The organism is Streptomyces sp. NPDC090106 (assembly GCF_044747265.1).
GTDB lineage: Bacteria > Actinomycetota > Actinomycetes > Streptomycetales > Streptomycetaceae > Streptomyces.
Map to the genome: position 1 here is coordinate 113,186 of NZ_JBIVDS010000016.1, position 48,171 is coordinate 161,356.

A 48,171-nucleotide genomic window follows, 5' to 3' on the forward strand; every position below is an offset into this window, starting at 1 on the left:
CTCCCGCGCCGGACGCGCTCTCACGGTGGGTGCCGCGCTCCTCTCCGCCGGGGCGGCCCTCGCCCCGGCCGGAACGGCCGCGGCGAGCACGGCCACGGAGAACCGGCACCGGGTGGACTACGTCGCTCTCGGCGACTCCTACGCCTCGGCGCCGGTCGTGCCCACGCAGGTCGACGCGACCTGTCTGCGCTCCAGCCGGAACTACCCCTCGCTGGTGGCGCAGTCGCGTTCCGCGTCCCTGACCGACGTCAGCTGTGCGGGTGCCACGACCGAGGACATGACGGCCGCGCAGAGCGACGGCGTGGCGCCGCAGCTCGATGCCCTCGACCGGGGCACCGACCTGGTCACCCTCACCATCGGTGGCAACGACATCGGCTTCTCGACGGTGCTGGGCACCTGTGCCCAGCTCACCTCCGGCGACCCCGCGGGCACCCCGTGCCAGAGCCACTTCACGGCCACCGGCACGGACCGGATCACGGACGCCGTCGCGCAGACCGGACCGAAGGTGGCCCAGGTGCTGCGCGGCATCCACAAGCGGGCGCCGCACGCCCGTGTCGTGGTGGTCGGCTACCCCGACCTCTTCCCGGACGACGGCGTGGGCTGCACCAGCAAGACCGTGCCGTTGGCCATGGGTGACTTCGCCTGGCTGCGTGACAAGGAGAAGGAACTCAACGCCATGCTGGCCCGCGAGGCCCGGCACGGCGGCGCGAAGTACGTGAACACGTACACGCCGACCGTCGGTCACGACCTCTGCAAGCCGACCGGCGAGCGGTGGATCGAGACGTTCGCCCCGGAGACGCCGGCCGCGCCGGTGCACCCCAACGCCGTGGGTGAGAGCGCGATGGCCACCGCTGTCGAGGGTGTTCTCGCGCGTCACCACTGACGTTCGCCGCTGGGCGGATGACCGGTCCGGCACGCTCCACCGCCGGACCGGTCTTTTCGAGCCCGGACTCCGAGTCGGAGCCCGGGCTCGTCCTCGTCCTCGTCCTCGTCACAGGAAGCTGGAGGCCGCGGGGCCGTACCCGCCCAGCACCGCGCTCTCCGTCCAGTTCCACACCTGTGCCTGCGTCGGCAGGTCGTGCTGTTCCGGGTGTGCCTCGCCGAGGGAGGGCTGCTCGGCGGCGGCGATGTGCCGGCGGGCCGGACGACGGGACTTGGCGAGCCGTAGGCGGGTGTGCGTCAGGGAGACCATGTCCTGCTCCGGTGGTGTGGGTGAAGACGCGTCAGGCGGCAGCGGCGGCGCTGATGGCGACCGGGATGTTGCCGCGCAGGGCCTTGGAGTACGGGCAGATCTGGTGGGCCGCGTCGGCCAGCTCCTGGGCGGTGGCCTGGTCGACGCCGCCGAGGACGGGGTTGAGGACCGCGGACAGGGAGAACTCCCCGTCGTCGCCGTGCGTGAGGGTGATCTCGGCCGTGATGTTCGTGCTGGTCAGCCGGACCTTGCGCTCGGTGGCGGCCCGGCGGAGCGCACCGAGGAAGCAGGCGGCCCAGCCGGCGGCCAGGAGCTGCTCGGGGTTGGTCGCGGTACCGGCGCCGCCGAGCTCCTTGGGGAGGGCGAGGCTGGTCTCCAGCAGACCGTCGGAGGAGCGGACGTGACCGCCGTTCCGGCCTTCTCCGTCTACGTCGACAACGGCGGTGTAGCTGACTGCCATGACTGGTGCTCCCCATCTGGGTCGAAAGGTTCTCTGTCACCGCTGACCAGGCCACATTTCGTGTCACCGGTTGAGGTGGTGATGCAATCATGGCAGCAGATTGCGTCACCAGTCAAGGTGGTGATTCACATACGACAACGCTGTCGCCCTTGCGACATGTCTCAGCTGTGCCACCCGGATCGAGTGACACATGCCGCGTCGCCGTCGGATTCTGTCGCGCAGATGAACGGCACACAGCGCGCCGGGAGAGGCACAGAACCGATGAGACACACCCGTCTGCTGGCGACGTTCGCCGCCGGCGTCGCACTGGCCGCCACGGCGGTCGCCCCGTCCTTCGCCGACCCACCGACGTCGTCACCGCACACCTCGACGGCGGCCGGAACCCCGGGGGACGGATCGACGGTCCGGCTGATCACCGGCGACAGCGTGACCGTGGTGAAGGGCCCTGACGGCACACAGACGGCCTCGGTACGACCCGGCCCCGGGCGCGACGGCATCGTCTTCCACACCTTCGAGCAGGACGGACACCTCACGGTCCTGCCCGCCGACGCCTCGCCCCTGGTCTCCCGAGGCCGCCTGGACCGCGACCTGTTCGACGTCACCTCGCTCCTCGCCCAGGGGTACGACGACGGACTGCCCCTGATCGTCGGCAGCTCCGGCACGGCGACCGCCCGGACGGCGGACAAGCTCGCCTCCTTCGCCGAAAAGGGCTCCCCCACCAGGGAGTTGCCGAGCATCCACGCCCGCTCCCTGCACGTCTCCCAGGACGACCTGAGCCCCTTCTGGCGCCAACTGGCCTCGGCCGAAGCTGCTTTGAAAACCTCCGCCGTGCCCCGGATATGGCTGGACGGCCGGGTGCACGCGGTCCTCGACCGCAGTACCGCCCAGATCGGCGCTCCGACGGTCTGGCAGACAGGTGTGCACGGCGAGGGCGTCAAGGTCGCGGTCCTGGACACCGGAGTCGACCAGACACACCCTGACCTGGCAGGACGTGTCTCCGAGGCCGTCGACTTCTCCGGCAGCCCTTCCACCGCCGACCCGTTCGGACACGGCACCCATGTCGCCTCCATCGTCGGCGGCAGCGGCGCGGCCTCCGACGGGCTCCGCAAGGGCGTCGCGCCCGGTGCGGACCTGCTCGTCGGCAAGGTCCTCGGCGACGACGGCAGCGGCTCCGAGTCCTCGGTGATCGCCGGCATGCAGTGGGCTGCCGCCCAGGGCGCCAAGGTCGTCAGCATGAGCCTCAGCTCCAACAGCCCCAGCGACGGCCAGGACGCGATGAGCCAGGCCGTCGACGAGCTCTCCCGCTCCACCCCCACCCTGTTCGTGATCGCCGCCGGGAACAGCGGCCGCGACGGCGCCTCCACCGTCGCCTCCCCCGGCGCGGCCGACTCCGCGCTGACCGTCGGCGCCGTCGACCGCGACGACTCGCTGGCCGACTTCTCCAGCCGCGGCCCGCGGGTCGGCGACGGCTCGGTCAAGCCGGACGTGACCGCCCCCGGCGTCGGCATCGTGGCCGCTCGCGCCACCGGCACCACCGAAGGCGACGTGGTCGACCAGTACTACGTGGGCTATTCCGGCACCTCCATGGCCACTCCGCACGTCGCGGGCACCGCCGCGCTGATCGCCCAGCGCCACCCCGACTGGACCGGCGCCCAGATCAAGGACGCGATCGTCAGCACCGCCCGTACCGTCTCGGGCCAGCAGGTCACCGAGCAGGGCGGCGGACGCGTCGACGCCGCCGAGGCGGCCCTCGGCACCCTCACCGCGACCGGCAGCCTCACCCCTGGCGCCTTCCAGGTCGGCGACCCGGCCAGGACGCTGGACGTCACCTACACCAACACCTCGGACCAGGCCGTCACCCTCGGCCTGACGCCCGCCCTCAAGGACTCGGCCGGCCGCCCGGCCCCCTCGGGCGCAGTCGGCCTCCCCGGCTCCGTCCGCGTCCCCGCGCACGGCACCGCCACCGTCCCCCTCACCGTCGACCCCGCCGAGGCCGGTCAGGGCACCTACTACGGCCACGTCACCGGCACCCCGTCCGACGGCACCGCCCCGGCCGTGCACACCACGCTCAGCCTGATCGTGCACGGCCCCGTCCACCGGCTCACCGTGCGGACGTACGACCAGAACGGCGACCGCGTCGCGGCACAGCCGGTCATCTGGGGCCCCGGCGGCTTCGTTCCCTACACGGACCCCGCCAACGGTGTCGCCGAGGCCGAGGAAGGCACCTACCAGGTCAGCCACACGTTCCTCAGCGACGCTCAGGACGGCCAGGAACTGCGCGAGGTGGTCCTGCCCGAGGTGAAGGTCACCGAGGACACGACGGTCACCGTGGACGCCCGCAGAACCGTCCCGGTCGAGATCCGCACACCCCGGCCCGCCGAACAGCGCGGAGTGCTCAGCTACCAGACGTACCGCGAACTCGACGGCCGTGCCCTGGTGCAGGGCACCATGTTCTTCGACATCGCCAAACGGCTCTACGTCAGCCCCACCGCCCAAGTACGGGACGGAACCTTCGAGTTCGCCTCCCGCTGGCAGCTCGTCGCCCCGCTGCTCCAGACCCGCGCCACCGGTTTCACCGGCGCAGTGAACGCCTACTACATGCCGTCCTCGGCCCTGTTCGACGAGCGTGGCACCACCCTGCGGGCCGTCGACGCGGGCAACGCCGAGTCCCCCGCCCTGACCGGTGTCCGGGGCCGCCTGGCGATCCTGGACGCCCAACAGGGCTGGGTCAGCGACGAGGTGCTGAGCAAGCTGGCGGCGGCAGGCGCCAAGGGCGCCCTGCTGGTCACCTTCGACGACAACCCGTGGACCCGATGGACCCCCGACGGCGACCGCTCCCCCGTGCCGGTCGTCCGCGTCGGCGCCACCACCGGAGCCGAGCTCCTCAAACGGCTCCGCCGCCACACCACCGAGCTGACGTTCCGCGGCACGGCCCGCAGCCCCTACCTCTACGACGTCATGCAGGTGTCCGAGCAGCGGATCCCGCAGCAGGTCACCCACACCGTCTCCGCCCGCGACAGCGCCGTACTGCACACCACCTACGCCGACAACGGCGGCAGCGGCTGGGCCGCCGAACAGCGCTTCGCCCGGCGCCCCTACCAGCAGACCGCCTGGAACCAGTACAGCCGCTACGTCCCCACCGGCATCACCCGCACCGAGTACGTCAGCGCAGGTGACACCGTCTGGCAGCACCTCGTCCACCACACCACCGTCTACGACCCCGACGTCCCGCTCGCACTCGGTATGCGCGACACACCCCGCACCTACCGGGCGGGCACCGAGTCGGACGAGACCTGGCAGGGCGCCGTCGTCCGCCCGTCCATCCCCGTCGGCGCCACCGAGCCGACCGAGCGCCGGGGCGACGTACTGCGCCTGCGGGTACCGGAGTTCACCGACTCCCGGTCCGGCCACTGGTCCCGCAGCCTGCCCTCCGACGGCGGTGGTGTCGGTACGTCCCGCACCGAGGCGACGCGGGACACGGTCGCGGCCTCCCTCTACCGCAACGGCACCCCTCTGAACGGCCTGGACAGCGCCTGGACCGACGTCGAAGTACCGTCCGGCACCGCCGACTACCGTCTGGAACTGAGCACTTCACGCACCTCCCCCGACTGGCACCTCGCGACCGCCACCCAGACCTCCTGGTCCTTCAGATCGGGCCCGAGCACCGAGCCCACCGCACTCCCCCTCCTCCAACTCGACTACGCCGTACCGGTCGACGCCCACAACACCGTCACCCGGTCCGGCACGTACGGCGTGGACGTCACCGTCCGATCCCAGGACGGCGCCCTCACCCCGCACGGCTCGAAGGTGCGGGTCGAGATCTCCTACGACGACGGCCGCACCTGGCGGACGGCGGACGTCCGCGACCGCGGTCGCAACACGTTCAGGGCCACGGTGGAGCGCCCGCGCCACCAGCACGGCAGCGCCGCCGTCACCCTCCGCGTCACGGCCCGGGACTCCTCGGGCAACAGCGTCCGTCAGACGGTCACCCGCGCCTGGGCGGAACGCCGCTGATCCTCGCCGGCCCGGAGGGCGAGAGGACCGTACGGTCCTCTCGCCCTCTGTCGTCGTACGGCCTTGGAGTACAGTCCTCGGACTGTCCAGGCCACGGCGAACGGGAGGGGCCTGAGGAATGCTGGAAGCCGCGGGGGTCTCACAGGAACAGGAGTCGGTCTACCGTCTCCTCGTGACGGCGGGCGGAGCCACCGCCCACGATGTCTCCCGACGTACACATGTGAGTGAGCCAGAGAGCACACGTGTGCTGGAAGCTCTGGTGCACCAAGGACTGGCCAGCCACAACGACGGCACGCCCCGGGTGTTCCGGGCGGTCCCTCCGGATGTGGCGCTCCTCCCCCGCATCAAACACACCGCCGACGCGCTGGACACGGCACGCGGAGAAGCGGACCGGCTCCTTGAGGCCTACCGCGAGACCGCGCGTCGCCATGACGCCGGTCAGCTCCTGGAGGTCATCACGGGAGCCGAGGCCCTGCGACAGCGGCTGAGACAGATCCAGGTGAACGCACGTGAGGAGATGCTCTGGTTCTGCCGTGCTCAGTACGTCGCCATGCCGTCGGGCAGCAACACCGAGGAGTTCGACGCGCTCGCCCGCGGTGTCCGCTACCGCGTGCTCTATGAGAAGCCCTTCTTCGACGACGAAGGCGCCGTCGACAATGTTGTAGCCGGTGTCCAAGCAGGCGAAATTGCCCGTGCCGTCCCCTGGTTGCCGCTGCGCCTCGCGATCGCCGACCGTTCCGTCGGCATCTTCCCCCTGGTGCCGGGCGGACCCGAGGGCAGCCCGGAGCAGCCGACCACGGCACTGGTGAGAGACAGCAATCTGCTCGGGGCCCTCGTCGCCCTGTTCGAGAGTTACTGGGAGCACGCCGTTCCCCTGCATCTCTCGGAGACCGGCGACCTTGCCGCGGATGACACCGCGCACTACCCCGCGCTGTCGCCGGCCGACGGCAAGCTGCTCTCACTGCTCGTCGCGGGAGTCGCCGACAAGGCGATCGCCTCCCAGATGAACCTCAGCCGCAGAACGGTGCAGCGCCGGATCCAGAATCTGATGGAACGCGCCGGAGCCGGAACGCGTATGCAACTCGCTTGGCAGGCCGCCCGACGCGGCTGGCTGTGACATCAACAGCCTCCGCAGGGCCCTTCGAGCGCGAAATCCGTCCCGACGGGAACGCACCCCTCTACGGGAGAATCGTTCTGAGCGAAGAATCGAACTGTTCGAATCGAGAGGCGATTTAGTACTCTCTGCCGTTTTCGCGAGCTATGAGTGTCGGGCAGTGACAGCTACGCCGCATGACCCGAACGGCAGACGCAGCGTCCTAACAGGCGGCACCACGGCGACCCGACTCGACCCGACCTATTACGCCGTAATAGCCAGAACGCCTGTGGCCGGCAAGAGACGATGCTCTTGCCGGCCACAGGCGTGTTGATCAGTTGATCAGGAAGCGTTGGTGCGGGATCCGACGCGCTTGCTCTGGTGCTTGTTCAGGACGTCCAGCATCCTGTCGAACTCGGTGTCGCTCATCTTCTGGATGAGGTGCATCGCGATGAACGCGCCGTCGTCGTAAGGGAGTCGTCGAGCGGTACCCGCTTCCGCCCTCTCCAAGTCCGGGTCCCCGACCAGGCTCTCGGCTGCTCGGGGATCGGGCACGCTATCCACTCGCTCGACGGGAGTCGCATCCGGTGCGGTTGCCTCAGCCGGCTTCGGTACCGGCGCTGCGCTGACGCTCCCCTTGCTTCGAGGGGAACTGCCAGCCGACTCGGTGCTGTTGAGGCGAGTCGGTGACACACTCCTCGGCGGTTCCTGGATCGGAGGTGCCTCGGAGGGGGGCGCGGAGGAGGGCTCGGAGATCTCGGGATCGTCGGCTTCGACGGCCTCGTCGGCCTGGGCGGCCTCGGCGGCCTCGGCGGCCTCGGCGGCCTCGGCGGCTTCCGGAATGTCGACGGAGTGGGAGCGTTCCGGCTCTTCCGGTGGTTCCGGCCTGTCCTTCTCCTCGACAACAACGGGCGGGGGTACCCGCCGTTCGGCCTCCTTGCGCGCGCGCTCGGCCTTGAGTTCCTGTAGGGCGGCTTCCTGTCGTTCCTGCGGTTCCTTGGCGACCGAACGCAGGAATTCGACGGGCTCCTCCCCCACCGCGGCCTGGAGTTCGGGACTCAGATTGAGCAGGGCAAGGCGCTGGGAAACCCATCCCTGCGACTTCCTCAATCGCTTGGCGAGCTTGGACTGTGACCCATGGATCGCGAGGAGGCGTTGCAGTGCGCGTGCCTCGTCCAGCGGGTCGAGGTCATTCCGGTGGATGTTCGCGACGAGTGCGGACTCAAGAATCGAGTCGCCGTCACTCCCCTGGTCGTCATCAACCATCACGCTGAGATGCGTGAGCCCCGCCTCGCGGGCGGCCGCCAGTCGGCTGCTTCCGTCCACGACGACATGGGTCGTGTCGGGTTCCAGGTCTTTCGCCCGTGCCGGATTGGCCTTGAGGTAGGCGTCACGGTTCATGACCGTGATGGCCTGCTTCTGGCCGTGCTCCTTGAGGCTGCCCGCGAGTTCGGTGAGATCCCCCAGGGTGGTGCGCGGGTTCTCGGGGTTGGGGCTGATCCGCATGACCGGGAGTCGGGTCGGCGGAGCCACTCCGTCGGTCGGCACCCCGGTCGCGGCACCGATGGCGGCGCGCCGGGCGCTGACCGGCCGGGCCGCTCCCCCGAAGCGTCCGGCACCCAGCTGGTCGGCCTTGCTCATGAGATCTCCCGGGCCAGCGCGCGCATCGCGACGGCCTGCTGCGAGGCGGGCGCGTAACTCAGCAAGGGCTGCTTCATGCGCACGGCTTCCTTCTGTTCCTTGAGGTCGTTGATGAGACCGACGACCCGCGGATCCTTTATGTCGATCCAGCCCTGGAGGGACGAGGTGGCGATGTAGCCGCGCCGTCCGTCGTAGAGGTTGACGACGATGCCCAGGTAGTCGATGTCGAGGGCGAGGTCGTTGCGGAGATCCTCTATCTGGTTCGTCAGGAGGTCATAGGCATCGGCCGAACTGTCTTCGGCCTGGACGACGATGAGTGCCCCGGACTGGCCCGGTCCTTCGGTGTCGCGCCGCCGACCGTAGTAGGCGGCGGCGTCCATGCTGAGACCGAGGCTGGGCGGGCAGTCCACGATGATGACGTCGTAATCGGCTTCGAGCGGCAGCAGCGCCCGCTCCAGCGCGGCTTCCCGCGCACGCACCGCAGAGAGCCGTACATCGAGCAGGAACGCGTCATGGCAGGCGGGCAGCAGATGGAGTCGGCCGCCGAAGTGCTCGTCGTCGATGGAGACGATGAGATCCCGGAGTTCGCCCTTGGGGTCACCGGCCATGTGGTTGGTGAGGCTGTCACCGTTCATCGCCACCGGGGACGCGCCCAGTTGGTTGGTGAGGTGGCACTGCGGGTCGAAGTCGACCAGAAGAACACGGAGGCCGTGCCCCGGAAGCTTCTCGACATCGAGCGGATCGTTCTCCACGCCCGTCGACTCGGCATCGGCGTCACCGGCGCGCAGGGCCGTGGCGAGGGCCTTGGCGACCCGCACGGGGAAGAGCCGGTTGGGGTCCTCGGAGAGGGCCTCGCCCACGCCCGCCGTGATAGCGGTCTTGCCTACGCCGCCCTTCTGGTTGCAGACGACGATGCGGCGCGTGATGTCCGGACGCTGGACGTCCGGAGCGGGGTTGGTGTCGAGCCACAGCTGAACGGACTGGGCGAGCCCTTGGATCAGGGAGACACGACGGTCCTCCGCGATCCGACGGAACTCCTCCCACTGGCCCGGCGGAAGGAAGGTGGAGAAGGATTCGGCGCCGGCGGTGTCGACCGAGGCGGTGGCCGAGGCGAGGTCGCACCAGGCGGCGATGCCCTGCTCAACCGCGGTCTGAATCTCGACGCCGAGCTGGGCAGTTCTGACCTTGAGGTTCTGCCGGAGCCATCCCGGCAGTTTGGAGACGACCTTGGCTCGGTCGCTTGAGGTGGCTGGCATACTCATGGCGCTACCTTACTAACGTCGTAGATCATCCACTGCACCGACACGTTAGTTAGTGCGACTTGGTGATGAAGAAGAGACCCGAGGGACCTATTACGGCGTAATAGGTCGGGCAGGCTCACCAGCCCCAGAGGACGAATCCACCTTCCTCGCTGCCATCCGTCCCCACAAGGTCCAGAGCCGTCACATCTTCCTGAACCACCCGTTCCGGACTGTCGGACCCTCAGACCTATTACGGCGTAATAGGTCTGACGCATCCATGGCCGTACCCATGACAGCGCCAGACCGCCGCCCTCACACCGCTCGACCTATTACGGCGTAATAGGTCGAGCATGGAAACGCCCTCTCGGCGTCAGGTCACCGACGCGTCCTGGAGCTCCAGAGCTGCGGCCAGAGCCAGCCGGGCATCCTCCGTCAACGCGACCGAGCGAGCGGTCTGCTTCTCCAGTTTGGTCAGAGCCCGCAGGGCGGCGTCGAGATAGCGCGTCAGACTCACCATCTGAAGAGGCGTCCGGCAGTGCGGCAGGACGACCTCCATCTCCTCCAGCCAGTAGTCGACGTCCTCGTCCCGCACCAACGCCTCACGTTCCTCCAAGAGCCGGGTGGCGACGGGCACCAGAAGCTCATGCCGCCGCCGGGCTGCCTCCTGTGCTCTACGCTCTGCGGCCTCCTCCTGTGCGAGCCGACGCTCTGCCTTGAGAACTGCCTCGGGCGTCCGCCGTACGCGGGCGGCCCGGGGAGTCTCGTCCAGCAGCTCGACCGCCTTCAGCCTCTTCGCCTTGTTGTAGGCGGCGCTGGGCACGGCCACCGCCAACACCGGTGCCAACTGAACCCACTGAGCTCCAGCGGCCCGGGCATCGTCGATCGCCCGCGCCTGATGAATCTCGCTCTGCTCCCGCAGGTACTCCCACAACTGAACTCGCTTGAGCGCCGCGGTCTGCTGCGCCTCGGGGGAGTGCCGCTTCAGCGCATGAGCGTGCTTCTCCGCATAGAGGAGCGCGCCGAACAGTTCGTCATCACCCGGCATCCGCTCCACATCCGGGTCCTCCGCCTCCTCATGCAGCTGACGCAGCTCGCCGATCACCGCCGAGGCATCCACCACCCCGATCCGGATCGGCTCCCTGACCAGCGGCTTCGTAGGCACCCCCGAACTCCGGGCACGTCTCGTCATGCCGGCATCCTCCCCCACCAACCCCGATTCACAGAATGTGAAACAGCATCAGCCTTAACCGCAGACCTATTACGCCGTAATAGGTTCCGCTCCATCAGAGGGTGGGAGAGTCGCCGGTCAGTAGCCGATGGCCTCTCGGAGCAGCAGCACGGTGCCACGCCCTGGGCATCCCGAAGACCGCCTGGGCGCGGGCGTTCTCCAGGGGGAGAGCGTGCTCGTCGATACAGCGCAGGGCGGTGCTCAGGTCTGGCACCACCTTCTGCGCGCCGACGATCCAGACCGCGTGGTCGGCGCCGCCCTCGTGGGCAGGGAGCTGGCTGCCGCTGCCCGAGGCAAGGACGAGCGAGCCGGTCTCGGTGACCGCGGCAACGCTGTTGACGACGACGTCAGGGCAGGCGACCAGCCTCCGGATCTCGTCGGCTCCGGTGGCACGGGCGATGCCCGGGATGCGCGGCCTGATGGCGTCGTACTGACCACCGGCGTTGATGTCCTCGTTGATGCCGGACAGTCGAAGGGTCTCGCTGGCTCCGGTGAGCACGCGGGCGCCCTGGGGGAGCAGGTCCTTGACGCGGGCGCGTGCTTCCGTGGCGTCGTCCAGGATCTCGGCGGCGAAGCCGTTGGCGCGGAGCGCGGCGGCCACCCGCTCGAGTTGCTCGGCCGTGACCGTGGCGGGGAAGGACACGGCCTGAGCCCGGGAGGCGGGGGTGCCCCTGTCTCTTTGGTCAAGCTGTTGGGGTGCCCAGGGTGGCGGCGGAGCGTGCGTCAGCCGTCCGCCGCTGTGTCGATGCCTGCGTATTCGTAGTGCCAGACCAAAGTGGTGTCGGGGGCTCCAACTGCCAGGTAGATGTGTTTGGCAGCGGGGTTCCAGGAGCCTGGTGTTCGGCCGGGGCGACCTGGGAAGCCTGCGGGCGGCAGCCCTGACTGGTCGAGCTCGACGATTTTGGTCCGCCCGTTGAATGGGCCTCCGACGATCTTGATGCCGACGGTGTTGTTGACGGCTTTACCCGCGAGCCAGCGACGGACGAGTGCCAGGTGCTCAGAGTTCGGGTCCCGCATGCCCGAAGCTGAGCATGGGCTTGGGCGGAGGGGCAAGCAGGTCTCAGGTCGCGCGCACGGGTTGGGGTCCGTAGAAGGTTCCGTCGCGGAGCATGGCGAACAGGACGTCGGCTCGGCGGCGGGCGAGGCAGAACAGGGCCTGTGTGGGGGGCTTCCCTTGAACGATCTTCCTGTCGTAGTAGACCCGCGAGGCCGGGTCGCCCAACGCCGCGAACGCGGAGAGGAAGAAGGCCCGTTCGAGCTGCTTGATTCCCCGCCGGGACGCTTGTTCGCCGCGGATTGAGGAGCCCGAGCTCCGGGTCGCCGGGGCGAGACCCGCATAAGCGGCGAGGTGGCTGGCGGTCGGGCAGGTGCTGCCGTCGCCGACCTCGATCAGGATGCGGGCTCCGGTCCTGAAGCCGGTTCCCGGCATCGACGTCAGGACTTTCGAAAGAGGATGGGCCTTCAGGAGTTCCTCGACCCTCCCGGCCAGTAGCTTGCGCTGGTCGAGAACGGCTGAGAGCGAGGCGACGAGGCTCGGGACGATCAGCGTGGCCGCCTCCGTGCCCGGGACCGTCGCGGTCTGATCGTCCAGCGCGGCGAAGACCTTCTCGACCAGCCGCTCGGCCATCCTCGGTGCCTTCGGCCACAGCCGCATGACCAGCTTCCGCCGGCCCGACTTGCAAGAGATGGATGGATCTGGGTCAGCGGGCCGTGCAGCCGGTTCACGACCCAGGTCTCTTCGCCGGCCAGGTCGTCGTCTGGTCGACCACGACAAGCAGGGTTCCGTGCCTGGCCTGGAGCGGGGCGAACAGCTCGCGGAGCTTGAGTTCGGACCCGAAGGCCGGAGGGCCCGTTGCTGAGCCACGAAGAAGGTAACGGGGGCCGCGGCTGGGTCAAAAGCCCAGCGCCTCGCGGGGAGCATCGCCCATGAACGATGAGGTGTCGAGGTACCTGACCTCGTACCGCCGCTCGGCGGACTTCCAGCCGTCCACGGTGCGCTGGTAACGGTCGTGGCAGACAGCGAAGTTCAGACCCTGGCGTCCGTCGAGCGCGGGGACGAGTTCCCGGATGTACGCGCGGCCTGTCGCGGGGGCACCGTCCAGGAGGGCGTGCCGGGATATGTGGGCTGCACGAAGAAGTCCCATTGGCTCTGCAGCTGTTCGCCCCCGTCGAGGATCTCCTCGCGGCCGACCTGTTCGACGGGGATGTCGGGCATGCGCAGGACACCGTCCAGGGTGAAGAGCGCTGCCAGTCGGAGACGGTCGCGCACCATCGCCGCGTCGGTGAACTCTCCGCGCATGGCCTCAACCTCGACGCTGTCCGCGATGGCCTGGAAGTCGTTCATCAACGTTCCCTCTCGCTCCTGGTGTCGTCCTCACCCTGACGACCACGCAGGCCGATCCGGATCTCAGCGCGACCATGAGTGAGCGATGTCGGCTGATCAACCTTGCCTATCGGCTGCTCGGGTCAGGCGGGAGACGTACGTGGGGGAGTGACTGACGGAGTGACTGAACGGCGGCACCGAGGTCGTCTCTTCAGTCCCTGTCTTCCGGGGCCTCCGCCGAGGCGTCTCGTTCAGTCCCTGCCCAGCGGCCGGCACCGAGGCATCCCCAGGGACCGAAGAGACGGGACCTCAGATCGGTTCAGAGTCAGTGGAGTTGACCAGAGCTTTACTCAGCGTGTTCATGGGGACTGAACAGAGACTGAGGCAGGGACGGAGGGACTTTCGGTCCCTGGGGTTCAGTCCCTGGAATCTTCGCAGGTCAGAGCCGTTTTGCAGAGTCCGAAAGGGACTGGAGGGACTGAATCTCCTAATTATGACGTAGAGAAGACATGTATTCGTACATGCGCGCGCATACACAAGCACATATCTACTACAGCTCATAATTGCGAGATTAAGTCCCTTCGGTCCCTGCTCTGAACGGCCGCAAGCCTGTGACCTGCGGGTATAGGCAGGGACGAGCCGGAGACCCCCGATCCCTCAGGCCCTGCTGCTTGGTCCCTGGTCCCTCTCCGTCCCTGAAACCCGGTCCCTGGAGCCCTGAGGCACGGTTCCCGCGCCATTCGAGGCTCCAGCCCCTAGGGTTGGAGCAGCCACCTGACTCAGGGACCCAAGGGACCCAGAGGTCCGATCGGGTACGGCGCGCCGGTAGGGCGGACCCCCTTTTTGTGATCGAGGGTCGTACACTCTTTTCGCATCAGAGTCCCTTCGGTCCCTGGCGTTGCAGCTGCCCCGCCGGGTGTGTGTGAAGTGATCGGGCAGACAGAACATGACGAGGACGATTCCCGTGCCGCGCGAAGGTGAGCACCACGGCAACGCAGCCGCCGTAGCGCCCCCGCACGCCGTGGCGAGCTGGTGCGCAGCGCAGGGCTGGCCGGTGCACCCGCTGTCGCCGGGCCGAAAGACCCCTGTGGGGAACTGCCCTGACTGTTCGGCGGCCAAGGGCGGCGGCAGGCACGAGGCAGCGGATTGCCCCTGCCTCTCCGCAGGACGTCCCTGCCACGGCTTCCACGCGGCCACCACGGACCAGGGACTGATCGACCGTTGGTGGGGCGCGACGCCGGCCGCCGGTGTCGGGGTGGCCTGTGCGCCCGCGGGACTCGTGGTCATCGACATCGACGCCCACCAGGTGTCGGTCGCCGACCGTGCGCATCTCCTCCCCGGGATCGTCATCCCGGAGCAGGTCCGGCTCGACGGACTGGCTTCCGGCTTCGACACCCTGGCCCTGCTCGCGGCTTTCCGGGGCGAGCAGGATCCCGCGCGGGACGAGAGCACCTTGCGTGTCCGCACCCCGTCGGGAGGCCTCCACGTCTGGTACCGGAACCCCGACCCGGAGACCCGTTACCGCTGCTCGACCGGCTCGGGCCGGAACACCGCCCTCGCCTGGCAGGTCGACGTCCGCGCCGAGGGCGGCTACATCGTGGCGCCGGGTACCCGGACCCCTCAGGGTGTCTACCGGGCGGAGGGCTCCGCGAGGCAGCCTGCTGAGCTGCCCGAGTGGCTGCGCAGGGAGCTGCGCCGGACCGGACACGTCATCGAACCGTCCGTCACCCCCGTGCCCGGGCTGCCGGAACAGCCGGGAGCGGGGCAGAGGCTGACGGCGGTGGTTCCTCCCGCGCGGCGTTCCGGCCGTCCGGCCGCCGCCCATCAGGTCATCGATCCACTGATCGGAGTGGTCGCCGAATGCGCGGCCGCCCGGGAGGGGACGGGGTTCACGGAGAAGCTCAACAGGGCTGCCTACACGGCCGGTGGCCTGGTCGGAGCAGGCCATTTGGAGCACGCGGCCATTCGTGACCGACTTGTCCGTGTCGCCAACTATGCCCGGCCTTGGCAGCAGTCCCGGAATGAAAAGATCGTTGACGACGCCCTTGCCGTAGGGTCCGTCCGCCCTCTTCACCTCGAAGGACGTCCATGAGCAGCAGTGCCGAAGGCACACCGCGTTTCGACCCGCAGGTCGCCGCTCAGCAGATGCTCGACCTCCAGGCGGCGGAAGTGGTCCCCGGTCCCGCACGGCTGCCCGCACAGGGCTCTGTGGGCGTCTCTGCGCCCCTCCAGGCTCCCGGCACCCCTATGGCCCCTTTCCCGGCCCCTGGAGCGCCTGTACCGGCTTTGTGTCCCCCGTCCCTGTCCGACCGTGGCAACGCCCGTCTCTTCGTCCAGCAGTACCGCGACCAGTTCCGGCATGTGGAGGGCCTCGGCTGGTTCGCGTGGGACGGCTACCGGTGGAAGCGCGGGGGCGGCGAGAAGGCGGCTCTGTGGGCCGCGGGGGAGATGGCCGAGGACATGCCGGGCACCGACCCGCGCGGGGTGTTCAGCGACCGTGAACTCGCCCATCACCGGCGCCGCACTCTGTCCACGACCGGCCTCAAGGCGCTCCTGACCCAGGCCAAGGCGTCCCCGGACATCTCCGTCGACCCCGACCGGCTCGACGGCGACCCGTACGCCCTGTGCACCCCCGTCGGCGTGGTCGACCTCCACAACGGGCATCTGCGCAAGGCCGATCCGACCCGTGACTTCCACTCGCGGGCCACCAGCGTCGCCCCGCAGGCCATGGAGACCCCGCGCTGGCACCGCTTCCTCTTCGACACCTTCGGGGACGACGAAGAGGGCCGGGAGATGATCGACTTCCTGCATCTGATGCTGGGTTACTCGATCACCGGTGACGTCGGCGCGCAGGTGCTGCCCTTCCTCCACGGCGAGGGCAAGAACGGCAAGTCCGTCCTGCTCGACATCATGATCCAGATCCTTGGCGACTACGCCGACGCGGCCCCGCCCGGCTTCCTGATGGACCGGGGCGCGTTCTCGGAGCACTCCACCGAGCTGACCGAGCTGCACGGGCGGCGGCTCATCGTGTGCAGCGAGCTGAAGCCCAACGACAAGTTCGACGAGGCCCGCGTCCGGCTGCTGACGGGCGGCGACAAGATCAAGGCCCGCCGGATGCGGCAGGACTACTTCTCGTTCACCCCGACCCACCACCTGTGGTTGCTGGGCAACCACCGCCCCGAGGTCTCCACCGGCGGCTTCGCCTTCTGGCGGCGCATCCGGCTGCTGCCCTTCACCCGGACGGTGCCCGCCCACCGCCGTATCGACAACCTCGCCTTCGAACTGGTCCGCGACGAGGGCCCCGGCATCCTCCAGTGGCTCATCGAGGGCGCCCAGCACTATCTGCGCACCAGGGATCCGCTGGAGGGCCCCGACCGGGTCCGTATCGCCACCACCGCCTACGCCACCACCGAGGACCACATCGGCCGCTTCCTGTCCGAGTGCTGTACCCGGGACGGCGACGCCGGCAAGGACCTGCGGGTGGAGCAGGGTCTGCTCTACACGGAGTACAGCTCCTGGTGCAACGCAGGTGAGGGCATCCGGCCGGCGAGCACCCGCACCTTCGCGAACCGTGTCCGCCAAGAGGTGGGCGTGACCTCTCCGACGGACATGATCAAGTCCAACGGGCGGAAGTACTACCCGGGAATCGCGCTGCTGGAGCACGCATGACGGCTGTCGTAGGTGGGCCATCCACACCAGGTGGCCTACATCGTCGTCGCCGTGCGCTCTACCATGGTGGTCAGGCCGCGCACGTGGTGGCCCCCACCGAGCGGCCCGTCACTTGGCGGCGAGCGGGCCGCAGCGACACGGACAGAGGTCCGGCCATGCCCCCATGGCCGGGGAGCACGCCGATGAAGGAGGGGCTGCAGCCATGAGTTCGCTGTTGACCGAGAGCGACCTCATCCACGAGGACGAGGTGGTGTGGCTGGAGAATCCCGAGAACCTGGACTACGTCCGGCAGGCGCTGGACAAGACCAGGCGGCGCAACACCAAGCCGCCGTACGCACGCGACGGCCGCATGGTGGGCTACGCCCTGCTCGACGAGGACGCCTCTCCCGACCCGGACAGCGGCCTGTACAAGCGCCGGGTGTTCTTCCTCCTCCCGCACGACCGGGACAGCCTTCCCGACGGCCTCTACCGCGAGGGCGCCCCGGGTGAGGCCGTCGACCCGAGGACGATCACCCCGCGCAAGCCGGGAACGAAGACCCCCAGGTCGCAGTCCGGCACGGTGGCCATAGCGTCGGCACCCTGACGGTTTCGCGCGCACCGGTTCACCGCCCGGCATCACTCGCTCGTGGGCGGCCCGTGCGGACGGGCCCCCGGTACTAGGACGAGGCGACCCCGGTGCTGGGTTCACGTGCGCCGCCCTCGGGCAGGTCGGCGCACGTCGTGGATCACCTCTGTCCGCCTACGCGGCCTCCTCCGGGGCGACGGCGGTCCGCAGGACGAAGGCACGGACCGTTTCCGCGAACAACTCGGGTTCCTCGATGTGGCCCATGTGCCCGCTGTTCTCCAGCACCAGCAGCTGGGAGTCCGGGATCAGCTCGTCCATCGCGAACGCCCAGCGGGGCCCGCAGATCACGTCGTGCCGCCCCACGACCACCAGAGCCGGCACCTCCAGCCCCTTCAACGCGGCCCGGTCGTCGATGACATCGGGTGTGAGGTCCTCGTCCAGACCCGAGATGTACGTGGCCCGCACCGCGTCCCGGAACGGGGCCAGGCGCTCCTCATCGCCCCAGTAGTCGGCGAAGTAGGACGGCAGTACGCCGCGGGCGACCGCCTCGGTCTGCTCGTCGCTGGAGATGCTGCCCATCGCGCCGAACGCGGCCAGCACATCGGGCAGTCCGGGGTGACCGGCGTGCTTCGCGACGAACGCCTCCACCCTGCGCTGCGCTTCGGCGCCGTGCTCGGGCCCGGTGACGGGAGCGCCCTCGTACAGCACGACGCCCGCGAGCTGCTCGGCGCGGTGCAGGGCGTGGTGGGCGGCCACGAACGCGCCGTGGGAGTGCCCCAGCAGGTGCACCCGGCCGACGCCGAGCCGGTTGATCAGCGACTGGAGGAAGAGGCTGTAGCGCTCCCGGGTGTAGCCGTGCGGGTGCGAGGGCAGGCGGCTGTCCTCGGCGGTGCCGACGGGTTCGACGTAGACCATCGTCAGGTGCTTCTCGAGGGCGGGCATGCGCAGGTAGTCCCAGTGGATGCCGGGACCGCCGGGGTGCGCCAGGCAGACCGGGCCTTCGCCGTGGACGTGATAGCGCTGGGTGATCCCGCCCATCTGGTGGAGGTGGGTTCCGGGGGAGAGGGGATCGGTGTGCGGGGTGGATGCGTTCATCGGTGTCTCCAAGGGGTCCGCAGGTGTCAGGAACACCGGCAAGACGCTCCCGGAGCCGGGAAGTTCGATCGTGCAGAGGTGATCTGACTCACACTGCCAGGGAGTTGGGGCCGGTCTCGGGGCGGGACGCGTGGTACAGCGAGACCCGGTCGAAGCGACCACCGTCGAGCGACATGATCCAGGCGACGCCGGGCGGGCAGTGGTCCGGGGCGTCCGGTGGGTTGATGAGTTCCATCTCCCAGACGACCAGGGACCGGCCGGCCACCACGTGCAGCGGGCGCTGGCGCACGCCCGCCGAGAGGTCGCTGTCCATGCCCGCCAGCAGTACATCGGCCCCGCCGAGCCGTTCGCCTGCGGCCAGCAGTGAGACGGCGGGGGAGTAGCGGTCCCTGACCACCTTGCCGAACTCGCCGCGCTCGGCGGCCGCGAGCGTCTCACGCGCCTCGTGCCAGCTGTTCTCGGTACGGCGGCGCGTGTCCTCGTGTGCCATGGCGGCGGTCGCGGTCAGCGACCGGGCGAGGATGCCGCGGGCCTGGCTCAGCCGGCTGCGCACGGTACCGACGGGGATCCCGCAGGCCTCGGCGATCTGCTGGTACGCGGTGATCCCGGTGGTGAAGTAGCGCAGGACGACCGGCAGGCGCAGGGTCGGGGTCAGCGACTCGACGGCTTCCCAGATCCAGTTCCGCAGCGCGTGGTTCTGCAGCACCTGTTCGGGCGTCTCACCGTTCGACGGCACCGGCACCGATTCCATGGGCTCGACACGTTGTGCGGCGCGCAGCAGAGTCCGGCAGGCGTTGCGTACGACCATCCGCAGCCACGGTCCCACGGCCTCCGGGTCGCGGACGTCCACGATCCGGCGCAGCGTCACCAGTGCCGCCTCCTGGAGGACGTCGTCGACGTCGGGGCCAGGCCCCAGCAGGCTGAGCGCGACGGCGCGCATACCGGGCCGGTGACGCTCCAGGAGCAGGGCCAGAGCAGATACGTCGCCGGCCTGTGCGGCCAAGGTCAGTGCCGCGTCCTCCACCGGTCCGGCGTCCCCCGGTGTCCTGCTCATACCTATGTCCTCCTGGCCATGACACCTGTCTGCTGTCGAGCGTAACCCTTCATGTGTCGTGGCGGCCGTGACGGGCTGAGCGGGGCCTGGTCCTAGTACCAGTGGTTGGCCTGCCAGAACGTCCAGGCCTGGCACGGGCTGCCGTAGCTGGAGTTCATGTAGGTGAGGCCCCACTTGATCTGGGTGGCCGGGTTGGTCCGCCAGTCGGCGCCCACGGAGGACATCTTGGAGCCGGGAAGTGCCTGGAAGAGGCCGTAGGCGCCGGAGGAGGCGTTGACGGCCTGGTAGTTCCAGCTGGACTCGTGGTTCACGATGTTGCTGAAGCACGTCCACTGGCCGCTCGGCACCATCTGCTGTGCGATCGTCTGGATCTGCGCGACGGTGTAGGAGCCCTGGGCGGAGAGGCTCGCGACGCTCGGGGAGGCGGCTGCCGTCTCCGCCTCCTGCGCCGCCTTCCGGGCGGCTTCCCGCTTCGCGATCGCCGTCTTGGCGGCGGCCTCGCGGGCGGCCCTCTCCGCGTTCCTCTTCGTGCTCAGGTCCGCCTGGACGGCCTGTCCCTCGGCCTGGCGCGTCAGGGCAGCGGTCTGCACCTCCACCTGTTGACCTGCGGGTATGTCCGTGAGAAGCGTGGTGTCGGTAGCCGCAGCCCGAGTGTCGCCCGGCTGGGCGATGCTGTTCGAGGCGACGCCGACGACGCTCCCGACGGCGGTGACCGCGGTGGCGGAGGCCACCGCGAATGCCCGGGCCGGGATCGAGCTCACACGGACTCCTTGCTTTGTGCGTCTGGGGTGCAGCCACGACTCTGGCACGTATGTGTCTGCCGGATCCGGCAGTCGACACACATCGAGGCCCGCGGGATCGCCGCGCCGCCGGCCGCGCTGCCGGCCGTCCTGGAAGAGGTCAGGTCCGAGGACCGCCCGCCTGGTGGGATGGGTGGAGCGGCCGTCCTCATGTCGGGGAAGAGCATGAGGACGGCCACCCCGTCCTGCGGCCGGGCCAGCCAGTCAAGGCCTGATCGCAGGAGCTCTTCTATGGGTCAACGGGATTGGGAGGGTGGGAGGTTCACGGTTTCGGCCGTGCCTCTGCGGTCGGCGCCCGCGTCATACACACGTGGCTGTGGCAGCATGGTGTGTATGCAAGCGCGACACATATGTCGTAGCAGTGCTCCTTCGGAGGCTCACGTTGTCCGCATCGCCCGAACCCGCCGCCCCTGCCCCGAACCCCGTGCTGTCGCTCGATGAGGACCCGGTGGGCGTGCTGGAGGCCGCCGTGTGGGCCATGGCCGCGCTCGTGAGCACCCAGCGGCAGGCGTTGTCCGAGCCCCTCGCGGACGTACTCGCCAAGGACCCGGAGCGCACCGCGGTGCTGGAGAGCGTGAGCCTGGTCAGACGGGGTTCCGAAGGTCTCGTCGCGCACCCCTCGCTCGACCGGGCGGACCCGGCGACGGCGCGCAGCGCGGTGGAGGCGAAGCTCAGCTCGCTGCGGCAGGCCGTCGCGGCTGCCGCCGACGGGGCGGGCACCCCGGAGGGCGGTTGGGGCGCCCTGGACGACGAGGTGCTGCTCAACCAGGGGCGGGCCTCCGCCGCGACCGGTCGCGCGCTCGCCGCCAGGATCGTGCCGAGGCTCGCCGGATCGGCCGAGCGGCTGGCGGCCGAGGGCAGCCGCGTCCTCGACGTGGGGACCGGTGTCGGCGCGCTGGCCCTGGCGCTGGCCGAGGCTTTCCCGCAGGCGCGGGTGGAGGGCATCGACGTACTGCCGCGGGCGCTGGAGCTGGGGAAGGGCGAACTGGCCGCCGCCGATCCGGCCGTGGCCGCCCGGGTGTCGCTGCGGCACCAGGACGCGGTGGACGTGGCGGAGTCCGAGGCCTACCAACTGGTCTGGCTGCCGGCGCCGTTCCTGTCGGAGGCGGCGTTGCGGGCCGCCCTGCCGCGGCTGGTGGCGGCTCTGGCGCCGGGGGCGTGGCTGGTCGCGGGCACCAACCCGGTCGCCGACGACGCACTGCGCCGTTCCGTCGGCCGGTGGAGCGCGGTGCGCGGTGGCGGCAACTCCTTCGACACGGTGCGTATGAGCGAGGAGCTGGCGGCGCTCGGGCTGGGGGAGATCAGTACGTTCCCCACCGTTCCGGGTGGTCCCGTCCTCGTCGCGGCCCGGCGTGCCGAGCGCTGATCCGGCGCCGACACGACCGCGGGACGCCAGGACGGTCGTGGGAAGGCGGTGACCGGGCGTTCGGATGGGGGAGTGGATGTCGTCCGGCCGGTCGGCGGGCACCTCGGTGCCGCCGTGCGGTGCCCCTGTCCGGGACGAGCCCGCGGGGACGGCCGGTGGCCGGTCGCCCGTGATCAGTCGGACCGCGGCGTGGACTCCTGGAACAGGTCCGCGGCCGTGACGTCCCAGTCGACCTCGGTGAGTTCCTGACCGGCGGGCACGAGCTCGTAGGTGTACTGGAGCCACTCCGCCAGCGGCGCCACCGGCAGTTCGAACAGGGCCGCCATGTCCCCGGAGGTCAGCTGGAGGCGCGCGGTGGCCCGCTCCTCCGGGTGCGTCGGCCACATCTGGACGTCGCCGAGGCCGCTCACCGAGTACAGCCCCTGCTGGAGGAGGTCGCGGCCGATCCGCCACAGGACGCGCGGACCGCCTTCGACGACGAACTCCACGGACACGACCAGGGGGGACTCCGGCTCGAACCGGAACTCCGCCCTGATCGCCTGCCGGGCGGAGACGTCCAGCACTCGCTCGATGTCCAGGATCAGCTCAGGACTGCCGCACGTCTCCGCCGGGCGGGCCTGCACACCGGGTTGGTTGCCGCTCATGAGGAGTGGATCCCTCTCTGTGGTGGAAGCTTGCCCGATCCACTCTGGTCGCCGCGGGAGCGTCGTACATAAGTAACTTGACCGTCGCTCTTCACCGACTTCGACGGTGTGGGCGGTGACCGGGCGCCCGAGAAGTGGACAAGTGTCCGTCTGGGTGCACTCTGTGTGATGACGCGTTCACAGGCGGCCGACAGCCTCCCGGAGGCGTCCCGGGGACCGCGGGGCGCCAAGATTAAGTCATTCGACTGTCGCCCCTGCTCAAGGGCTGACCGATCCTGAAAGGGTCGCCCGCGTGCCGGTGCCGGGTGATGGTCGTCATGCTCGGAGGAGCCAGCCGTGAACCGTACTCCCGTCGTCTTCATCCATGGTGCGTGGTTGCACGCGCTTTCCTGGGAGTCTTGGGCCGAGCGCTTCGCCAGCCGGGGTTTCCTCGCCTTCACGCCCGGATGGCCGGGGGAGGAGGCCACCGTCCCTGGCATGCGCAAGTCGCCCGAGGCGTTCCGTGACATCGGTCTGGAAGCGCTGATGGACCACTACACGGCGATCGTGCGCTCCTTCGACGTCGCGCCGGTGATCATCGGCCACTCGGTCGGCGGGCTCATCGCCCAGCAGCTCGTCGGCTCCGATGTGGGCCGGGCCGCGGTGGCCATCGCGCCGACCCCCGTCAACGACATTCCGCTGCCCGTCGCCCGCCCCGAGCTCTGGACCCCCGACCAGGGCGGCGCCGGCCCGGTGGTGTCGCTGTCACCGGAGCGGTTCCACCAGGTGTTCGCCAACACCGTCGACGCGGCGGAGGCCGACCGGCTCTTCGAGCGGTACGTCATCCCCGCCCCGCACCGGCTGCTCACCGACCTGGGCTGTTCCGGCGCCGAGCGCAGCCCGCACACCGTGGCGGACATCGACAACACGGGCCGTGGTCCACTGCTGCTGATCTCCGGCCAGGAGGACCTGCTGGTGCCGGACTCGGTCACCCGGGCCGTCTACAAGGCGTACGGCGACTCCACCGCGGCCACGGATCTCAAGCAGTTCGCGGACCGCGCCCACTCCCTGGTCATCGACAGCGGATGGCGTTTCGTCGCCGACTACGTGCTCGGCTGGCTCGGCGACCACGGCATCCGCGCTCTGCCCACGCACCACTGAGGCGCGGCGCTCACACGGCCTGCTCGTCGGCGATCCTGCCCAGCGCGTCGCGCAGTGCGGCGCGTGAGGTGATGCCGAGCTTGGGGAACACCCGGTACAGGTGTGAGCTGACGGTGCGCGGCGACAGGTGCATCCGCTCGCCGATCTCCTTGTTGGTCAGCCCGCTCGCGGCGAGGTCCGCGATCCGCCGCTCCTGCCAGGTCAGCGCCGCGAGGTGGGCCGAGGACGCGAGGGTGGAGGCACCGGTGGCCCGTAGTTCGGCCCGGGCCCGTTCGGCCCAGGTGGGCGCGCCCAGCCGTTCGAACGTCTCCGCGGCCAGGGTCAGCGGCAGTCGTGCCGCCTTCCTTCCCTGGGTGTGGCGGAGGTGGGTGCCGTGGGCGAGGTGGATGCGGGCGAGTTCGAAGGGGAAGTGGGGGGCGGCGGGGTGGGTTTCGGCTTGGTGGTAGAGGGTTTGGGCTTCGGTGGGGTCGGTGGTGGTCATGGCGAGGGCGCCGTAGGTGGTGAGGGCGAGGCGGGGGGAGATGTCGGGGAGGTGGGCGTGGTGGGCGGCGAGGGCGTGGGTGCGGGCTTGTTCGGCGCGGCCGGTGTGGAGTGCTGCTTCGACGAGGTCGAGGAGGGTGCGGGGGGCTTGGTGGGCGTAGGGTTCGAAGGTGCCGGGGGGTGTGATGCCGATGGCGTGGAGGTAGGCGGCTTCGTAGTCGCCTTCGGCGAGGGCGGCGGTGGTGCCGACGGCGTCGGCGATCTGGGTGAGGAATCCGACGCCCCGCGGGCGGGCCCAGGCCTCGACCACGGCCTGTAGTTCGCGGGCGCGTTCGACGTCGCCCCGCATCGCGGCCAGCAACGCGACGTACGCACGCGTGTGATGAGCGAACAGCACGTTGTGGTTCGAGATCGCCAGGTCCAGGCTGCGCTGTCCGGTGCGCTCGGCCTCGTCCCACTCACCCACCGCGATCTGGTCGAGCATGATCAGGTGCAGCATGGTGATGCCGACCCCTGTCGCTCCGGTCTCGACCTCGCGGTCCACGGTGCGTTGCAGGTGCCGGCGGTACAGGCTCAGGGCGTCCACGTGATAGGCCGTGGTCCCCTGGCGTGTGATGTCCCACGGATCCAGGTCCCCGCGCACATCGGTGACGCCGCGTTCCACGCGCTCGTGCATCCCCGCGCCACGTCGCACCACGTCACCCCAGGTGTCCTGGTAGACCCGGGACACGGGCGGCACCAAGTCGCCCAGGGAGTCGAGGAGTTCATGGGCTCGCTGCCATGCGACCGCGTCACTCGCGTACTGGTTGATGGCCAGCAGCAGGTTGATCAGCCGGGTGAGCACCTCGTTCGGCTCGCTCACGGTCTCCCGCATGCCTTCGATCGCCGTGACGACCTGGTGACGGGAGGAGCGCACGTCTCCGTCCTCGTACAGGCCGACGTAGGCCGAGGTGACCACCGAGTCGGGGGAGCCGCCGCTGCCGGAGGCGGAGTCCGAGCGGACCAGTTGCTGGGCCCGGTCCAGCTGGCCGGCCTGCCCGGCGATGAAGGCCGCGCTGCCCAGCCGCCTGGAGCGTTCTTCGTGGCTCTCGCTCAGTTCCGCGGCGCGGGTCAGCCAGGCCACGGCGGCCATGGCGCTGCCGCGCCGGGTCGCGGAGTCCGCGGCGGCCTCCAGCAGGGCCGCGACGTCCTCGCTGGGGTCGACCGTCGACGCCGCCAGATGGGTGGCCCGTCGCTCCAGGTCGTCACGGTGCACCTGGGCGAGCACGGCGTGGGCCGCGCGCCGCTCGTTGGGCGTCGCCGTCTGCACCACGGTCGAGCGGACCAGGGGGTGCCGGAAGACGAAGTGGCCGGTGAGGGGGTCGATGTCCAGCAGGCCGCAGCCCGCCGCCTCGTCGGCGTCGGCCATGCGGTAGCGCGTGCCTCCCGGGCGGCCGGCGACCGCGCCCGCCCCGACACCGTCCAGGGCGCCGCGCAGCAGCTCCGCGCGGACGGCGTCGCCGAGGGCCTCGATCCGGGAGCCGTACACCTGCTGCAGCCGCTGGGGGAGCGGGATGCCGGTGTACCCGAGCAGTTCCTCGGGTGTGCGTCCGGCCCGGTTGCCTCGCACGTACGGGGGCAGTTCCAGCAGCGCGAGCGGATTGCCCTGCGCCTCGTCCAGGACCAGCCTGCGGATGCGGGGGTCGAGGCCGGGGTGGTGCATGTCCAGCAGCTGCTCGGAAGCCTTCTCCGAGAGTGTGGTCACCGGCAGTTCCGGCAGGGCGGCGGTGTCGAAACCCGAGGGGAGGTCGGAGCGCAGTACGACGACCAGCTTGACCGAGCTGCCGGTGAGCCGGCGTCCGACGAAACCGCACACCTCGGTGCTGGCGGCGTCCAGCCACTGGCCGTCGTCGAGCACCAGCAGCAGCGGCTTCTGCGACGCCGCGAGGGAGAGCAGGTCGAGGACGGCGATGCCGAGGGTCATGACGGAGGGCGGTGATCCCTCGCTCCGGCCGAAGACGACGTCGAACACCTTGCGGTGCACGTCGTCCAGCCGGTCGATGTGGGACAGCAGTGGATACAGGAACTGGTGCAGACCGGCGAAGGGCAGTTCCGACTCGGCCTCGACCCCGGCCGCCCGGATCACGCGGTGCTTCTCGGCCGCCGCGAGGTCGGCCGCGTGCTCCAGCAGGGCGCTCTTGCCCACACCCGTGTCTCCGCGCAGCACGAGGGACCGGCCCCCGGTGCCCGTGACGAACGCCGACAGAACCTCCCGCTCGCTCTCCCGGCCGACCATCGTGTCCACGATCGACTCCACCGTCCCCCACTCCCTTCACGCTGAACCAGCCCGGCCCGCTCGCGGCGGTGCGCACAGATCGCACCAGGTCACACGCGAGCGTACGTCGCCGTGCCTGTGTGTTGTCGCGGCGAGCCCACGCGTGCGTGCTGCCGGAAGCCGCACGTCGGGCGAGTGCGCACAGCCGGGTGCGGCGGTGGGCCGACCTGCCGTGCGCTCGGTGAGGTCCCCTCGGCACGGGTCACCTGACACCGTGCCGCCCTCACACCTCACGCAGCACACTAGATGCCCTGGGAGGTTTCGTCACCTGGTATGGCCGAAATGTTTCTTGTTGTCCGGTCCTGCCCTTCACTAGGAGCGGCCGGACGGGTGCCCCACCGGCCGGTGTCGGGTGTGTACCGTCTGCCCGGGGCGGGACATGTGTCGTCGCCCCGCCCCCGATCCTTCTGGAGGAACACCACGATGAGCCGATCCGCCCGCGCGTACTGGCTGCGTTCACCGGGCCACGGCGAGATACGTGACGTGGTGCTCCCGGCACCGGGGGAGGACGAGGTCCTGGTCCGCACGCTCTGGTCGGGCGTCAGCCGCGGCACCGAGACGCTGGTGCACCGAGGTCAGGTGCCCCGCAGCCAGTGGGACGTGATGCGGGCGCCCTTCCAGGACGGCGACTTCCCCGGCCCGGTGAAGTACGGCTACCTCAACGTCGGCGTCGTCGAGGAGGGCCCCGCCGGGCTCAGCGGCCGGACGGTGTTCTGCCTGTACCCGCACCAGACCCGTTATGTCGTCCCCGCGAGCGCGGTGACCCCGGTGCCGGACGGTGTCCCCGCCGGGCGGGCCGTCCTCGCCGGCACCGTCGAGACGGCGGTGAACGCCCTGTGGGACGCGGCGCCCCTGGTCGGCGACCGGATCGCGGTGGTCGGCGGCGGCATGATCGGCTGCTCGGTGGCGGCCCTGCTGACCCGCTTCCCCGGTGTACGCGTGCAGTTGGTGGACGCCGACCCCGCGCGGGCCGGGGTCGCCGCCGCGCTCGGCGTGGAGTTCGCCGCCCCGCAGGACGCGCGCGAGGAGTGCGACCTGGTCGTCCACGCCAGCGCCACCGGGCAGGGCCTCACCCGGTCCCTGGAACTGCTCAGGACCGAGGGCACGGTGATCGACCTGAGCTGGTACGGCGACCGGCGCGTCACCCTGCCGCTCGGCGAGGACTTCCACTCCCGCCGGCTCACCCTCCGCAGCAGCCAGGTCGGGACCGTCTCACCGGCCCGCGCGCACCGCGGCTACGCCGGCCGGCTCGCGCTGGCCCTGGAACTCCTCGCCGACCCGGCGCTGGACGCCCTGGTCACCGGGGAGAGCCGGTTCGAGGAACTGCCCGCGCTGATGCCAAGGCTGGCCTCGGGCGACATTCCCGCCCTGTGCCATCGCATCCGGTACGAGGACTGACACCGCAGCGGGCTCCCGGCCGGAGGGCGCCGGATGTCCCGCCGGGCCCTTCCTGCGGGGGGACCCGGCTCCCGAGACGGTCCGCCACATATGAGCTAGGCTCACACATGTCTATCCATACGTGTGTACGGACGCAAAGGCGGGGCCCGGCTGGCGCACCGCCGGGGAGCGAGGCTGGCATGGACTGGGCCGACCAAGGGGTGTGCCGGGCGCAGCCTGACCGGATGTTCGCCGAGGGCGCCGCCCAGCTGGAGGCCAGGAAGGTGTGCGTCGACTGTCCGGTACGGCTCGACTGCCTGGCCCATGCCCTGGACCACCGCGAGGAGTACGGGGTCTGGGGCGCGATGACCGAGCGGGAGCGGCGTGCGCTGCTGCGGCTGCGTCCTGCCGTGACGTCCTGGGCCGAGGTCTTCCGGGTGGCGCGCTCCCGCGGAGACATGGAACTGATCCATGCACCGATGTCGGTCGGGCAGCCGATCACGCAGCCGGCACAGGCCACCCAGGCGGCACGGCGGCGGAGGCGGCGGCCCGGCCGGGCGTCCGTGTGACCCGGTCACGGAGGACGCGGCCGGCGCGGACCGGCCGCCCGGCGCGCGGCGCCCGCGCCGAACGGGCTCAGCCGGGACGGACGTTGTGGTTGACCCGGAACATGTTGTCCGGGTCCAGGCGCCGCTTCACGGCCACCAGACCCGCGTAACGCTCGGCACCGAACAGGGCACGCATCTGCACCGGGGACGAAGCCGCTTGCGGCGAGAGGAAGTTCATGATGTTCCGGCGGTCGGCCCACGGAGCCATACTCACGGCGTAGCGGTCCAGACAGCTCGTCACGGCGGTGGCGTCGGAGGCTTCCGCCACACCGACGGCGAGGGTCACGAAGGGCAGCCCGCGGGAGGGCACCGAGTTGGGCGTGGAGGGCTCCCGGTCCAGGGCCCCGCCCAGGGCACGTATCTCCACCAGGCGCAGCGGGCAGTCCGAGTCGGCGGCGGTGAACGCGGTGAACGCCTCGGCGGTGGCGGCGGAGAACTCCCGCAGTCCGATGCTGCGTTCCCACACGGGCGCGGGCCCCACCGGGTCCCGGTGGATCTCGCCCGCCTCCTCGACGGGCCGCTCCCCGAGGGTGTCCAGCAGCGGTACGGCCGCCCCGCGCAGGGGTGCGACCAGACGCTCGCCCTCGTCGGCCGGACCGAGGTGGCCGACGCGGACGTGCAGGACGAACGCGCCCCGCAGCACGTCGGGCAGGGCGGCCACGTCGGGCAGCCGCTGCACGGCCACCGACGTGGTGGTGTCCTCGTCGAGGGTCCGCAGCCAGGTCCGCCACACGGCGAGCACCCGCGCGGTGTCCTCGCCGCGGAAGTACAGGCCACCGCCGTAGAACCGGGTCACCGGGAACACGGTGAACTCCATGGCGACCACGATCCCGAAGTTGCCCTTGCAGCCCAGCAGTGCCCAGAACAGCTCCGGGTCGCTGTCCGGCGTCACCCGCAGCAGCGTGCCGTCCGCCGTGACGACGTCCATGCGGCGCACCTGGTCGGCGGCGTAGCCGTATCTGCGGCTCAGCAGCGGCCCGATGCCGCCGCCCAGGGTGTACCCGATCACCCCGACGTTCGGCGCTGATCCCGACAGCGGCGCGAGGCCGTGCTTGGCGGTCTCCGCGACCACCTGGTGCCACCGGGTGCCCGCGCCGACGGTCACCGTCCCTTTGCCGGTGTCGAGCCGTACCTCGTCCATCCGGCCGGTGGTGACGAGCAGCCAGTCACCGTCCTCCGGCAGGACGACCTGGTGGCCCGCGTTGCGCACGGCCACCGGCATGCCCCGCGCCCGTGCGAACCGTACGGCGGCCCGTACGTCCTCGGTGCGGGCGGCTCCGACGACGACGGTCGGGCGTACCGCGCGCAGGACGTTGTGGCCGCTGCACTCGGCCTGGTAGCCGGCGTCGTCGGCGGTGAGGACCGGGCCGGTGACGGCCTCGCGCAGTGCGGAGAGCGGGAGGGACCGTGCCGCGCGGCCGGTCGTGCTCTGCGATGTGCTCATGGTCCGTACACGCGACGGCCGTGGTCGCGAGTTCACACCTTGAGTGGCGAGTCTCACGTGAACCCGGGCCGAGACACACACGTCCTCACAGGTGGGCCAACGATCATATGTTTCTCGATGGGATCGGCGTGTCGTCGCCGGTGCCCACGGCACCGGAGCGGAAGAAGCTGATACACGATGAAGGACGGCAAGACCGTGTGGCTCCCCTGCCACCGAAGCCGGATCCCCGGACTGCCCGACGGACTCACCTACGCCCACTGGGACGGCGCCGGACCGTTGCCCGGTGACCCCGCCGACGTCCGTTTCCTGGTCGGCCCGCCGGTGGCCGAAGCCGAGCGGGTCCTGCGCCCCGTACTCCCACGGATGCGGAACCTGGAGGTTCTCCAGCTGCTCGGCCCCGGCCCCGCGCGCGCGATGCCGCTGCTCGCCGACCTGCCCGCCGGGACCCGGCTGGCGAACGGGTACGGAGCGCGTCGCGAGAACGCCGCCGAGCGGGCGATCACCCTGCTGCTGGCCCTGTGCCGGGGGCTGGACCGGTTCCCCGGCGACGACTTCCCCGCCGACTCGGCCCGGGACGGGCGGCGGCCCGCGTTCCGGGTCTCGCTGGTCGGCAAGCGGGTCCTGGTCGTCGGATACGGCGCGGTCGGGGCGTCCGTCGTCGCCCGGCTCGGTGCCTTCCGCTGTGAGCCGGTTCTGGTGGCCCGGACCGCGCGCACCACACCGGCCGGGCGGGTGCACGGTGCGGGCGAGCTGTCCGCGCTGCTGCCCACCGCGGACGCCGTGGTGCTGTGCGAGCCCCTCACCGAAGGAGTGCGTGGCGTCTTCGGCGCGGACGCCCTGGCGTCGCTGAAGGACGGCGCGCTGCTGGTGAACGTCGCCGGGAGCGAGCTCGTCGACACCCGCGCGCTCGTCCCTCAGGTGCGGGCGGGGAGGCTGCGGGTCGGGCTGGACGTCACCGACGCGGAACGGCCGGCGTCCGGTCATCCGCTGGAGGGCCTGCCCGGCGCGCTGGTCGTCCCGCAGGCGGCGCCGTTCACCGAGGTGTTCCCCGCCCTGCACGCGGACTTCCTGAGGCGGCAGCTGCGCCGCTATCAGGACGGTCGGGAACTGCACAACGTGGTCCTCACGACGGCTCAGGCCGCAGGCGGAAAGCGGGCCGCCTAGATTCGTGACGGTCCACGTCGGCGGGCCGAACGCGGTCGGGCCCGGCATCGCGCGCGGACACCGGCGACGCTCGCGACCGGTCCCTGGCACCCCTGGTTCGGAGGGGCGGGGTGGTTTGACCGATACTTCAGCAGGTGCGGTACGTCAGGGAGCTTCTGCCGCGCGCTGACAGGATCTCCCCCAGGAAGGCTGACCACGGTGACGACCGTCGCATATCAAGGTGAACCCGGATCCAATTCGGCGACCGCCGCGCAGGCCCTCTACCCCGGTGCCGGGGAACTCCCCTGCACGGGCTTCGAGCAGGCCCTGGACGCCGTGACCCTCGGCAACGCCGACGTCGCCGTGATCCCGGTGGACAACTCCGCGGCCGGACGCGTCGCCGACGTGCACCATCTGCTGCCCGAGTCGGGGCTGTTCATCGTCGCCGAGTACTTCCTCGCCATCCGCTTCGACCTGATGGGCGTGCCGGGCGCGACCCTGGATCAGGTGGAGTGCGTCCGCAGCCATGTGCACGCGCTGGGACAGTGCCGCAAGCTGCTGCGGGAGGGCGGCTGGCGCACCCTCGTCAGCGACGACACCGCCGGATCGGCGCGTGAGGTGGCCGAACTCGGCGACCCGCGGCACGCGGCCCTCGCCCCGCCCGCCGCGGCCGGGCTCTACGGCCTCGACGTGCTGCGTGCCGAGGTCGAGGACGACCCGGACAACACGACGCGGTTCGTCGTCCTCTCCCGGGACGCCGGTCTGGCCCCGCCCACCGGCGAGCCGACGATGACGAGCCTGTTCTTCTGCGTGCGCAACATCCCGAGCGCGCTCTACAAGGCGCTCGGCGGGTTCGCCAGCAGCGGTGTCAACCTGACCAAGATCGAGAGCTACCAGATGGGCGCGGGGCTCAGCCCCAGCCGCTTCTACGTCGAGATCGAGGGCCACCCGGACGACCAGGCCGTCGCCCTCGCCCTGCACGAACTGCGCTTCTTCTCCACCGAGGTACGCATCCTGGGCGTGTACCCGGCCAGTGCGCACCGCCGACGGGACAGCTGACCCCGCACCGGCACCGGACGCGTCGCGTCCCCTCCCCGTGCGAACGGGCCGTTGGCCGGGTTCTCCGCCGCCGTCGCCATGGCGGCGAAGAACCCTTCACCGGTACAACGTGGGCTACCGCCCCGCGGGTTCACGGGATGCGGCCGAGGTGTGCGGGCGGCACACACGTCAGGTCGTCGAGAAACACGGCGACCTGATGGAAGGCCGGTTCCGGCGGCCTTCTAAGGTGTGGGTATGACTCCCCGCCGCAAGGGCCTCGTGCTCGACTTCGGTGGTGTGCTGACGACACCCCTGCTGCCCGCCGCGCTCTCCTTCGAACGACGCGAGGGACTGGCCGAGGGGACGTTGCTCACCGCCCTCTACCTCGATCCCGAGAGCATCCGCCGCACCGAGGAACTGGAGCGCGGCACCCTCACCCAGTCCGAGTGGAACGAGGCGGCCGGGAAGGCGCTCGGCATCTCGCCGGACAACGTGATGGGCCGCATCTTCGCCGATCTGCGCCCTCAGCCCTCGGTGATCGCCGCGGCCGCGGCCGCCCGCCGCGCCGGTGTCAGGGTCGGCATCCTCTCCAACTCCGTCGGCCCGGCCCCGTGGAACCTGTACGACGGCTACGAGCTGGAGGAGCGCTACGACACCGTCGTGCTGTCCGAGGACCACGGAACCCGCAAGCCCGAACCCGAGATGTTCCGCATCGTCCTGGCCCGACTCGGCCTCACCGCCGAGGAGTGCGTGTTCGTGGACGACACCGAACAGCACCTGGCGCCCGCGGCGGAGCTCGGTTTCGCCACCGTCCACGCCGTGGAGCCCGCCCGGACGGTGGCCGCGCTCGAGACCCTGCTGGGCCTCCCGCTGACGGACGGGGACCCGGACCCGGTCGCCTCCTGAGGGGACGGTCGTACCGGGTCACCGCGAGCACGGCGCACAGCGTCGTCCGGCCGCCTTCGTGACGGGATCGGCCTTGAGCGGAATGCGGGACTCCCGCCGCTGGTTGGGGAGATCACCCACCCCTGTCCGCCACGCGGCGCCGCGCGGCGCGTACGCCGGGGGTCGTGGCACATCGAACGCATCGATGGGAGACGTCTTGAAGCACTCCAATGCCGGCAGCCGGCCGTCCCGACTCCGTCATGTCCGCCTGCCCGGAACCGTCCCGCTGCCCCCGCCGGCGATCGTCCGGCGCCCGGGGGAGGCCGATGAGGAACAGAAGGCCGACGGCGCGGACACCGTCCGGCAGGTCCTGGAATGAGCTGAGCGGCGGCTCCGCACGCCGCACGTACCGACGCCCCTCGCGAACACCTCTGCATGTGTGTTCCCGGGGGGCGTCGGCGTGTCAGGAGGCTCCGAGGCCGTGCAGCAGGGTGTCGACGACGAGGTCCGCGGCCTGTGCGGGGCTCAGTTCGGGTCGTTGCCGGGACACGAGGTGCATCAGCTGGGGCAGCAGCGCGCTCGCCCAGCCCTCCGGCAGGCCCGGGCGCAGCAGGCCCTCGTCGGTGGCGCGGGCCAGGAAGGCGTCGACCTCGCGGATGGAGGCGTCACGGCGTGCGTGGACGCTGTCCTCGGCGAGCATGCGGGCGAGGTCGACGGGCCAGGTGCGGTTCACCGCGATGACGTTCTCGACGTAGCGGTGCAGAGCGACGGCGACGGGTGCCTCGCGCAGCCGGGCGTCCTCGATGGCGTGCTCGATGGCGCTCAGGCGGGACTCGTAGATCGCGGCGAGCAGTTCCTCGCGGGAGTCGAAGCGCCGGTAGACGGTTCGCCGGTCCACGCCCGCCTCGGCGGCGATGCTCGCGATGCTCGCGCCGGGGTCGGCGGCGAGCATGCGCGCCCCGGTGGTCAGGACGGCTTCCAGATTGCGCGCTGCGTCGGCTCTCACGGCACCGATTCTAGTGGCCGAATGTGCAGCCTGAAACATCTAACGCCTCTTCGAAGTAGACCCCATGACTTTAAGTGCTACAGTGAAGTGACAGATCGGGAAGTTAGTGCCAGACCATTGAGCCTCATCTTCTGTCCGAAGGTGATCCGAGGCCGACACTGCACCCCCGCGCACCAGCTCCAGAAAGGCACGTTCCGATGTCGAAGGCACAGCAGTCCGCAGCACCCAGGGCAGGTGGTGTGGCCGCCGCCATGAGCGCGCTGATCCTCGCGGTCCTCCTGGCCGCCCTGGACCAGACGATCGTCTCGACCGCGCTGCCCCGGATAGCGGAGGACCTGAACGGGTTCGACGACATCGCGTGGGTCAGCGCCGCCTATCTCCTCGCCTCCACCGCGGTGACCCCGCTGTGGGGCAAGCTCGGCGACATGTTCGGCCGCAAGCCGCTCTACCTCGCCTCGACCTCGGTCTTCCTGATCGCCTCCGTGGCCTGCGGCCTGGCCCAGAACCTGCCCGAACTGATCGGCGCCCGAGTGCTCCAGGGCGTGGGCGGCGGCGGCATGATCGTGCTGACCTTCGCCCTCGTCGGCGACATCGTCGCCCCGGCCGAGCGCGGCCGCTACCAGGCCATGTTCGGCTCGGTCTACGGCGTCGCCAGCATCGTCGGCCCCCTGCTGGGCGGCGTCTTCACCGACCAGCTGTCCTGGCGCTGGGCCTTCCTGATCAACCTGCCCGTCGGCATCGTCGCCCTGGTCATCGCCGCCCGAGCGCTGCCCGCGGCCACCCGGGGCGCCAAGGCCCGTATCGACTACGCCGGTGCCACCGTGCTGGCCGCCATCGCCACCGGCCTGGTCCTGATCACCTCCTTCGGTGAGCGCTGGGGCTGGGGCTCGCCCGCCATCGTCGGCCTGATCGTCGCCACCGTCGCGCTCGCCGCCGTGCTGGTCCCCGTCGAGCGCCGGGCCGCCGCCCCCGTCCTGCCGCCGGCCATGCTCGGATCGCGGACCGTGGTCTTCTCCTCGCTGATCGGCTTCTTCGCCAACGCCGCGATGTTCGCCGTGCTGGTCTACCTGCCGACCTACCTCCAGATCGTCCACGGAGTCTCGGCCACCCTCTCCGGCATCTTCATGCTGCCCCTGGTCGCCGGGCTGGTCATCAGCCAGTCCCTCGCCGGACGCTGGGCCGCACACGTCGAGCGGCTGCGGATGATCCTGCTCGCCGGACTGGTCGCCAACCTCGCCGGACTGCTCCTGCTGGGCACTATCGGCGCCACCACCGGCACCCTGGTGCTGAGCGTCTACTTCCTGATCACCGGTATCGGCATCGGCATGGTGCCCATGGTCGTGCTGACCACCGTCCAGAACAGCGTCCCGGCCGCCGACCTCGGCGCCGCCAGCGCCGTCGTCACCTTCGCCCGCTCCATCGGCGCGGCCTTCGGGGTCGCCGTCTTCGGCACCCTGCTCAACACCGGCTTCGCCGACCGCACCCACGCCCTGCCGACCGCCGGCGGCTTCGACGCCGCCCGCCCCGACACCATCGGGCACCTGCCCGCCGCCCTGCGCGACACCGCCCTGGACGCCTTCGCCCACGCCACCGCCATGGGCTACCTCTGGATCGCCCCCACCCTCGCCGTCGGCATCGCCCTGGCCCTCTTCCTCAAGCCCGCGAAGAAGACCGACGCCGGCGACCAGGCCGACGACCAGGCCCACTACCAGGCCGACGGCCCGGCTTCCGCGCCCGTCGACGAAACCGTCCCGGCGGCCTGAACGGCCGGGTGGAGCAAGGGACAAGACATCCGGTGAACCAAGGGAGTACGCGGACCTCGACCGGTCGACGCCCACGACGGGCGCCGGCCGGCGGTGTGTCCCGGGGTGTGCTCCGTGCGGGCGGGTGTCGGCCGGCTATTCCGAGCCGTCGCCCGGGGCGTTCTCCGAGAGCCGCTTGAGCTGGCTCAGCCACAGGGAGTTCAGGCGCTGCGTCCACAGCGGGGGCACGGTCGCGAGGGACTTGGCGGCGGGTCCGCGGACCACGTTCTCGGTCACCACATGTGTGCCGCCCGCGACCGGGGTGAGCAGCCAGGCCTGGTACAGCTGCACACCGGCGCCGATGCCCGACCAGCCGAGACGACTGTGCGGGACGTGTTCCCCCAGATAGATCTCGAAGCGGTGCCCGTGGAACCGGACCGCGAAGGTCCGGGCGATCGTCCCGGACCGGACCGCGGTGACGCCCGGTACCCACTCCGGCCAGCGCGGGACATCGGTGAGCAGGGCGAAGGCCGTACGGGGCGGCGCGTGCACGACGGCCTGCGCCTGGCAGAAGCCGTGTGCCTGGTCCGGCGAGAAGCCCGACGGCCAGTGGATCTCCGGATGGCTGTCCGAGACGCCCGGCATCCGGGTCCCCTTTCGTGGTGCACGGTGGCACCGAGCGCGGCCACCGGGGTGAGGACAGCCCGACAGGACGTCCCCGCCCGTCCACTGTGCGGGGCGGCCGGGGAACCGGCATACGTCAGATGACTGAGCGGGGGGAGGGTGTCGGTCCGGACACGCTTGGGCGGCTCCGGCTCCGGCTCCGGCCCTGGTCGGTTCCCGCCGTGGTCAGCTCGCGTCCGCCCCGTCCGTGTCCAGCCCGGACAGCGCGTCCCGCAACGCGGCCCGCGAGGTGATGCCCAGCTTGGGATAGATCTGGTAGAGGTGCGTGCCGATGGTCCGGTGCGACAGGAACAGCCGCTCGGCGATCTGCTTGTTGGTCAGTCCGGTCGCCGCGAGCGTGGCGATCTGCAGCTCCTGCGCGGTCAGCGCCACCGGACCCGGCCGGGCGGCGTTCGGCGCCGACTGGCCGCTGGCCCGCAGCTCCGCCGCGGCACGTGCCGCCCAGGGCTTGGCACCCAGGCGCTGGAAGGCCTCCAGTGCCTGCGCCAGCTGCTCGCGGGCCTCCGTCGTGAGCCGCAGCCGGCGCAGCCGCTCACCGTGGAAGAGCCGCACCCGTGCGACGTCGAAGGGCCAGCGCTCCGGGCCGGGCAGGGCCAGCGCCCGCTCGAAGACGGCGAGACCCGCCTCCCCGGGCGTGGTCAGTGCCTCGCAGGCCAGCACCAGCAGCTCCAGGCGCGGCGACAGTCCGGCCATCGCGCACTCGCGCATCGCCGCGGCATGGGCGGCGGCCTCCTGCTCCCGGCCGGTCCTGACGGCCGCCTCGACCAGGTCCATCGCGCCCCACATGGCGATCGGGACGTACGGGGCGATGGTCCCGGGCGGACTGAGCGTGCTCGCGTGCTGGTAGGCGGTCTCGAAGTCACCGCCGCCGATCGCGGCCAGCGCCCTCGCGTGGCAGGCGAAGAACCGTGCGCCGTGGGCCCCGCGCGGCATGGCCCAGCGGACGATCCCCTCGGTCAGCGCGGCACTGGTCTCCCCGTCGCCCTGCGCCCCGCACACCACCGCCTGGATGTACTGGAAGTACCAGGCGTAGAACCGGTAGTCGTGCTCCTCGCACAGCGTGAGCCCCTCGGCCGCGAGCTGCGCGGCGTCGTCCCACCGGCCCAGGTGGAAGTAGTCCAGGCCCAGGTGCATCAGCGCGCCCAGATGACGGCGGACGGGTGCGGTGCCGGTCCGGCCCTGCTCCACCAGCCGGCGCGTGGCCCACCGGAAGTCCCCGAGCCGGTCGGGGAAGACCGCCGCGGTGCCGACGCGGATCACCCGGGTGGGGTCGTCGCCCACGGTGGAGATCAGTTCGGTCAGCCGGGGCAGTGCGGCCTGTCCGGTGCGGGCCGCGTCGCCGAAGGTCCGGGTGACCACCCACAGCAGCTCGGGCGGTTCCGGGGTGAGCCGGTCGACGTACGACTGCAACGGCTGCCAGAGCTTCGGGTCACCGCCGTACCAGCACAGCAGCACCAGCAGGTGCAGTGCCTCGATGAGCCCGTCGTCCGAGGCGGCGAAGCCGTGCTGTCCGGACTCGATCGCACCGACCAGCAGCCGGTACGCCGTGTCGATGTCGCCGTCCCTGTTGAGCAGCAGGAACGCGGAGGCGGCCGCGGCGTGCAGGGACTCCTGCCCGTCGGGATGGACGAGCCGGGATCCGGCGAGCAGTCGTGAGGCGTCCTCCAGCTCGCCGCCGGAGTCCACGCCGACGTAGGCCGCCACGGCCAGTCGGCGGCTCTCCTCGGGGGCCGTGGTGCTGAGCCCGGCGGCCCGGGTCAGCGCCGCCACCGCGCCGAGCGCGTCCCCGCGCCGCAGCCGGCCGCGGGCGGCCCGCTCCAGCAGGGCCGCGACCGACTCGTCCGGGCCGACGGCCGCCTCTCCCAGATGCCAGGCGCGCCGCTCCGACTGGTCGCCGAGCACGTCGGCGAGGGCCCGGTGGGCGCTTCTGCGCTCCGCCGCGGTCGCCAGGTCCACCACCGCCGAGCCGATCAGCGGATGCCGGAAGGCGAGCCGCCGGTTGTCCGCCGAGACCGTCACCAGCCGTTCCCGCTCCGCGGGCGCGAGATCGTCGACGGAGGCCCGGCCGGACGCGGCGGCCTCGACGGAGGCGAGGTCACCGGTGCCGTCCAGGGCGGCGATCAGCAGCAGCAGCCGGCTGCGCTCGGGCAGAGCGACCACCCGCTGGGCGAACAGGGACTGCAGCCGTTCGCTGAGCGGCAGGACGCCGGGCACCGCAGCCAGGGTCGAGCGCTGCTCCGCGGAGAGCGCCGCCGGGAGCTCCACCAGCGCGAGCGGGTTCCCGCGCGCCTCGGCCGCGATCCGGCGCCGCACCGCGGGGGACACGTCGGGGTGGGCGAGGGCGAGCAGCTCGGCCGACGAGGCGTCGTCCAGCGGCTCCAGCCGGTGCTCGCTCAGGCCGCTGGACTCGAAGAAGCTCTCGGAGCCGTCCCGGGACGCGGCGAGGAAGCCGATCCTGCTGCCGACGAGCCGCCGGGCCACGAAGCCGAGCACGGCGTTGGTGGCCCGGTCCAGCCACGGCAGGTCGTCCACGACGATCAGCAGCGGTGTCTGTACGGAGATCAGCCGGAGCAGCAGGAGCGCGGCGGTGGATGTCAGCAGCCGGTCGGGCGGCGGTCCGCCGCCGATGCCGACAGCGACCCGCAGGGCGTCGCGGTGCACGGTGTCCAGGACGTCGAAGTCGTCGAAGAGGGGCACGAGCAGCTGGTTGAGCCCCGCGTAGCTGATGTCGGCCTCGAACTGCACGCCGCCCGCGCGCAGGACCCGGATGCCGTTGTGCGCGGCACCGTTCGCCACCGCGTCGAGCACGGCGGTCTTTCCGACTCCGGCCTCGCCCGAGAGCAGCAGGGCCGCCCCCTGGACGGCGGAGTTGCCGAAGAAGGACTGGATGAAGGCGAGGTCCCGGTCGCGGCCGACCAGCCGGGTCGACGCCGGGCAGACGGTCGAGTCCAGGTCGTTCATCGGGCTGCCTCCTACGGCCGATGGTCGTAGGCCCGGTGCTGTGCTGTGCGCCGACCTGGCCGAGCCCGCACTCGGCGCTGCGCGGCCCACGCAATCGCGTGCAGTCTAAAGGACGTCCGGATTTCGCCTTGGACCTGTCCGGATCCTGCCCGTGGCTCATGTGCGTGGCTCATGTGCGTGGCTGGTTCGTCGGGGAGACGGGCTCGACGCCACGACAGGCGGCCGATCAGTCGTGCCGATCCGACCGGCGGCCCTCGGCACGACACACGTGTGCATGTTGATGTGAACGACGGAGCATGTCCGGCTCGTGTCCATGACGTCAGGTTCCAGCGCCTCCGCATCCGTCCTGCGCCCCTGCGCACGAGGTGCGGGCGCTTCGCGTGTGTGAGTGAGGTTGTGATCAGAATGAGTGCGGACATGTCCGGCATGACAGGTGTGGCTCCGCGGCCGGAGGACATGACGGCCCTGCGGCGGGTGGTGCGCGGACCGGTCCTGGAGCCGGGGTCGGCGGAGTACGAGGCGGAGTGCGCCACGTACAACCTGGTCTGCGGTCTTCGGCCGGCGGTCGTGGTCGGCGCGACCGGCGAGTCCGACGTCATGGAGGCGGTGCGGTTCGCCGCGCGTCACGGGATGCCGGTCGCGGTGAAGTCCGCGGCCCACCAGATCGTCTCCGCGGCCGAGGGCGGGCTGCTGATCACGACGCAGCGGATGAAGGGCATCATCGTCGACGCCCAGCAGCGCACGGTGCGGGCCCAGGCGGGTGTGCGCTGGACCGAGGTGCTGCCCCGTACCGCGGAGTTCGGCCTCGCCCCGGTCGTGGGCTCGGCACCGAACGTCGGTGTCGTCGGATACACCCTCGGCGGCGGGCAGAGTCCGCTGCTCGGGCGCACCCACGGCTACGCCGCCGACCATGTGCGGTGGCTGAACGTGGTCACGGCCGACGGCGAACCGCGCCGGGTGACGCCGGACCGCGAACCGGACCTGTTCTGGGCCCTGTTGGGCGGCAAGGGCAACTTCGGCGTGGTGACCGAGATCGAGTTCGAGGTGTTCCCGGTCTCGCGCTTCTACGGCGGCGGCATCTACTTCCCGGGCGAGCACCTGGCCGCTGTGCTGGACGCCTGGCGGGCGTGGCTGCCGACGGTGGGCGAGGAGATGACCTCGTCCATCGGCATCCAGCGGCTGCCCGACCTCCCCGTACTGCCCGAGCCGCTGCGCGGCGCCTTCGTCGTGCACCTGCGGATCGGGTATCTCGGGTCGTCGGCCGACGGCGCCGAGCTGATCGCCCCGCTGCGGGCCGCGGCACCGGCGCTGATCGACCTGGTGGGGGAGAAGCCCTTCACCTCGATCGGTGAGATCCACAGGGATCCCGTGGACCCGATGCCGTACTTCGACCGCAGCCTCTGCCTGGAGGAGTTCTCCGAGAAGACGGCGCGGACGCTCGTGGAGCTCACCGGCCCCGAGTCGGGCTGCATCCTGGCGAACCTGGAGATCCGGGCGCTCGGCGGCGCCTTCGACCGGGAACCGCGGTTCCCCAACTCGGTGCCCAGCCGCGGGCTTCCGTTCGTCGTCTTCGGGTTCGCGGTGGGCGCTCCGGAACACACCGAGCAGCTCCGGGCCGATCTGACCCGGGTCATGGACGGGCTGGCGCCCTGGGCGGCCGGACGGAACATGGTGAACTTCCTCTCGCCGGACGAGGCGACCGACATCGAGGGCGTGCGCGCGGTGTACGGGGCGGAGCGCTACGACCGGCTGGCCGCCGTGAAGAAGCGTTACGACCCGGCCAACGTCTTCCGGTTCAACCACAACATCACGCCCGCCTGATTCCGCACCCGCCACGAGGGCCGGTGATTGCGGGTCCTGGGTCCGGGGCGGCCGGATCTCCGTCCCGCTGCCCCGGAACAACCGCACCAGCCGGTCCGCCGCCGCCCTCGTGGACGAAAGTCATGGATCTCTCCTCCTCCGTGAACCCATGACCGTCTGGCATACGTGTGAGATGTGGCAGGTTCTCGTCGCGGGCTGCGACGGGGACGCAACGGCCGTCCCGGATGGCGCGTATCCGGTCGGTCGCCTCCGGGCCGCCGCGTCGCTCCACATGGGGATGGGCCAGGCGGGGGCCCGGAGCTGCCTCTGGAGCGGGCCGGGGACAGCAGCTCGCGGGAACCGGCGGGACCACGCCGACACACGTCGTGAGACACATGGAAAACTGATCCGCATGGCTGCTTCAGCAACACACCTCGCCCTGGCCGACCGCGTCGAGCTGCTCTTGGAGACCGGGACGATCCTGCCCGTCGTCACCGCGGGCGATCCCGTACTGCGAGGTGACACCGAGCCGTACGACGGACAGCTGGACGACGCGCTGCTCGACCGGTTCGTGGCCGCGCTGCGGGAGGCGATGCTCGCCGCCCCGGGCGTCGGACTGGCCGCGCCGCAGGTCGGGATCCCGCTGCGCATCGCGGTGGTGGAGGACCGGGCACGCGGGACGAAGGAGGCGCTGGAGGCCCGGGGCCGTGTCCCGCTGCCCTTCCGGGTGCTGGTCAACCCCACCTACGAGCCCGTCGGCGACACCAGGGTCCCGTTCTTCGAGGGCTGCCTGAGCGTCCCGGGCTGGCAGGCTGTGGTGTCCCGGCACACCCGGGTGCGGCTGCGGGCCCAGGACGAGCGCGGCCGGGCCGTCGACGAGGTGCTCAGCGACTGGCCGGCGCGCATCGTGCAGCACGAGACCGACCATCTCGACGGCACCCTCTACTTGGACGTCGCCCATCTGCGGTCGCTGTCCACGAACGAGGCCGTGGCGGAACGATGGGCCGAGCCCGTGCCTGAGCGGGCGGCCCGCGAGCTGGGATTCGACCTGTCGTGACTGGCGGTCGCGGACCGGCGCACACCTCGGATCCCACCGTCAAGTGACTGATGCGTGCGGTTTGTCCGGTGGGACAGGCTGAACACAGCCGACGCCTCCGGCACACCAGCCGACAGGGCCTCGGGCAGCGGTCCGTCCGACACGGAGAAGAGGATCTGGCGTGACACCGGTCCAGCAGCAGCGTTCGCTGACGAGCAGCAATCCCGTACTCTCCCGGCCGCAGTTCCAGCGGCGGGGCGGACAGAAGACGGCGGTCAGGGACCCACGGGCGGAGATCGCCGTGCCGCGCGGCGTTCTCGCGCCCGGCCCGGACCTCTCGCACGAGGAGGGCCCCGCACCGCTGCCCTTCGTCGTCGCCGACCTGATGACCATGGACGACGTCCTCTCCCGCGCGGCGGCGGGACTCGCGGTGACGGCGCTGGGGGCCGCACTGGCCTGGACCCTGCTGCCGTACTCACGCCTCGGCACGGTCGGGGCCTACGGCATCGCCGTCGCCGCCGGACTCGTAGCCACGGCACTCGTGCTGCTCCAACGCCGCAGGAACCTGCCCTCGCCGTCGCTCACCCTGACGTTCGCAGCCTTCCAGGGGGTGTTCCTCGGCACGCTGTCCACCACGCTCTCCAGCCATCTCTCGCCGGGTTTCCTCGTGCAGACGGTGCTGGGCACGATGGCCACCTCCGCCGGAGTACTCCTCGCCCACAAACTCCACTGGATACGTGCGAACCGCCGCTTCTGGCCCTTCGTCGGCGCCGGACTGGTCGGACTGTGCCTCCTCGTCCTCACGGACTGGATGCTGTTCCCCCTCATGGGCGCGGACGGCCTGGGCCTGCACCCTGTCGGCCTCGGTGTCTTCACCGGCGTCGTGGGCGTGCTCCTCGCGGCGCCCTTCCTCTCCCTGCACCTCAGGAAGGTCGAGGCCGGCATCACGTGTGGCGCGTCCCGCGACCAGTCCTGGACGGCCGCGTTCGGACTCACCCTGACCCTGGTGTGGCTCTACGTGGAGACGGTCCGGCTCCTCACCCTCTTCCCGGGCGAGGAGCTCTACTGACGGCCGGCGTGCTCCTCACCCGTCCGACGGACACAGCCCGCGCATGAGCACGTCGAAGAGCCGGTCCCCGCGCGCGCGTTCCGCCTCGCTGGTGCCGACCCGCCACAGCGGACCGAGCAACAGCAGCACGTCGTCCGCCGTCGTCCCCGGCACGATGGTTCCGCCCTTCTCGTTGGCGACCACCAGCGCCGACAGGGCTTCGAGCAGCGGCCGGTAGGCGCTGCGGCACGGCTCGCTCAGTACGTCCGTGGCCGCGCACATCGCGTCCGCGAACTCCGGTGTGCACCGGCCGATGAACAGCAGCCGCCGCAGCCAGGCGCGCAGCGCGAGCGGCGGGCAGTGGCTGTGCAGCAGGGCGGGTACGGCCTGGACCAGCTCCTCCACCTCCTCCCCGTACACCTGGAGCACCAGGCACTCGCGGCTCGGGAAGTGGCGGTAGAGGGTGCCCTGGCCCACGCCGGCTCTGCGGGCTATGGACTTCAACGAGGTGTCGCCGGGAACGGCGAGCACCTCTGCCGCCGCTTCGAGGATGCGTATCCGGTTGAAGCGTGCGTCCGATCTCATCGATGCTCCGGTCTCTTCGGTGGTGATGCCCACCGGGCGCCGCCCTGCCATGTCGGGCAGGGACTCGTTTACCTCACACGTGTCTGAGGATTGGCGTCATCCGGGGAAGGGGATCCCGGGTCGGCGGGCCGGTACGGGAGCGCCCGGCGAGACACGTATCCTGGATGAAATCTACACCGGTCAGCCTGAGCAGAAGGCACGGAATCCCATGTCCCATGAGACGGCCGCTCCTCACCTCGTCCTGGAACGGCGTACGTCCGCCGTCGAGCGGCTCACCTCGCTGCACTCCGCCCTCGTCGAGGACCTCGCCCACGGCCGCTGGGTTCCGGGGCCGCTGGAGCGCGTCCTCGCGACCCGGCTGCTCCTGGCCTGTGCGGGTGATGGGCAGTTCACCCCGGTCCGGGTGCGCGAGACCGCGGCGGAGGGCAGCGTCGCCCTGCTGTACGCGGGTGACGGCCGGTTCGCCCGGCTCCTCGCCCGGCTCCTCGAAGTGATCACGGACCCCGCACCGGACGCCGACCCCGTATCGGACGTTGACCCCGTATCGGACGTTGACCCGGCGCCGGACGTCGACTCCGCGCTGGCGGACGCCTGGCTCCTGCTGGAGCGGGTTGCTGAGGACGGGTCCGCGCGGGGCGCCGAGTCCTGACCTCGACGGCGTCTGCCTGGCTCACATGTGTGCCTGGCAGTCAGATGACGGATGTGCCGGGCGGCCGGCCGCCGGAAGACTCCGTCGTCGTGGAGCCCGCACATCGGTACGGCGAGCGGTACGGAGAGGGGAGAGCGCATGACGAGGTATGAGAGGTACGGCAGGCACGACCGGACACGCCGTGAGCGTTCGCCGGCGGTGCCGTCGTCCCGGCGCCGGCCCACGGGCGGCGGCGCGGGCCGGCCGGTGCTCACCCTGGTGCGGGGCTCCGCATCCGACTGCGCGCCCGTCGAGTTGGCCACGCTGACACGTTCCGCCATGCCGGCCGACGTCCGGGGCGCGGTCGTGACGCCGGTGCAGGGCAGGCTCATGGCGACCTGGATGCCGCTGAGCGGGCCGTCCCGCATCCCTCAGGGCCGGGTCCTGGTCGCGTGGACGCCCGCGGGCGAGGACCGTACGGATATCACCGCACACCTGGGACTCGCGGGTGCCCAGGTCCTGCTCGCGGTCTGGCCGGGCCTGCGCGGCGACTGGTCCGGGGTCGTTCACCCCACCGTCGCCGAGGTGACGGAGCTGCATGGCGCGCTCCGTCTGGCGACACTGGCCCTGGAGCGGCTGGCCGACTGAACGGGCGGACATGTTGAAGTGCGCGGACCGGCCCATGGGGAAGGGGCCGGTCCGCGCACGTGGTGCCGGTCCGCCCACGTGGTCGTGTGACGGGACGCGGTGCGGACATCGGGTGGCGTGCCTGGGTGCCGGGTCCGCCCCGGGGGTCAGCGCCGGTGAGGAGGGCGCTGACCCGCAAGGGCCGGTGCGAGTGCCGGTTCGGGGCGGGCACGCCGTTCGACCGCGGCGGCAGCGGAGGAGTTCCTGGGTGGGGACCGAAGGACGTCGTGGAGGAACCCGGTGAGGATCTCCAGCGTCCGTTCCGGCTGCTCGTAGGGGGCCGCGTGTCCGCCCTTGACCGCGGCCAGCCGGGCGCCGGGTATGCCGTCGGCGAGTTCCACCGAGTGCTCCGGCGTCACGAACCGGTCGGCCATGGCCGCGACGACGAGGGTGGGTGCGGTGATCCGGGCGAGGTCGGCGCGGACGTCGACGCCGAGGGCCAGCATGATCTGTTGGGCGGTGCCGGGCGTGGACGTCGCCAGGTGACCGGTGAGCCGTGCGAACGCTGCAGGGGTGAGGGTGGCCAGATGATCCTTGGAGAAGAACAGCGAGGCCAGGAAGGAGTTCAGCCGGTTACCCCCGCGCGCGTGCAGCGAGGCCCACATCTCCAGACCGAGCCACAGCGGGGTACCGGGCCGGGCGAAGCCGGAGAGGAGGAACAGACCGCGGATCCGGTCGGGGTGACGGGCGGCGACGCTGACGGCGACGGCCGCGCCGAGCGAGGTCCCGGCGATCACGAACCGCCCTAATCCGGCTGCCCGCGCGGTCTCCACGACCTGGTCGGCCACGGCGCTCAGCCGCAGTGGACCGGCGGGGAGCCCGCTGAGGGCCGATCCGGGCAGCTCGGGCAGCAGGACGGTGTGCCCGGCCGCGAGTTCGGCCGGCAGGGTTCCCCAGCTCTCGGCCGAGCAGCCCCCGATGCCCGGCAGGAGCACCAGACCGGGCCCGCCGCCCCGGATGTCGTACGCCAGCATGTGCCACCTCTCCTCACACGAGAGGTACGAGCGGAGACGGCACGGAGGTTCAGCCGTGGCGGGGTCGTTCCGCGGCGGTGTCCGTCGTCCGGTCGGTGCCCCAGGAGGTGAGGATGCGCAGGGCGTCGTGGGAGGGGCTGCCGGTCTCGGCGGTCAGGACCATCAGGCGTTGGCCGGAGTCGTCGGAACCGGACCAGGTGTCGCAGTCCAGGGTGAGGTCGCCGACCAGCGGGTGGCGGTAGTGCTTGGTGCCGTAGGTGGCGCTGTTGACGCGGTGTTCGCCCCACCAGACACGGAAGTCCGCGTCCTGCGCGGACAGTTCACCGGCCAGGCGGACCAGCTCCGGGTCGTCGGGGTCGGCCCCGGCCTCCATGCGCAGAGCCGCGACGGCGTCCCGCGCGTCGTGCTCCCACTCCAGGTGCATCGCCCGGACTACGGGGTCGGTGAACATCAGCCGCAGATAGTTGCGCCGGTCGTCCGGGATCGTGGCGAAGTCGGTGTAGAGGGCGACGGCGGCCGGGTTCCAGGCCAGGACGTCCAGGCGCCTGCCGAGGACGAGCGCGGGTGTCTCGGTGAGCTGGGCCAGCAGTCGTCGCATGGCGGGACGTACCTGCTGCACGGGGGGCCGGGTACGGCGCGGCCGGTCGTCCGTCCGCCCGGCGACCTCGTAGAGGTAGCTCTCCTGGTCGTCGTCGAGGCGCAGGGCGCGGGCCAGGGTGGCGAGCACGGAGGCGGAGGCGCGGACGCGGCCCTGTTCGAGGCGGGTGTAGTAGTCCACGCTGATCGCGGCCAGCTGGGCGGCTTCCTCGCGGCGCAGCCCCGCGACCCGGCGTGCGGAGTCCGTCCCGGGCAGCCCGCACTCGCCCGGGTCCAGCTGTGCCCGGCGGGCCCGGAGGAACTCCCCGAGCTTACGGGGGTCGGGGTGTGAGGCCATGGCGTTCATTCTCCCTCAGAACCGCACACGCGCGGAGTGTGCCGGATGGTCTCCGTGGCACTGCCCGAGGACGGCGGGACCGGTGTCCCGCCGTCCTCCGGAAGGGGTCAGCGGACGGTGGCCCGCGCGGCCCGCTCGATCACGTCGGCCACCAGACGGGGGTGGGAGACGGCGACCGAGTGCGAGGCGGCGACCTCGGTGGTGTGGGCGTGGGCGCGCTTGGCCATGAAGCGCTGGACGGCGACCGGGATGTTGAGGTCCTCGGTGGTGACGATGTCCCAGCTGGGCTTGGTCTTCCAGGCCGCGGTGGTGGCCTTCTCCTCCAGGGCGGCCTGGGCGATGGGCCGCTGTGCGGCGGCCATCAGGGCGGCCTCCTTGGCGGGCACGTCGGCCGCGAACTGGTGGCGGAACTTGTCCTGCTGGATGTACAGGTCGGTGGCGGTGGAGCCGTCGGCCTGCTGGTACGTGACCGGGTCGAGGGCGTCGGGGAGCGTGGAGCCCGGGTACTTGTTGGTGAGCTCCAGAGCGCTCTCGCCGGGGGCGGGCAGGAAGGCGGCGACGTAGACGAGCGCCTTGACGTCGGCGTCTCCGGTGGCCGCCTCGCTGATGACGTTGCCGCCGTAGGAGTGGCCGACGACGATCTTCGGGCCCTTGACGTGGTCGAGGACCGTGCGCAGGGCGGCGGCGTCGGAGGCCGGGCCGCGCAGCGGGTTGGCGGCGGCGACGACCGGGTAGCCGTCGGCGCGCAGGCGGGAGATGACACCGTTCCAGCTGGAGCCGTCGGCGAAGGCACCGTGTTCCAGGACGATGGTCGGCTTGGTGTGACGGCCCGTGTCGCCGGACTTGGCGGTCTCGGTCGCACCGCTGGCGGTGCCGCTGAGGGCGAAGGCGCCGAGCGCGAGTCCCGCTGTGGCCGTCGCGACCGCGCCCGTCACCAGCCGCTTGCGTCCACCCTTGTTGCTCACCACGACTTAACCCCTCTCGGAATGTTCTCGGTACAGAGGGCGGGGCCGATCTCGTCGGCGTTCGTCACCGCCCTAACTGGTGATGAATCTTTCACGTGGATCGTCACCTGTCAAGGTGGTGACGATTGATGGTGGGGTAATTCGGCCGGACGTATCGACCGGTGCCCCGGCGAAACATGTGTGAACACCGGCGCGGGCGGGGGGGGGGGGGGGGGGGCGGCCCCGCGCCCCCGTTGTTGCCAGGCCGGTGGGTGTTTGTAGGTTTGGGGTTCTGAGGTTGGCGGGCCCGGGGTGGGGGGGGCTTAGC

At 71.0% G+C, this 48,171-nt stretch carries 40 protein-coding genes and 1 pseudogene; 19 read left to right on the forward strand and 22 right to left on the reverse strand.

What is annotated here, in order from left to right:
• The first annotated feature begins 25 nt into the window (after positions 1-25).
• The gene (locus tag ACIPSE_RS39240) at positions 26-883 is read left to right on the forward strand and encodes an SGNH/GDSL hydrolase family protein (protein WP_401673026.1); all 858 of its coding nucleotides are present in this window, start codon (positions 26-28) and stop codon (positions 881-883) included.
• 108 nt (positions 884-991) lie between these two features.
• Here the strand turns inward: ACIPSE_RS39240 and ACIPSE_RS39245 are convergent, their stop codons facing one another.
• Both ACIPSE_RS39245 and ACIPSE_RS39250 read right to left on the reverse strand, forming a co-directional pair.
• Positions 992-1,192: a hypothetical protein gene (locus tag ACIPSE_RS39245; RefSeq protein ID WP_401672809.1), complete on the reverse strand. Its 201-nt coding sequence runs from the start codon at positions 1,190-1,192 to the stop codon at positions 992-994.
• A gap of 31 nt (positions 1,193-1,223) precedes the next feature.
• Complete coding sequence (locus ACIPSE_RS39250) at positions 1,224-1,652, reverse strand: organic hydroperoxide resistance protein (protein WP_401672812.1); 429 nt, start codon at positions 1,650-1,652, stop codon at positions 1,224-1,226.
• 261 nt (positions 1,653-1,913) lie between these two features.
• Here ACIPSE_RS39250 and ACIPSE_RS39255 point away from each other — a divergent pair, with 261 nt between their 5' ends.
• Both ACIPSE_RS39255 and ACIPSE_RS39260 read left to right on the forward strand, forming a co-directional pair.
• Complete coding sequence (locus ACIPSE_RS39255; RefSeq protein WP_401672814.1) at positions 1,914-5,666, forward strand: S8 family serine peptidase; 3,753 nt, start codon at positions 1,914-1,916, stop codon at positions 5,664-5,666.
• Positions 5,667-5,784: 118 nt separating this feature from the next.
• A complete protein-coding gene (locus ACIPSE_RS39260; RefSeq protein WP_401672817.1) occupies positions 5,785-6,783 on the forward strand; it encodes a helix-turn-helix domain-containing protein in 999 nt (332 codons plus the stop codon).
• Positions 6,784-7,101: 318 nt separating this feature from the next.
• On the opposite strand, the gene ACIPSE_RS39265 is transcribed toward ACIPSE_RS39260, so the two are convergent.
• The 7 genes and pseudogenes from ACIPSE_RS39265 to ACIPSE_RS39295 form a co-directional block, all read right to left on the reverse strand.
• Positions 7,102-8,400: a ParB/RepB/Spo0J family partition protein gene (locus tag ACIPSE_RS39265; protein ID WP_401672819.1), complete on the reverse strand. Its 1,299-nt coding sequence runs from the start codon at positions 8,398-8,400 to the stop codon at positions 7,102-7,104.
• Positions 8,397-9,662: a ParA family protein gene (locus ACIPSE_RS39270; RefSeq protein ID WP_401672821.1), complete on the reverse strand. Its 1,266-nt coding sequence runs from the start codon at positions 9,660-9,662 to the stop codon at positions 8,397-8,399. The genes ACIPSE_RS39265 and ACIPSE_RS39270 overlap by 4 nt, the downstream gene beginning before the upstream one ends.
• 349 nt (positions 9,663-10,011) lie before the next feature.
• On the reverse strand, positions 10,012-10,803 hold the full coding sequence (locus tag ACIPSE_RS39275; protein ID WP_401672824.1) for a hypothetical protein: 792 nt from the start codon (positions 10,801-10,803) through the stop codon (positions 10,012-10,014).
• 121 nt (positions 10,804-10,924) lie between these two features.
• Positions 10,925-11,512 carry an LUD domain-containing protein gene (locus ACIPSE_RS39280; protein WP_401672826.1) on the reverse strand — a complete coding sequence of 196 codons (588 nt, stop codon included), beginning with the start codon at positions 11,510-11,512 and terminating at the stop codon, positions 10,925-10,927.
• 80 nt (positions 11,513-11,592) lie between these two features.
• Positions 11,593-11,886, reverse strand: a complete 294-nt coding sequence (locus ACIPSE_RS39285) for a hypothetical protein (RefSeq protein WP_401672828.1) — start codon at positions 11,884-11,886, stop codon at positions 11,593-11,595.
• A 43-nt stretch (positions 11,887-11,929) separates the two neighbouring features.
• A pseudogene (locus ACIPSE_RS39290) lies at positions 11,930-12,627 on the reverse strand (transposase); the annotation flags it as partial.
• 268 nt (positions 12,628-12,895) lie between these two features.
• Positions 12,896-13,213 (reverse strand): hypothetical protein, encoded by a 318-nt coding sequence (locus ACIPSE_RS39295; protein WP_401672831.1) that lies wholly within the window; start codon positions 13,211-13,213, stop codon positions 12,896-12,898.
• Positions 13,214-14,138: 925 nt separating this feature from the next.
• Here ACIPSE_RS39295 and ACIPSE_RS39300 point away from each other — a divergent pair.
• The 3 genes from ACIPSE_RS39300 (at position 14,139) to ACIPSE_RS39310 (ending at position 17,444) form a co-directional block, all read left to right on the forward strand.
• On the forward strand, positions 14,139-15,284 hold the full coding sequence (locus ACIPSE_RS39300) for a bifunctional DNA primase/polymerase (RefSeq protein ID WP_401672834.1): 1,146 nt from the start codon (positions 14,139-14,141) through the stop codon (positions 15,282-15,284).
• Positions 15,281-16,861, forward strand: coding sequence for a phage/plasmid primase, P4 family (locus ACIPSE_RS39305; RefSeq protein ID WP_401672837.1), 1,581 nt, complete (start codon positions 15,281-15,283; stop codon positions 16,859-16,861). The genes ACIPSE_RS39300 and ACIPSE_RS39305 overlap by 4 nt, the downstream gene beginning before the upstream one ends.
• Before the next feature lie 202 nt (positions 16,862-17,063).
• Positions 17,064-17,444: a DUF6009 family protein gene (locus ACIPSE_RS39310; protein WP_401672840.1), complete on the forward strand. Its 381-nt coding sequence runs from the start codon at positions 17,064-17,066 to the stop codon at positions 17,442-17,444.
• A gap of 156 nt (positions 17,445-17,600) precedes the next feature.
• Here ACIPSE_RS39310 and ACIPSE_RS39315 read toward each other — a convergent pair whose 3' ends face one another.
• The 3 genes from ACIPSE_RS39315 to ACIPSE_RS39325 all read right to left on the reverse strand — a co-directional run bounded on the left by ACIPSE_RS39315 (position 17,601) and on the right by ACIPSE_RS39325 (position 20,336).
• Entirely contained in the window at positions 17,601-18,521 is a 921-nt protein-coding gene (locus ACIPSE_RS39315; RefSeq protein ID WP_401672843.1) for an alpha/beta fold hydrolase, read from the reverse strand.
• A gap of 88 nt (positions 18,522-18,609) precedes the next feature.
• Positions 18,610-19,575: an RNA polymerase sigma factor gene (locus ACIPSE_RS39320; RefSeq protein WP_401672846.1), complete on the reverse strand. Its 966-nt coding sequence runs from the start codon at positions 19,573-19,575 to the stop codon at positions 18,610-18,612.
• 92 nt (positions 19,576-19,667) lie between these two features.
• Positions 19,668-20,336, reverse strand: a complete 669-nt coding sequence (locus tag ACIPSE_RS39325) for a transglycosylase SLT domain-containing protein (protein WP_401672848.1) — start codon at positions 20,334-20,336, stop codon at positions 19,668-19,670.
• A 421-nt stretch (positions 20,337-20,757) separates the two neighbouring features.
• Between ACIPSE_RS39325 and ACIPSE_RS39330 the strand changes: the two genes are divergently transcribed.
• Positions 20,758-21,741 carry a class I SAM-dependent methyltransferase gene (locus ACIPSE_RS39330; RefSeq protein WP_401672851.1) on the forward strand — a complete coding sequence of 328 codons (984 nt, stop codon included), beginning with the start codon at positions 20,758-20,760 and terminating at the stop codon, positions 21,739-21,741.
• Positions 21,742-21,914: 173 nt separating this feature from the next.
• Here the strand turns inward: ACIPSE_RS39330 and ACIPSE_RS39335 are convergent, their stop codons facing one another.
• The gene (locus ACIPSE_RS39335; RefSeq protein ID WP_401672854.1) at positions 21,915-22,385 is read right to left on the reverse strand and encodes an SsgA family sporulation/cell division regulator; all 471 of its coding nucleotides are present in this window, start codon (positions 22,383-22,385) and stop codon (positions 21,915-21,917) included.
• Positions 22,386-22,721: 336 nt separating this feature from the next.
• On the opposite strand from ACIPSE_RS39335, the gene ACIPSE_RS39340 reads away from it, so the two are divergent.
• Entirely contained in the window at positions 22,722-23,525 is an 804-nt protein-coding gene (locus ACIPSE_RS39340; protein ID WP_401672856.1) for an alpha/beta hydrolase, read from the forward strand.
• Between the two features lie 10 nt (positions 23,526-23,535).
• Here ACIPSE_RS39340 and ACIPSE_RS39345 read toward each other — a convergent pair whose 3' ends face one another.
• Positions 23,536-26,280, reverse strand: a complete 2,745-nt coding sequence (locus tag ACIPSE_RS39345) for an AAA family ATPase (protein ID WP_401673028.1) — start codon at positions 26,278-26,280, stop codon at positions 23,536-23,538.
• Between the two features lie 462 nt (positions 26,281-26,742).
• Here ACIPSE_RS39345 and ACIPSE_RS39350 point away from each other — a divergent pair, with 462 nt between their 5' ends.
• Together ACIPSE_RS39350 and ACIPSE_RS39355 are read left to right on the forward strand one after the other, a co-directional pair.
• Complete coding sequence (locus ACIPSE_RS39350) at positions 26,743-27,717, forward strand: zinc-binding alcohol dehydrogenase (RefSeq protein WP_401672858.1); 975 nt, start codon at positions 26,743-26,745, stop codon at positions 27,715-27,717.
• A gap of 179 nt (positions 27,718-27,896) precedes the next feature.
• Positions 27,897-28,265 carry a WhiB family transcriptional regulator gene (locus tag ACIPSE_RS39355; protein ID WP_401672860.1) on the forward strand — a complete coding sequence of 123 codons (369 nt, stop codon included), beginning with the start codon at positions 27,897-27,899 and terminating at the stop codon, positions 28,263-28,265.
• 67 nt (positions 28,266-28,332) lie between these two features.
• On the opposite strand, the gene ACIPSE_RS39360 is transcribed toward ACIPSE_RS39355, so the two are convergent.
• Positions 28,333-29,748, reverse strand: a complete 1,416-nt coding sequence (locus ACIPSE_RS39360; protein WP_401672863.1) for an FAD-binding oxidoreductase — start codon at positions 29,746-29,748, stop codon at positions 28,333-28,335.
• Between the two features lie 177 nt (positions 29,749-29,925).
• Here ACIPSE_RS39360 and ACIPSE_RS39365 point away from each other — a divergent pair, with 177 nt between their 5' ends.
• The 3 genes from ACIPSE_RS39365 to ACIPSE_RS39375 all read left to right on the forward strand — a co-directional run bounded on the left by ACIPSE_RS39365 (position 29,926) and on the right by ACIPSE_RS39375 (position 32,835).
• Positions 29,926-30,912 (forward strand): NAD(P)-dependent oxidoreductase, encoded by a 987-nt coding sequence (locus ACIPSE_RS39365; RefSeq protein ID WP_401672865.1) that lies wholly within the window; start codon positions 29,926-29,928, stop codon positions 30,910-30,912.
• Between the two features lie 198 nt (positions 30,913-31,110).
• Positions 31,111-31,950, forward strand: a complete 840-nt coding sequence (locus tag ACIPSE_RS39370) for a prephenate dehydratase (RefSeq protein WP_401672868.1) — start codon at positions 31,111-31,113, stop codon at positions 31,948-31,950.
• Between the two features lie 234 nt (positions 31,951-32,184).
• Positions 32,185-32,835 carry an HAD-IA family hydrolase gene (locus tag ACIPSE_RS39375; RefSeq protein ID WP_401672870.1) on the forward strand — a complete coding sequence of 217 codons (651 nt, stop codon included), beginning with the start codon at positions 32,185-32,187 and terminating at the stop codon, positions 32,833-32,835.
• A gap of 442 nt (positions 32,836-33,277) precedes the next feature.
• Here ACIPSE_RS39375 and ACIPSE_RS39380 read toward each other — a convergent pair whose 3' ends face one another.
• Entirely contained in the window at positions 33,278-33,766 is a 489-nt protein-coding gene (locus tag ACIPSE_RS39380) for a TetR/AcrR family transcriptional regulator (RefSeq protein ID WP_401673030.1), read from the reverse strand.
• A 305-nt stretch (positions 33,767-34,071) separates the two neighbouring features.
• Between ACIPSE_RS39380 and ACIPSE_RS39385 the strand changes: the two genes are divergently transcribed.
• Complete coding sequence (locus ACIPSE_RS39385) at positions 34,072-35,583, forward strand: MDR family MFS transporter (RefSeq protein WP_401672873.1); 1,512 nt, start codon at positions 34,072-34,074, stop codon at positions 35,581-35,583.
• A 135-nt stretch (positions 35,584-35,718) separates the two neighbouring features.
• Here the strand turns inward: ACIPSE_RS39385 and ACIPSE_RS39390 are convergent, their stop codons facing one another.
• A complete protein-coding gene (locus ACIPSE_RS39390; RefSeq protein ID WP_401672875.1) occupies positions 35,719-36,207 on the reverse strand; it encodes an SRPBCC family protein in 489 nt (162 codons plus the stop codon).
• 204 nt (positions 36,208-36,411) lie between these two features.
• Complete coding sequence (locus ACIPSE_RS39395) at positions 36,412-39,207, reverse strand: ATP-binding protein (protein ID WP_401672878.1); 2,796 nt, start codon at positions 39,205-39,207, stop codon at positions 36,412-36,414.
• Positions 39,208-39,624: 417 nt separating this feature from the next.
• Here ACIPSE_RS39395 and ACIPSE_RS39400 point away from each other — a divergent pair, with 417 nt between their 5' ends.
• The 3 genes from ACIPSE_RS39400 to ACIPSE_RS39410 all read left to right on the forward strand — a co-directional run bounded on the left by ACIPSE_RS39400 (position 39,625) and on the right by ACIPSE_RS39410 (position 43,112).
• Positions 39,625-41,028, forward strand: coding sequence for an FAD-binding protein (locus ACIPSE_RS39400; protein ID WP_401672881.1), 1,404 nt, complete (start codon positions 39,625-39,627; stop codon positions 41,026-41,028).
• A 391-nt stretch (positions 41,029-41,419) separates the two neighbouring features.
• Positions 41,420-42,064: a peptide deformylase gene (locus ACIPSE_RS39405; protein ID WP_401672884.1), complete on the forward strand. Its 645-nt coding sequence runs from the start codon at positions 41,420-41,422 to the stop codon at positions 42,062-42,064.
• A 160-nt stretch (positions 42,065-42,224) separates the two neighbouring features.
• Positions 42,225-43,112 (forward strand): Bax inhibitor-1/YccA family protein, encoded by an 888-nt coding sequence (locus ACIPSE_RS39410; protein WP_401672888.1) that lies wholly within the window; start codon positions 42,225-42,227, stop codon positions 43,110-43,112.
• Between the two features lie 15 nt (positions 43,113-43,127).
• On the opposite strand, the gene ACIPSE_RS39415 is transcribed toward ACIPSE_RS39410, so the two are convergent.
• Positions 43,128-43,676 (reverse strand): TetR/AcrR family transcriptional regulator, encoded by a 549-nt coding sequence (locus ACIPSE_RS39415; protein ID WP_401672890.1) that lies wholly within the window; start codon positions 43,674-43,676, stop codon positions 43,128-43,130.
• A 208-nt stretch (positions 43,677-43,884) separates the two neighbouring features.
• On the opposite strand from ACIPSE_RS39415, the gene ACIPSE_RS39420 reads away from it, so the two are divergent.
• Together ACIPSE_RS39420 and ACIPSE_RS39425 are read left to right on the forward strand one after the other, a co-directional pair.
• Positions 43,885-44,325 (forward strand): hypothetical protein, encoded by a 441-nt coding sequence (locus ACIPSE_RS39420; protein WP_401672893.1) that lies wholly within the window; start codon positions 43,885-43,887, stop codon positions 44,323-44,325.
• A 138-nt stretch (positions 44,326-44,463) separates the two neighbouring features.
• On the forward strand, positions 44,464-44,952 hold the full coding sequence (locus ACIPSE_RS39425) for a hypothetical protein (RefSeq protein WP_401672896.1): 489 nt from the start codon (positions 44,464-44,466) through the stop codon (positions 44,950-44,952).
• A gap of 146 nt (positions 44,953-45,098) precedes the next feature.
• Here ACIPSE_RS39425 and ACIPSE_RS39430 read toward each other — a convergent pair whose 3' ends face one another.
• The 3 genes from ACIPSE_RS39430 to ACIPSE_RS39440 all read right to left on the reverse strand — a co-directional run bounded on the left by ACIPSE_RS39430 (position 45,099) and on the right by ACIPSE_RS39440 (position 47,867).
• Positions 45,099-45,965, reverse strand: coding sequence for an alpha/beta fold hydrolase (locus ACIPSE_RS39430; RefSeq protein WP_401672898.1), 867 nt, complete (start codon positions 45,963-45,965; stop codon positions 45,099-45,101).
• Between the two features lie 49 nt (positions 45,966-46,014).
• Entirely contained in the window at positions 46,015-46,899 is an 885-nt protein-coding gene (locus ACIPSE_RS39435; RefSeq protein ID WP_401672901.1) for a helix-turn-helix domain-containing protein, read from the reverse strand.
• A gap of 107 nt (positions 46,900-47,006) precedes the next feature.
• Positions 47,007-47,867 (reverse strand): alpha/beta fold hydrolase, encoded by an 861-nt coding sequence (locus tag ACIPSE_RS39440; RefSeq protein ID WP_401672903.1) that lies wholly within the window; start codon positions 47,865-47,867, stop codon positions 47,007-47,009.
• Positions 47,868-48,171: the final 304 nt, after the last annotated feature.

What these genes read in the sequence shown, in the direction of transcription:
- ACIPSE_RS39245 (WP_401672809.1), bottom strand. Translation starts at nt 1,192, where the DNA reads ATGGTCTCCCTGACGCACACCCGCCTACGGCTCGCCAAGTCCCGTCGT.
- ACIPSE_RS39250 (WP_401672812.1), bottom strand. Translation starts at nt 1,652, where the DNA reads ATGGCAGTCAGCTACACCGCCGTTGTCGACGTAGACGGAGAAGGCCGG.
- ACIPSE_RS39255 (WP_401672814.1), top strand. Translation starts at nt 1,914, where the DNA reads ATGAGACACACCCGTCTGCTGGCGACGTTCGCCGCCGGCGTCGCACTG.
- ACIPSE_RS39260 (WP_401672817.1), top strand. Translation starts at nt 5,785, where the DNA reads ATGCTGGAAGCCGCGGGGGTCTCACAGGAACAGGAGTCGGTCTACCGT.
- ACIPSE_RS39265 (WP_401672819.1), bottom strand. Translation starts at nt 8,400, where the DNA reads ATGAGCAAGGCCGACCAGCTGGGTGCCGGACGCTTCGGGGGAGCGGCC.
- ACIPSE_RS39270 (WP_401672821.1), bottom strand. Translation starts at nt 9,662, where the DNA reads ATGAGTATGCCAGCCACCTCAAGCGACCGAGCCAAGGTCGTCTCCAAA.
- ACIPSE_RS39285 (WP_401672828.1), bottom strand. Translation starts at nt 11,886, where the DNA reads ATGCGGGACCCGAACTCTGAGCACCTGGCACTCGTCCGTCGCTGGCTC.
- ACIPSE_RS39295 (WP_401672831.1), bottom strand. Translation starts at nt 13,213, where the DNA reads ATGAACGACTTCCAGGCCATCGCGGACAGCGTCGAGGTTGAGGCCATG.
- ACIPSE_RS39300 (WP_401672834.1), top strand. Translation starts at nt 14,139, where the DNA reads ATGACGAGGACGATTCCCGTGCCGCGCGAAGGTGAGCACCACGGCAAC.
- ACIPSE_RS39305 (WP_401672837.1), top strand. Translation starts at nt 15,281, where the DNA reads ATGAGCAGCAGTGCCGAAGGCACACCGCGTTTCGACCCGCAGGTCGCC.
- ACIPSE_RS39310 (WP_401672840.1), top strand. Translation starts at nt 17,064, where the DNA reads ATGAGTTCGCTGTTGACCGAGAGCGACCTCATCCACGAGGACGAGGTG.
- ACIPSE_RS39315 (WP_401672843.1), bottom strand. Translation starts at nt 18,521, where the DNA reads ATGAACGCATCCACCCCGCACACCGATCCCCTCTCCCCCGGAACCCAC.
- ACIPSE_RS39320 (WP_401672846.1), bottom strand. Translation starts at nt 19,575, where the DNA reads ATGAGCAGGACACCGGGGGACGCCGGACCGGTGGAGGACGCGGCACTG.
- ACIPSE_RS39335 (WP_401672854.1), bottom strand. Translation starts at nt 22,385, where the DNA reads ATGAGCGGCAACCAACCCGGTGTGCAGGCCCGCCCGGCGGAGACGTGC.
- ACIPSE_RS39345 (WP_401673028.1), bottom strand. Translation starts at nt 26,280, where the DNA reads ATGGTCGGCCGGGAGAGCGAGCGGGAGGTTCTGTCGGCGTTCGTCACG.
- ACIPSE_RS39350 (WP_401672858.1), top strand. Translation starts at nt 26,743, where the DNA reads ATGAGCCGATCCGCCCGCGCGTACTGGCTGCGTTCACCGGGCCACGGC.
- ACIPSE_RS39355 (WP_401672860.1), top strand. Translation starts at nt 27,897, where the DNA reads ATGGACTGGGCCGACCAAGGGGTGTGCCGGGCGCAGCCTGACCGGATG.
- ACIPSE_RS39360 (WP_401672863.1), bottom strand. Translation starts at nt 29,748, where the DNA reads ATGAGCACATCGCAGAGCACGACCGGCCGCGCGGCACGGTCCCTCCCG.
- ACIPSE_RS39365 (WP_401672865.1), top strand. Translation starts at nt 29,926, where the DNA reads ATGAAGGACGGCAAGACCGTGTGGCTCCCCTGCCACCGAAGCCGGATC.
- ACIPSE_RS39375 (WP_401672870.1), top strand. Translation starts at nt 32,185, where the DNA reads ATGACTCCCCGCCGCAAGGGCCTCGTGCTCGACTTCGGTGGTGTGCTG.
- ACIPSE_RS39380 (WP_401673030.1), bottom strand. Translation starts at nt 33,766, where the DNA reads ATGCTCGCCGCCGACCCCGGCGCGAGCATCGCGAGCATCGCCGCCGAG.
- ACIPSE_RS39385 (WP_401672873.1), top strand. Translation starts at nt 34,072, where the DNA reads ATGAGCGCGCTGATCCTCGCGGTCCTCCTGGCCGCCCTGGACCAGACG.
- ACIPSE_RS39390 (WP_401672875.1), bottom strand. Translation starts at nt 36,207, where the DNA reads ATGCCGGGCGTCTCGGACAGCCATCCGGAGATCCACTGGCCGTCGGGC.
- ACIPSE_RS39395 (WP_401672878.1), bottom strand. Translation starts at nt 39,207, where the DNA reads ATGAACGACCTGGACTCGACCGTCTGCCCGGCGTCGACCCGGCTGGTC.
- ACIPSE_RS39400 (WP_401672881.1), top strand. Translation starts at nt 39,625, where the DNA reads ATGTCCGGCATGACAGGTGTGGCTCCGCGGCCGGAGGACATGACGGCC.
- ACIPSE_RS39405 (WP_401672884.1), top strand. Translation starts at nt 41,420, where the DNA reads ATGGCTGCTTCAGCAACACACCTCGCCCTGGCCGACCGCGTCGAGCTG.
- ACIPSE_RS39415 (WP_401672890.1), bottom strand. Translation starts at nt 43,676, where the DNA reads ATGAGATCGGACGCACGCTTCAACCGGATACGCATCCTCGAAGCGGCG.
- ACIPSE_RS39420 (WP_401672893.1), top strand. Translation starts at nt 43,885, where the DNA reads ATGTCCCATGAGACGGCCGCTCCTCACCTCGTCCTGGAACGGCGTACG.
- ACIPSE_RS39425 (WP_401672896.1), top strand. Translation starts at nt 44,464, where the DNA reads ATGACGAGGTATGAGAGGTACGGCAGGCACGACCGGACACGCCGTGAG.
- ACIPSE_RS39430 (WP_401672898.1), bottom strand. Translation starts at nt 45,965, where the DNA reads ATGCTGGCGTACGACATCCGGGGCGGCGGGCCCGGTCTGGTGCTCCTG.
- ACIPSE_RS39435 (WP_401672901.1), bottom strand. Translation starts at nt 46,899, where the DNA reads ATGGCCTCACACCCCGACCCCCGTAAGCTCGGGGAGTTCCTCCGGGCC.